Annotated in this window: 56 protein-coding genes and 2 pseudogenes (1 of these 58 running past the window's edge); 26 read left to right on the forward strand and 32 right to left on the reverse strand. The window is 44.0% G+C overall.

Going from position 1 to position 57,671, the window contains the following annotated elements; genetic code table 11:
• Both L9Q40_RS14710 and L9Q40_RS14715 read left to right on the forward strand, forming a co-directional pair.
• On the forward strand, positions 1-651 hold a 651-nt coding region (locus L9Q40_RS14710; RefSeq protein WP_498793725.1), incomplete at its 5' end, for a sensor histidine kinase.
• Positions 652-792: 141 nt separating this feature from the next.
• Positions 793-2,385, forward strand: a complete 1,593-nt coding sequence (locus tag L9Q40_RS14715) for an ABC-F family ATPase (RefSeq protein WP_065299658.1) — start codon at positions 793-795, stop codon at positions 2,383-2,385.
• A 317-nt stretch (positions 2,386-2,702) separates the two neighbouring features.
• Here the strand turns inward: L9Q40_RS14715 and L9Q40_RS14720 are convergent, their stop codons facing one another.
• Positions 2,703-3,533: a formate dehydrogenase accessory sulfurtransferase FdhD gene (locus L9Q40_RS14720; protein ID WP_014231808.1), complete on the reverse strand. Its 831-nt coding sequence runs from the start codon at positions 3,531-3,533 to the stop codon at positions 2,703-2,705.
• A 329-nt stretch (positions 3,534-3,862) separates the two neighbouring features.
• Here L9Q40_RS14720 and L9Q40_RS14725 point away from each other — a divergent pair, with 329 nt between their 5' ends.
• From L9Q40_RS14725 to L9Q40_RS14770, 10 genes are all read left to right on the forward strand, one after another.
• Complete coding sequence (locus L9Q40_RS14725) at positions 3,863-4,330, forward strand: DUF3305 domain-containing protein (protein WP_498793726.1); 468 nt, start codon at positions 3,863-3,865, stop codon at positions 4,328-4,330.
• A complete protein-coding gene (locus L9Q40_RS14730) occupies positions 4,320-4,928 on the forward strand; it encodes a DUF3306 domain-containing protein (RefSeq protein WP_498793727.1) in 609 nt (202 codons plus the stop codon). Before L9Q40_RS14725 ends, L9Q40_RS14730 begins: the two co-directional genes overlap by 11 nt.
• A gap of 310 nt (positions 4,929-5,238) precedes the next feature.
• On the forward strand, positions 5,239-6,900 hold the full coding sequence (locus tag L9Q40_RS14735; protein WP_498793728.1) for a 4Fe-4S dicluster domain-containing protein: 1,662 nt from the start codon (positions 5,239-5,241) through the stop codon (positions 6,898-6,900).
• 9 nt (positions 6,901-6,909) lie between these two features.
• On the forward strand, positions 6,910-7,536 hold the full coding sequence (locus L9Q40_RS14740) for a TorD/DmsD family molecular chaperone (RefSeq protein ID WP_014231812.1): 627 nt from the start codon (positions 6,910-6,912) through the stop codon (positions 7,534-7,536).
• 73 nt (positions 7,537-7,609) lie between these two features.
• Positions 7,610-7,810 (forward strand): transcriptional initiation protein Tat, encoded by a 201-nt coding sequence (locus L9Q40_RS14745; RefSeq protein ID WP_020333268.1) that lies wholly within the window; start codon positions 7,610-7,612, stop codon positions 7,808-7,810.
• A 10-nt stretch (positions 7,811-7,820) separates the two neighbouring features.
• Positions 7,821-10,676, forward strand: a complete 2,856-nt coding sequence (locus tag L9Q40_RS14750; protein ID WP_498793729.1) for a formate dehydrogenase subunit alpha — start codon at positions 7,821-7,823, stop codon at positions 10,674-10,676.
• 11 nt (positions 10,677-10,687) lie between these two features.
• The gene (fdh3B, locus tag L9Q40_RS14755) at positions 10,688-11,296 is read left to right on the forward strand and encodes a formate dehydrogenase FDH3 subunit beta (RefSeq protein ID WP_014231815.1); all 609 of its coding nucleotides are present in this window, start codon (positions 10,688-10,690) and stop codon (positions 11,294-11,296) included.
• A gap of 14 nt (positions 11,297-11,310) precedes the next feature.
• Positions 11,311-12,363, forward strand: a complete 1,053-nt coding sequence (locus tag L9Q40_RS14760; protein ID WP_014231816.1) for a formate dehydrogenase subunit gamma — start codon at positions 11,311-11,313, stop codon at positions 12,361-12,363.
• The gene (locus L9Q40_RS14765; protein WP_014231817.1) at positions 12,347-12,763 is read left to right on the forward strand and encodes a hypothetical protein; all 417 of its coding nucleotides are present in this window, start codon (positions 12,347-12,349) and stop codon (positions 12,761-12,763) included. The genes L9Q40_RS14760 and L9Q40_RS14765 overlap by 17 nt, the downstream gene beginning before the upstream one ends.
• A gap of 295 nt (positions 12,764-13,058) precedes the next feature.
• Positions 13,059-13,673, forward strand: a complete 615-nt coding sequence (locus L9Q40_RS14770) for a sugar O-acetyltransferase (RefSeq protein WP_498793730.1) — start codon at positions 13,059-13,061, stop codon at positions 13,671-13,673.
• Here the strand turns inward: L9Q40_RS14770 and L9Q40_RS14775 are convergent.
• A complete protein-coding gene (locus tag L9Q40_RS14775; protein WP_065296832.1) occupies positions 13,634-14,515 on the reverse strand; it encodes a helix-turn-helix transcriptional regulator in 882 nt (293 codons plus the stop codon). The genes L9Q40_RS14770 and L9Q40_RS14775 overlap by 40 nt on opposite strands.
• Positions 14,516-14,648: 133 nt before the next feature.
• On the opposite strand from L9Q40_RS14775, the gene L9Q40_RS14780 reads away from it, so the two are divergent.
• Positions 14,649-16,067 (forward strand): MATE family efflux transporter, encoded by a 1,419-nt coding sequence (locus L9Q40_RS14780; RefSeq protein WP_498793731.1) that lies wholly within the window; start codon positions 14,649-14,651, stop codon positions 16,065-16,067.
• Positions 16,068-16,381: 314 nt separating this feature from the next.
• Entirely contained in the window at positions 16,382-17,602 is a 1,221-nt protein-coding gene (locus L9Q40_RS14785) for an ammonium transporter (RefSeq protein ID WP_498793732.1), read from the forward strand.
• A gap of 79 nt (positions 17,603-17,681) precedes the next feature.
• Here L9Q40_RS14785 and L9Q40_RS14790 read toward each other — a convergent pair whose 3' ends face one another.
• Complete coding sequence (locus tag L9Q40_RS14790; RefSeq protein WP_014231823.1) at positions 17,682-17,858, reverse strand: hypothetical protein; 177 nt, start codon at positions 17,856-17,858, stop codon at positions 17,682-17,684.
• A gap of 120 nt (positions 17,859-17,978) precedes the next feature.
• On the opposite strand from L9Q40_RS14790, the gene cobB reads away from it, so the two are divergent.
• A complete protein-coding gene (gene cobB / locus L9Q40_RS14795) occupies positions 17,979-18,701 on the forward strand; it encodes a Sir2 family NAD+-dependent deacetylase (RefSeq protein WP_498793733.1) in 723 nt (240 codons plus the stop codon).
• Positions 18,702-18,767: 66 nt separating this feature from the next.
• Here the strand turns inward: cobB and L9Q40_RS14800 are convergent, their stop codons facing one another.
• The 5 genes from L9Q40_RS14800 to potA form a co-directional block, all read right to left on the reverse strand.
• Positions 18,768-19,805 (reverse strand): extracellular solute-binding protein, encoded by a 1,038-nt coding sequence (locus L9Q40_RS14800; RefSeq protein WP_014231825.1) that lies wholly within the window; start codon positions 19,803-19,805, stop codon positions 18,768-18,770.
• A gap of 236 nt (positions 19,806-20,041) precedes the next feature.
• On the reverse strand, positions 20,042-21,073 hold the full coding sequence (locus L9Q40_RS14805) for an extracellular solute-binding protein (RefSeq protein WP_014231826.1): 1,032 nt from the start codon (positions 21,071-21,073) through the stop codon (positions 20,042-20,044).
• 106 nt (positions 21,074-21,179) lie between these two features.
• The gene (gene potC, locus L9Q40_RS14810) at positions 21,180-21,950 is read right to left on the reverse strand and encodes a spermidine/putrescine ABC transporter permease PotC (protein WP_014231827.1); all 771 of its coding nucleotides are present in this window, start codon (positions 21,948-21,950) and stop codon (positions 21,180-21,182) included.
• On the reverse strand, positions 21,950-22,810 hold the full coding sequence (gene potB / locus L9Q40_RS14815) for a spermidine/putrescine ABC transporter permease PotB (protein WP_014231828.1): 861 nt from the start codon (positions 22,808-22,810) through the stop codon (positions 21,950-21,952). The genes potC and potB overlap by 1 nt, the downstream gene beginning before the upstream one ends.
• Positions 22,791-23,966, reverse strand: a complete 1,176-nt coding sequence (gene potA, locus L9Q40_RS14820) for a spermidine/putrescine ABC transporter ATP-binding protein PotA (protein ID WP_162470574.1) — start codon at positions 23,964-23,966, stop codon at positions 22,791-22,793. Before potA ends, potB begins: the two co-directional genes overlap by 20 nt.
• A gap of 340 nt (positions 23,967-24,306) precedes the next feature.
• On the opposite strand from potA, the gene L9Q40_RS14825 reads away from it, so the two are divergent.
• The 5 genes and pseudogenes from L9Q40_RS14825 to L9Q40_RS14845 form a co-directional block, all read left to right on the forward strand.
• On the forward strand, positions 24,307-25,107 hold the full coding sequence (locus tag L9Q40_RS14825) for a DUF2189 domain-containing protein (protein WP_498793734.1): 801 nt from the start codon (positions 24,307-24,309) through the stop codon (positions 25,105-25,107).
• Positions 25,108-25,364: 257 nt separating this feature from the next.
• Complete coding sequence (locus L9Q40_RS14830; protein WP_020333280.1) at positions 25,365-26,024, forward strand: DUF2987 domain-containing protein; 660 nt, start codon at positions 25,365-25,367, stop codon at positions 26,022-26,024.
• Between the two features lie 192 nt (positions 26,025-26,216).
• On the forward strand, positions 26,217-27,110 hold the full coding sequence (gene ttcA, locus L9Q40_RS14835; RefSeq protein ID WP_020333282.1) for a tRNA 2-thiocytidine(32) synthetase TtcA: 894 nt from the start codon (positions 26,217-26,219) through the stop codon (positions 27,108-27,110).
• Between the two features lie 126 nt (positions 27,111-27,236).
• Positions 27,237-27,695 carry a transposase gene (locus L9Q40_RS14840; RefSeq protein ID WP_498793735.1) on the forward strand — a complete coding sequence of 153 codons (459 nt, stop codon included), beginning with the start codon at positions 27,237-27,239 and terminating at the stop codon, positions 27,693-27,695.
• 76 nt (positions 27,696-27,771) lie between these two features.
• A pseudogene (locus L9Q40_RS14845) lies at positions 27,772-28,584 on the forward strand (IS3 family transposase); the annotation flags it as partial.
• Positions 28,585-28,651: 67 nt separating this feature from the next.
• On the opposite strand, the gene uspE reads toward L9Q40_RS14845, so the two are convergent.
• The 10 genes from uspE to ccoN form a co-directional block, all read right to left on the reverse strand.
• Positions 28,652-29,599 (reverse strand): universal stress protein UspE, encoded by a 948-nt coding sequence (uspE, locus tag L9Q40_RS14850; RefSeq protein WP_014231833.1) that lies wholly within the window; start codon positions 29,597-29,599, stop codon positions 28,652-28,654.
• A gap of 180 nt (positions 29,600-29,779) precedes the next feature.
• Positions 29,780-30,526 (reverse strand): fumarate/nitrate reduction transcriptional regulator Fnr, encoded by a 747-nt coding sequence (gene fnr, locus L9Q40_RS14855; protein WP_014231834.1) that lies wholly within the window; start codon positions 30,524-30,526, stop codon positions 29,780-29,782.
• 90 nt (positions 30,527-30,616) lie between these two features.
• A complete protein-coding gene (locus L9Q40_RS14860; protein ID WP_065296839.1) occupies positions 30,617-31,294 on the reverse strand; it encodes a sulfite exporter TauE/SafE family protein in 678 nt (225 codons plus the stop codon).
• 8 nt (positions 31,295-31,302) lie between these two features.
• On the reverse strand, positions 31,303-31,467 hold the full coding sequence (gene ccoS, locus L9Q40_RS14865) for a cbb3-type cytochrome oxidase assembly protein CcoS (protein WP_014231836.1): 165 nt from the start codon (positions 31,465-31,467) through the stop codon (positions 31,303-31,305).
• Positions 31,468-31,482: 15 nt separating this feature from the next.
• Positions 31,483-33,846, reverse strand: coding sequence for a heavy metal translocating P-type ATPase (locus L9Q40_RS14870; RefSeq protein ID WP_498793736.1), 2,364 nt, complete (start codon positions 33,844-33,846; stop codon positions 31,483-31,485).
• Between the two features lie 4 nt (positions 33,847-33,850).
• Positions 33,851-34,327 (reverse strand): FixH family protein, encoded by a 477-nt coding sequence (locus L9Q40_RS14875; RefSeq protein WP_498793738.1) that lies wholly within the window; start codon positions 34,325-34,327, stop codon positions 33,851-33,853.
• Between the two features lie 104 nt (positions 34,328-34,431).
• Complete coding sequence (gene ccoP / locus L9Q40_RS14880; RefSeq protein ID WP_014231839.1) at positions 34,432-35,406, reverse strand: cytochrome-c oxidase, cbb3-type subunit III; 975 nt, start codon at positions 35,404-35,406, stop codon at positions 34,432-34,434.
• Complete coding sequence (locus L9Q40_RS14885; protein WP_014231840.1) at positions 35,406-35,579, reverse strand: cbb3-type cytochrome oxidase subunit 3; 174 nt, start codon at positions 35,577-35,579, stop codon at positions 35,406-35,408. The genes ccoP and L9Q40_RS14885 overlap by 1 nt, the downstream gene beginning before the upstream one ends.
• Positions 35,580-35,588: 9 nt before the next feature.
• Positions 35,589-36,209, reverse strand: a complete 621-nt coding sequence (gene ccoO, locus L9Q40_RS14890) for a cytochrome-c oxidase, cbb3-type subunit II (RefSeq protein WP_014231841.1) — start codon at positions 36,207-36,209, stop codon at positions 35,589-35,591.
• 13 nt (positions 36,210-36,222) lie between these two features.
• Positions 36,223-37,650 (reverse strand): cytochrome-c oxidase, cbb3-type subunit I, encoded by a 1,428-nt coding sequence (gene ccoN / locus L9Q40_RS14895; protein ID WP_020333287.1) that lies wholly within the window; start codon positions 37,648-37,650, stop codon positions 36,223-36,225.
• Positions 37,651-37,908: 258 nt separating this feature from the next.
• Between ccoN and L9Q40_RS14900 the strand changes: the two genes are divergently transcribed.
• The 4 genes and pseudogenes from L9Q40_RS14900 to L9Q40_RS14915 all read left to right on the forward strand — a co-directional run.
• Positions 37,909-38,265: a hypothetical protein gene (locus tag L9Q40_RS14900; protein WP_498793740.1), complete on the forward strand. Its 357-nt coding sequence runs from the start codon at positions 37,909-37,911 to the stop codon at positions 38,263-38,265.
• Between the two features lie 113 nt (positions 38,266-38,378).
• Complete coding sequence (locus L9Q40_RS14905) at positions 38,379-39,560, forward strand: FIST signal transduction protein (protein WP_014231844.1); 1,182 nt, start codon at positions 38,379-38,381, stop codon at positions 39,558-39,560.
• Positions 39,550-41,280 (forward strand): ATP-binding protein, encoded by a 1,731-nt coding sequence (locus L9Q40_RS14910; protein WP_498793742.1) that lies wholly within the window; start codon positions 39,550-39,552, stop codon positions 41,278-41,280. The genes L9Q40_RS14905 and L9Q40_RS14910 overlap by 11 nt, the downstream gene beginning before the upstream one ends.
• Before the next feature lie 1,158 nt (positions 41,281-42,438).
• A pseudogene (locus tag L9Q40_RS14915) lies at positions 42,439-42,667 on the forward strand (hypothetical protein); the annotation flags it as partial.
• A 6-nt stretch (positions 42,668-42,673) separates the two neighbouring features.
• Here the strand turns inward: L9Q40_RS14915 and L9Q40_RS14920 are convergent.
• From L9Q40_RS14920 to matP, 7 genes are all read right to left on the reverse strand, one after another.
• Positions 42,674-43,999, reverse strand: a complete 1,326-nt coding sequence (locus L9Q40_RS14920) for a DUF4062 domain-containing protein (protein WP_498793744.1) — start codon at positions 43,997-43,999, stop codon at positions 42,674-42,676.
• 351 nt (positions 44,000-44,350) lie between these two features.
• Positions 44,351-44,728, reverse strand: coding sequence for a PH domain-containing protein (locus L9Q40_RS14925; RefSeq protein ID WP_498793745.1), 378 nt, complete (start codon positions 44,726-44,728; stop codon positions 44,351-44,353).
• Positions 44,729-44,737: 9 nt separating this feature from the next.
• Entirely contained in the window at positions 44,738-45,208 is a 471-nt protein-coding gene (locus tag L9Q40_RS14930; RefSeq protein WP_498793746.1) for a GNAT family N-acetyltransferase, read from the reverse strand.
• Between the two features lie 108 nt (positions 45,209-45,316).
• A complete protein-coding gene (locus L9Q40_RS14935; protein WP_498793747.1) occupies positions 45,317-45,793 on the reverse strand; it encodes a GNAT family N-acetyltransferase in 477 nt (158 codons plus the stop codon).
• Between the two features lie 390 nt (positions 45,794-46,183).
• Positions 46,184-46,504 carry a hypothetical protein gene (locus tag L9Q40_RS14940; RefSeq protein WP_498793749.1) on the reverse strand — a complete coding sequence of 107 codons (321 nt, stop codon included), beginning with the start codon at positions 46,502-46,504 and terminating at the stop codon, positions 46,184-46,186.
• A gap of 120 nt (positions 46,505-46,624) precedes the next feature.
• Positions 46,625-46,936, reverse strand: a complete 312-nt coding sequence (locus L9Q40_RS14945) for a DUF3634 family protein (RefSeq protein ID WP_065296848.1) — start codon at positions 46,934-46,936, stop codon at positions 46,625-46,627.
• 10 nt (positions 46,937-46,946) lie between these two features.
• Positions 46,947-47,396, reverse strand: a complete 450-nt coding sequence (gene matP / locus L9Q40_RS14950; protein WP_014231878.1) for a macrodomain Ter protein MatP — start codon at positions 47,394-47,396, stop codon at positions 46,947-46,949.
• 211 nt (positions 47,397-47,607) lie between these two features.
• On the opposite strand from matP, the gene L9Q40_RS14955 reads away from it, so the two are divergent.
• Positions 47,608-49,248, forward strand: a complete 1,641-nt coding sequence (locus L9Q40_RS14955; RefSeq protein WP_498793750.1) for an AAA family ATPase — start codon at positions 47,608-47,610, stop codon at positions 49,246-49,248.
• 70 nt (positions 49,249-49,318) lie between these two features.
• Positions 49,319-49,837: a bifunctional 3-hydroxydecanoyl-ACP dehydratase/trans-2-decenoyl-ACP isomerase gene (gene fabA, locus L9Q40_RS14960; protein WP_014231880.1), complete on the forward strand. Its 519-nt coding sequence runs from the start codon at positions 49,319-49,321 to the stop codon at positions 49,835-49,837.
• 166 nt (positions 49,838-50,003) lie between these two features.
• Here the strand turns inward: fabA and rmf are convergent, their stop codons facing one another.
• The 7 genes from rmf to pyrD all read right to left on the reverse strand — a co-directional run.
• Positions 50,004-50,177 carry a ribosome modulation factor gene (gene rmf / locus L9Q40_RS14965; protein ID WP_014231881.1) on the reverse strand — a complete coding sequence of 58 codons (174 nt, stop codon included), beginning with the start codon at positions 50,175-50,177 and terminating at the stop codon, positions 50,004-50,006.
• A gap of 171 nt (positions 50,178-50,348) precedes the next feature.
• Positions 50,349-52,070, reverse strand: coding sequence for a DUF3466 family protein (locus L9Q40_RS14970; RefSeq protein WP_498793751.1), 1,722 nt, complete (start codon positions 52,068-52,070; stop codon positions 50,349-50,351).
• Between the two features lie 7 nt (positions 52,071-52,077).
• Positions 52,078-53,997 carry an ABC transporter ATP-binding protein gene (locus L9Q40_RS14975; protein WP_498793753.1) on the reverse strand — a complete coding sequence of 640 codons (1,920 nt, stop codon included), beginning with the start codon at positions 53,995-53,997 and terminating at the stop codon, positions 52,078-52,080.
• Positions 53,975-54,217, reverse strand: a complete 243-nt coding sequence (locus L9Q40_RS14980) for a glutaredoxin family protein (protein ID WP_014231884.1) — start codon at positions 54,215-54,217, stop codon at positions 53,975-53,977. Before L9Q40_RS14980 ends, L9Q40_RS14975 begins: the two co-directional genes overlap by 23 nt.
• Positions 54,218-54,231: 14 nt before the next feature.
• Positions 54,232-56,355, reverse strand: a complete 2,124-nt coding sequence (gene rlmKL, locus L9Q40_RS14985; RefSeq protein WP_014231885.1) for a bifunctional 23S rRNA (guanine(2069)-N(7))-methyltransferase RlmK/23S rRNA (guanine(2445)-N(2))-methyltransferase RlmL — start codon at positions 56,353-56,355, stop codon at positions 54,232-54,234.
• A gap of 496 nt (positions 56,356-56,851) precedes the next feature.
• The gene (locus L9Q40_RS14990; protein WP_014231886.1) at positions 56,852-57,394 is read right to left on the reverse strand and encodes a cell division protein ZapC; all 543 of its coding nucleotides are present in this window, start codon (positions 57,392-57,394) and stop codon (positions 56,852-56,854) included.
• 166 nt (positions 57,395-57,560) lie between these two features.
• Positions 57,561-57,671: the 3' portion of a quinone-dependent dihydroorotate dehydrogenase gene (pyrD, locus tag L9Q40_RS14995; protein ID WP_014231887.1), read on the reverse strand. The gene runs 900 nt beyond the window's last position; 111 of the gene's 1,011 nt are visible here — the last part of the coding sequence; its start codon lies off the right edge, out of view — the gene reads right to left on this strand; it ends in the stop codon at positions 57,561-57,563.

A 57,671-nucleotide genomic window follows, 5' to 3' on the forward strand; every position in this document is an offset into this window, starting at 1 on the left:
ACGGCGGTGATCCTCGGTAATATCGAACTCATTCATTTTGAACTTGGCGACGACGCGAATCGAGTTCAAGAAGAAATTGACGCCATTCACGCTCAAATCGATCGCATCAGAAACATTACCCGCAGTTTGTTGCAATACAGTCGGCAGGGCGGAGTTCAGGATGAGATCACCTGGCAGCATGTTAATCCGATCATCGACGAAAGTATCACGCTGGTTAAAACAGGGAGCAAAAAGCGCGACATTGAATTTGTTGCTGATTTGCAAGCTCATACCCCTGTTGAAATTAATCGCCATCACCTGTTGCAGATATTGGTTAACTTACAGATGAACGCCATCCACGCCATGAACGGTCAAGGTAAATTGATCGTCACGAGTGAAGACTGGCTGGAAAATGGCTTAGTCAAAGGTACCGTTATCCACGTTGCCGACGAAGGCTGTGGAATCAAGCCAGAAAACGTGGGTCGTATTTTCTCTCCTTTCTACACCACCAAACGAGATGGCACCGGATTGGGGCTTTCTGTGTCGCAAAGTATTCTTAGCCAAACGGGCGGCGAGCTAAAAGTGGAGTCCGAGTGGGGCAAAGGCAGCGTGTTCAGTATTTATCTGCCGAAAAAAGCTGAGTTAATGCTGGAGGTCACCAATATCGCTTAATCTGGCTTGGATATTTAGTGTGATATCCATCAAATAAAGGTTTTCTGAATAATTAATAAAAACAAAACTTGCAGTGTGTAGCCTTAACAAGTACCGTTGGCCGGTTTTTATAAATACACTCAAATTGCTAAGGTAAAGGTTTTGATCTCCACAGCGAATATTACTCAACAATTCGGCGCTAAGCCGCTATTCGAAAACATCTCAGTTAAGTTCGGCGAAGGTAACCGCTACGGCTTAATTGGCGCTAACGGTTGTGGTAAATCAACCTTTATGAAAATCCTCAGCGGCGAGCTTGAGCAAACCAGTGGTAACGTAAGCTACGACCCGAACGAGCGTGTTGCAAAGCTAAACCAGGATCAATTTGCGTACGAAGAGTTCACGGTTATCGATACGGTAATCATGGGCCACAAAGAGTTATGGGAAGTTAAGAAAGAACGTGACCGCATTTACTCTCTTGCAGAGATGAGTGAAGAAGACGGCATGAAAGTAGCTGACCTCGAAGTTCAGTTCGCAGAAATGGACGGCTACATGGCAGAAGCGAAAGCGGGTGAGCTTCTTCTTGCTGTTGGTATTCCAATGGAGCAACACTTTGGTCTGATGAGCGAAGTAGCACCTGGCTGGAAACTGCGTGTGCTTCTTGCTCAGGTTCTGTTTGCAGACCCAGATATCATGCTACTTGACGAACCAACCAACAACTTGGATATGGACACTATCCGTTGGTTGGAAGACACGCTAAACGCGCGTAACTGCACAATGATCATCATCTCGCACGACCGTCACTTCCTAAATTCAGTTTGTACTCACATGGCTGACCTGGATTACGGTGAGCTTCGTGTTTACCCAGGTAACTACGACGAGTACATGACCGCGGCTTCGCAAGCTCGTGAACGTCTACTCAATGACAATGCGAAGAAGAAAGCGCAAATCGCTGAACTTCAAACCTTCGTTGCGCGTTTCTCTGCAAACGCATCGAAAGCAAAACAGGCAACATCACGCGCGAAGCAGATTGATAAGATCAAACTGGATGAAGTTAAAGCGTCTAGCCGTCAAAGCCCATTCATTCGTTTTGAACAGTCTAAAGAGCTATTCCGTAACGCTCTGATTGTTGAAAACCTAAGCCAAGGTTTTGAAGATGACCTGTTCGCAAACTTCGATGCAATCTTTGAAGTGGGTGAGCGCGTCGCCATTATTGGTGAGAACGGTGTCGGTAAAACTACGCTGTTGAATACTTTGGCTGGCGTTCTGGAACCACGTACGGGTACGTACAAATGGTCTGAGAACTCAAACATTGGTTACTACGCGCAAGACCACGCACATGATTTTGCAGAAGACTTAAACTTGACAGACTGGATGGGTCAATGGCGTCAGGAAGGCGATGACGAGCAAGTCGTACGCAGCTTCTTGGGTCGTATGCTATTTGGTCAGGACGACATCAAGAAGTCGGTAAAAGTGCTATCCGGTGGTGAGCAAGGCCGTATGTTGCTTGGTAAGCTAATGATGCACAAACCAAACATGCTGCTAATGGATGAACCAACCAACCACATGGATATGGAATCCATTGAATCACTTAACACGGCACTTGAGCAGTACAAAGGTACTTTGTTCTTCGTATCTCACGACCGTGTATTCGTTGACTCGTTGGCTACTCGTATTCTTGAAATTCGTGACGGCAAAATCACAGACTTCAAAGGCACTTACTCTGAGTTCCTTAAATCACGTGGTATCGACGGTTAATACAACGTCTAAAGCGAACCTTTAAAAACTAAAAAGACCTCACATTGAGGTCTTTTTCTCGTTTGGATGTCTAATCCTTAAATTGACCGGTTAGGTAAGCATAAATCCCAACAACACCGAATGTAATTATCATCGAAACCATGATGCCACTTGGCGTGAGCAAAAAGTTCCAAAGCTGGTCATTGTCCATAGTTCACATCCTTTGTGAATAAACGGTATTAGCGATACTAATCGCAGTAAATTATGGGGCGTTAAAATAGCCAACCCCATATTGGCTGCGATTAATTTAAGTTTACACCAAACTTTGCTTTTGCAAATTATTCCTTTTGGGTACCTTTTACATCAAAATCAATTTTTTCCGCGCCAGTAAATACCTGAAAACGCAACCCTTTAGCACGCGCGATCGTAGTAATACCGTATTGTCTGGCGAGATCTAACCCCATCTGGGTTACACCAGAACGAGAAAGAAGAACAGGGATGCCCATTTGAGCGACTTTAATCACCATCTCAGATGTAAGACGTCCGGTGGTATAAAATATTTTGTCATCGCCAGTTTCTTGATTTAACCACATCTCTCCGGCAAGCGTATCCACTGCATTGTGACGGCCTACATCTTCCACAAACGACAACACTTGGTTCCCTTTACAAATTGCGCATCCATGAACCGCACCTGCTTTTCGGTATGTATCGTTGTAATGAGTCAGCGCTTCAAGCGTGGCATAGATTTCTGACTGCTTAAGCGGTACTTGCGGAACCTGATAGTTCTCCAATTGCTTCATCACATTACCGTACATGGTGCCTTGACCACAACCCGAGGTAACGGTTTTCTTTTTCAACGCACCTTCTAAATGCTCGATGTTTTCTTTGGTGATCACTGCGGCAGAATGGGTTTCCCAATCGATAATGACAGACTCTATCGCTTCCGGATCAGATAAGAAGCTTTGATTCTTTAAATAGCCTAAAACTAGCGCATCCGGACGAGAGCCTATCGTCATCAGCGTTACAATTTCTTTCCAGTTCAGCATTACGGTAAGAGGTCGCTCGCAGGCAATCTGTTTCGTCAGCTTTTCACCGTATTCATCGTACACATCGACTTCGATAGTCTGCAGGGGATTTTCACTGGTTTTAATAATATTTGGTTTTACCACAGTCTTGTCCTGTTCAGTGAAGGAGCTACTTGCTCACAAGGATTGTTCTTTTTAACACGAGGTTGAATAGCAAATCTCATTCCAACATAGCGGTTGAGGAAAAAAATGCGAGCGATTCACGCTACTTAATATAAAAACTGAGAGTTCGCAGGAATGACACATACAACCCATTGAGTTTCGACTAATTTGGTATTTATATCTGTATCTTGTCTAGTATTACAGTGGTTGATTTGGCGCGTTTATTGCTACGTATACCTAACGTGGTTTGAGAGCGTGGGCCAGAATGTCCTTTTCGCCAATCAAACCAAATGAAGCAAGTTGGGTGAGTTATGTCGGACATTAACAAAGATTTAGAAAACATATATGAGAAAACCGAAGATTCATGGCCTATCGGCGTAGAACTGGTTGAACATGAAATTATTACAGGTGCTTGGGTCACAACCCAATGGCAACTAACACAGTTTGTACTGACGCCTGATAAAGGCGCCACTGATGTTTGTCTTCTCCAATTACACCGAGATGAGCGCACGGATTACCGATTTAACCTAAGCTCGCAAAACCCAAAACTCTTTCTCGTAATGGATAACCTCGACTCCAATGAGAAGCCAGCGATACAGCTTCTCACCGCCTCTCAAGCCGTCGCGGCTCGATATATGGATGGGGACAATTTAGTGTTATCAAACAACATGCCATTACCTGTGCAAGCCTGGATGGAGGCCTTTATTGGACGCCATGGAGAAATGCTAGAGTTGAAAGGTAAGAAGCGCAAAGGAGCGGGTAGAGCAAATGGCAACTAGTCATGATTTTTTAAGCCGTTGGTCAAAACGCAAGTTAGAAGAATCTCAAAACACGCATGAAGATGCCGAACAAAGTGACGTGACAAATACGGAGGCAGACGCAACGCCTTCCGCTGATGGCATTGCTGATAAGCCTCTACCTGAAGAGAACGCGGCGTCTGAAGTAAGTGAAACGGCTGCCAACGTTGACGAGCAAAAGCCGGAAGAGATGTCGATTGCAAACCTATTGGTTTCAGAAGCATCAGAAAGCGTGAAAAAAGCCGCGTTACGTAAGTTGTTTCTATCAGAAGAGTTCAATGTCCGTGATGGGTTAGACGATTACGATGACGACTACAGTAATTTGAAGTCACTTTCAGAAGGTGTAGCAGAAACACTGCGAGACTGGGTGAAAGATAAAACTGAAGACGACGCAACAATTGAAAATAATGAGCTGGCTGTGGTTCAAACAGAGGCTTCAGATGCTGATGAAAATGAGCAAGAAATCGTCGAACCTGCTCAAAATGAATCTGAACTGGATAAATATACAGTAGTAGATAAAAATGGCACTTTAGAGTCAGAATCGCTATCAGAACAAGTAGGACAAAATATACCACACTAAAAATAGGTACATTTTGACTAAACACTCAACTGGCCGGGTGGGACATATTGTCTCATCCGGCTTTTTTATTAGATAAAACCAGCTCGATACCAAGTAACTTATTGAAAATATTGAATATTAAAATTGGCATGACGCTTGCTAATTGAGTGGTATTACCAATCTTCTTGTAACGCTATCGGTTTTCTGAATTTTGCTATGGGCTCTGATGCTCCATACAAAACAGCTTAATTATAAGTTAATCAGCAGAATCTACCGCGCTAACTACAATGAAAGATGGAAGATTATCCATGTTGATAAATGGAAACGAGCAATGTTGAAACAACTATTAGAACAAACGACTTCCAGTAACGGTAAAGCAAGGCTATATGCTTTTGAAAATACCATCGAGTTGACAAACCTCATCCCACCGACGGTGAGCTACGAAAGTGGCGGTAACACTTTAATTGTCGGTCCGACGGCGATCATTGAAAGTGCCGCAGCTCAATTATCACAAATGAACAGCCTTACGTTGCTGTCTACTGACGGAGAAAAGGGAACTCACAGTGCGCTTTATTATGCGAACTCTGTTCAGGTGTCTGGCTTCCTGGGTACATTTGAAGTAATTATTGAAAACAATGGTTCGACAAACAATCTCGCTAACGTAGCAATTAATACGGATTGTTTCGACGTCGTTCTCGATCTTTGCCTTAACAGCTGTATGTCTGAGGAAGTACCAGCTCCGGGTTATTATCCAGTCGGTCGCGGCTATCCGAAACTCGCAGAAGCGCTGGAAGAAATCCCGACGTTAATGGGGACGTTTGATAAACCGAAGTTTTTCCGTTTAGATACCGACTTGTGTGCGCACAGTTCTCGAGGCGTAAAAGGTTGTGAGCGTTGTGTTGATGCCTGTCCGGCGGGTGCACTATCCAGTGAAGGTAGTCCTAAAACAGGACATCGTATCGAGATTAACCCATACCTGTGTCAGGGTGTCGGGACTTGTGCAACCGCATGTCCTACAGAAGCGATTCATTACGCACTCCCAAATCCAGAAGATACCCAAAAGTTCATTGAACGTACGTTAGCTAACTATGAAAAAGCAGGTGGTGTTGATCCTATCGTACTGATTTGTAGTTCACGCCATGAAACCTACAACGTCATGGCTTTAAAAGCGCTTCCAGATAACGTTATTCCGATTGTGGTTGAAGAGTTGCCATCTGTTGGTATCGATACTTGGTTTGCTGCGCTTGTGAACGGAGCGACTCAGGTTCTGTTTGCTGCTTCACGTTTTATGCCGCCAACCATTTTGCGCGTACTTAATAGTGAAGTCGGTATAGCACATGAATTGCTTGATCAACTTGGCATTGCAAAAGAAACCATCGATATCTTGTATTTGGAATCTCTGCGTGAAGGCGCACCGACATTGTGTACAGATTCCTTCGATTTAGCGGTAGGAGAACTACAAGGCAATAAACGTCAGCGCCTGTTTACCGCGCTAGATGCGTTATCTGCCTCGCGTATTCCAGTCGATAATACCGTTGAATTACCGGGTAATGCACCTTATGGCTCGGTTTCTTGTGAAAGTAAAGATTGTACCTTGTGCATGAGTTGCGTCGCTGTGTGTCCGACTCGCGCACTGCATACTGATGGTCAGTCTCCGTCTCTTAAATTTGTTGAACAAGATTGTGTTCAATGTGGCTTATGTGAAAAAGCGTGTCCAGAAAATGTACTTACGCTAACGCCTCGCATGAACTGGGTGAAAGAAGAACGTCAGAAAGCAGTCGTCATTCACCAAGAGAAAGCGGCTGAGTGTCTTCGTTGCCACAAACCTTTCGCCCCTCAATCCATGATCGACATGTTGCAAAACAAGCTACGTGGACATTCTCATTTTACTGATGAAGCCGCTATTAACCGTATCGCCATGTGTGAAGACTGCCGCGTGGTCGATATGTTTGAGTCGATGGCCTCTGATCCAATGAAACAACTCAAGTATTAGGAGCTCACAGTGGAAAAACAGCAAGAACAAACACTGAGAACAGAAATATACCTGATTTTATCTGCGCTTTTTCGCAGTGCGCCAACAGAAGAGATGCTTGAGTTTCTTAAGTCTCTGGAAGTGGAACCTTCGGCAAGTGCAATGCAGCAAGCATGGATTGCGCTTCAGCTAGCGGCTGAAAAAGCGGAACGAGAAACGCTTGAAGATGAATATCAAGATCTCTTTATCGGTATTGGTCGTGGTGAAGTCGTTCCATTTGGATCGTGGCACCGCACAGGCTCAATGATGGAAAAGCCGCTAGCGGATATTCGTCACGATTTAGATTTACTGGGCATAGAGCGCGCTGAAAACGTCAAAGAACCCGAAGATCACATTTCAGCACTTTGCGAAGTCATGGCCATGCTGACTGACGAAGAGGAGGGCTTGCAACAAGCCGTGTTTAACAAACATCTCGCCCCTTGGTTTAGCGCATTCACTCGCCAGTTAGAAAATGCAGAAAGTGCAAACTTTTATAAACCAGCCGCTCAGCTTTGCAACGCGTTTCTAACGCTTGAACAGGTTCGATTTAGCGAGAATACAAAGAGCAGTAAAGCCAAATTAAAAATTGATGTGAAAAACGTCACTGATTATGAGTAATCAAGCAGTACAAAGTCATATCGATAGAGAGGCATGATCCTCCAAAGATCTACCGGAAGGTAAGGAAGCAATGATGAAAGATAATAAAGAAATAAACTCAAGCCGCAGGGAGCTATTGAAAGGCTTCACAACCGCTGCCGTTGCTGGTGCCGTCGTCGCAGGAACCACGAAAGTGGCAAACGCGTCGGAAACCGTTGAGTCTTCTGAAAAAGACGTGAAGAAGAAAGGGTACCGTGAAACTCAACACATTCGTGATTACTACGACACACTTTAGGAGGTAAGAGATGAAACTTGTCAAACGCTCCGACAGTGTGAGCAAAGAAACGAACCAACTTGGCATTTCGCGCCGTGCATTTATGAAAAACACCTCATTTGCTGCTGGTGGCGCTGTTGTCGGTGCAAGTCTGTTTGCTCCGGGCATGATGAAAAAAGCGGAAGCGAAAACTGTCGACCCAGAAGCGAAAACAGAAGTGAAACGCACCATCTGTTCTCACTGTTCGGTAGGCTGTGGTATTTACGCTGAAGTTCAAAATGGAGTTTGGACCGGTCAGGAACCAGCTTTTGATCACCCATTTAACGCTGGTGGACACTGTGCGAAAGGGGCTGCGCTGCGTGAACATGGCCATGGTGAACGTCGCCTAAAATACCCAATGAAGCTTGAAAACGGTAAGTGGAAAAAGCTGTCTTGGGTAGAAGCAATTGAAGAAATCGGCACCAAGGTATTGGATATCCGTAAAGAATCCGGCCCTGACTCTGTTTATTTCTTAGGCAGTGCGAAACACAGCAACGAACAGGCGTATCTATTCCGCAAAATGGCATCGCTTTGGGGAACTAATAACGTTGACCACCAAGCGCGTATTTGTCACTCAACCACGGTAGCAGGGGTAGCAAACACCTGGGGCTACGGTGCAATGACAAACTCTTTCAATGACATGCATAACTGTAAGTCTATGCTGTTCATTGGCTCTAACCCTGCAGAAGCACACCCAGTTGCGATGCAACACATTCTGATCGCCAAAGAGAAAAACAACTGTAAGATCGTAGTGGCGGATCCTCGTCGTACTCGTACTGCTGCAAAATCCGATCACTATGTATCTCTTCGCCCAGGTTCAGACGTCGCTTTCATTTGGGGTGTATTGTGGCACGTGTTTGAAAACCAATGGGAAGATAAAGAATTTATCCGTCAGCGTGTATTTGGTATGGATGAAATCCGTGCTGAAGTCGCAAAATGGACACCAGCAGAAGTTGAACGCGTTTCAGGCGTAAGCGAGGAAGACGTTTACCAGACTGCAAAACTACTATCTGAAAACCGTCCGGGCTGTGTTGTCTGGTGTATGGGTGGTACTCAGCACACCACAGGTAACAACAACACTCGTGCTTACTGTGTACTTGAGCTTGCACTTGGTAACATTGGTAAATCAGGCGGCGGTGCCAACATTTTCCGTGGTCACGATAACGTACAGGGTGCAACAGACCTTGGTGTTCTAGCCGATACACTACCAGGCTATTATGGCCTTTCTGAAGGTTCTTGGCGTCACTGGTCAAAAGTTTGGGACATCGACTACGAGTGGATCAAAGCCCGTTTTGATGACAACGAGTATGGCGGTCAAAAACCAATGCACAGTGCTGGTATTCCGGTATCGCGTTGGATCGATGGTGTGTTAGAAGACAAAGACAACATTCGTCAGCGAGAAAACATTCGCGCCATGTTCTACTGGGGACACGCTGTAAACTCTCAAACACGTGGTGTTGAGATGAAGAAGGCGATGCAGAAACTGGATATGATGGTCATCGTTGACCCATACCCAACCGTAGCGGCGGTAATGAACGATCGCACTGATGGTGTTTACCTGCTTCCTGCGACTACCCAATTCGAAACTTACGGCAGTGTTACGGCTTCTAACCGCTCTTTGCAGTGGCGCGATCAAGTTGTTGAGCCTTTGTTTGAGTCAAAGCCTGACCACGAAATCATGTACCTGTTGTCGAAAAAGCTTGGCTTCGACGATCTGCTTTTCAAAAACATTCGTGTAGAAAACAACCAGCCTTTGATTGAAGACCTAACTCGTGAATTCAACAAAGGTATGTGGACCATCGGTTACACAGGTCAGAGTCCGGAGCGTCTTAAAGCGCACCAACAAAACTGGCACACATTCCATAAAACCACGCTGGAAGCAGAGGGCGGACCAATTAATGGTGAAACCTACGGTCTACCTTGGCCATGTTGGGGTACGCCAGAGATGGGGCACCCAGGCACGCACATCCTGTACGATACTTCTAAAACCGTTGCCGAAGGTGGTGGTAACTTCCGTACACGCTTTGGTGTGGAATTTGAAGGTAAAAACCTGCTAGCTGAAGACAGCTACTCGAAAGGCAGTGAGATCAAAGATGGTTATCCGGAATTTACCGACAAGTTGCTAAAACAACTAGGATGGTGGGATGACCTTACAGCTGAAGAGAAAGTCGCAGCAGAAGGTAAAAACTGGAAAACCGACCTGTCTGGCGGTATTCAGCGTGTTGCTATCGCGCACGGTTGTATCCCATTTGGTAACGCAAAAGCACGTGCGATTGTTTGGACATTCCCAGACCGCGTACCGTTGCACCGTGAACCGCTCTACACACCTAGACGTGACCTTGTAACGGATTACCCAACCTGGGAAGACAAAGACGCGATTTTCCGTGTTCCAACGTTATATAAATCGATTCAGGACCAAGACAAATCTGGCGAGTACCCGATTGTTCTGACTTCTGGTCGCTTGGTTGAATACGAAGGCGGCGGTGATGAAACTCGTTCAAACCCTTGGTTGGCGGAGCTTCAGCAAGAAATGTTCGTAGAAGTAAACCCTAAAGACGCTAACGATCTTGGCTTTAAAGATGGTGATGATGTTTGGGTTGAAGGTGCGGAGAAAGGCCGAATCAAGGTGAAAGCGATGGTGACTCGTCGTGTGAAACCGGGGCTGGCATTTATTCCGTTCCACTTTGGTGGTGAGTTTGAAGGTGAAGATCTTCGCCCTAAATACCCTGAAGGTACACAACCGTATGTAAGCGGTGAGTCTGCCAACACAGCAACCACCTACGGTTACGACCCGGTTACCCTGATGCAGGAAACCAAAGTAACCCTATGTAACATTCGTAAAGCGTAAGGAGTCCGACAATGGCACGAATGAAATTCCTATGTGACACCAAACGCTGTATCGAGTGTAACGGCTGTGTTACTGCATGTAAGAACGAAAATGACGATGCGCTCGAGTGGGGTATTCAGCGCCGCCGCGTCGTAACACTTAATGACGGTGAGGCCGGTGAAAACTCGATTTCTGTCGCTTGTATGCACTGTACCGACGCGCCTTGTATGGCGGTGTGTCCTGCAGACTGCTTTGAGCACACAGAAGATGGCATCGTACTTCACAACAAAGATCTGTGTATCGGTTGTGGTTACTGTCTGTTTGCGTGTCCATTTGGAGCGCCTCAGTTCCCTAAACAAGAAGCGTTTGGTGAGCGTGGCAAAATGGACAAATGTACCTTCTGTGCTGGCGGCCCTGAGACGGAACCTGGTTCGGTTGAAGAACGTCAGAAATATGGTGCGAACCGTATTGCAGAAGGCAAACTGCCGATGTGTGCGTCATTATGTTCAACGAAAGCATTGTTGGCCGGTGATGCAGAGAAAGTCTCTGATATTTTCCGTCAGCGTGTTGTAGAGCGCGGCGCTAAGAATGCAGGTTGGACAGACGGAAATGATCTTTCTTACGACGCAACAAAAAGCTAAGTAAGGAGAGGCACATGTTAAACACTCTAAAACGTGCGTCTCTGGTAATGCTGTCAGCCATGACAGCATTACTGCTGACTTTTGCTATGCCAGCGTCCGCAGAAGAGCAATCTTCCAAAGTCGTACAGCAGGAAATGACACAACTCGCAGGGGCGGATTATTGGCGTCAGATCAGGCAGGGTGAGTCAGGTTACACCACCTCTCAATCACCTGAGCATGGCGTGCTAATCAGTAAGCCGGGCGAAACCTGGTACATCCTGAAAGAAAAGTGGATGTCTCCAGCTGGTGCTATCGCTATTTTCGGTAGTATCGCAATGGTTGTATTGGCTTATGTCTTTGTCGGGCCTCTGATGCTAAGTAAGCCTCGCACAGGCAAAAAGATTAAGCGCTGGTCTCGACTTGATCGTGCACTGCACTGGAGCATGGCGTTTACCTTTTTAACCCTGGCGTTCAGTGGGTTGATGCTTGTTTACGGCAAACACTTCCTGAAGCCATACGTGCCTAGTGAGTTCTGGGGTTTCATCGTTATGCTGGCGAAGCAATACCACAACTACATGGGGCCGCTGTTCTTTATCTTGCTGATGTTAATTCTGCTGAAATGGTGGCGTAAATCGATCCCGAACATGACAGACGTACGTTGGTTCATGAAAATGGGCGGGATGGTTGGTAAACACAAAGGCACTCATCCATCGGCAGGTTTCTCAAACGGTGGTGAGAAAGCGGTTTACTGGTTGCTCATTTTTGTCGGTGCAATCGCTGCAGCAAGTGGTCTGGTTTTGGATTTCCCTATCTTTGATCAAACCCGCCGTGATATGGAGTTGTCTAACCTGATTCACGCAGTCTCGGCGCTCATTCTTATCTGTGGCTTTGTTTTCCACATCTATATCGGCCTGTTTGGTATGGAAGGCGCGCTGGAAGGCATGGTAACGGGTGAGGTTGACGAAACATGGGCGAAAGAGCACCACGATCTCTGGTACGAAGAAGTCAAATCTCAAGAGGCAATGGGAGAATCAGACGAGGTTAAAGCAACAGATAAAGGAGCGAAAGCGAATGAACAAACATCATAACGGGATTTGGGTTGCGTACATCCTGAGTTGTTTTACCCCGTTTACGTTTTTGATCTCAGGCGTTGTCGCTATTATTTATGCTGGTTATCGTTTGGACAAAGGCGAAGACAGTGATGTGGTTATCTCGCATTACTACGGGCTAATTCGTACTTTCTTCCTGTACCTCACGTTCTTTGTTGTCTTAATCGTGACCGTTGCCACCACAAATGGCGTGTTAAAAGGGGTCAGTGACTATTGGGTGCGTAGCACAATGTTAGATAACATCGCGTATGTTATTCCATACATTGGCAGTGTGTTCGCCGTTGTAGCGATAGGCGTTTGGCTATGGCGGATGCTTCAAGGCATGCATCAATTACGTAATAACAAGCCGCACAGACCTTCTACAGGTCCTAACTTGTAGGTCTCCTTAGCGTCATTCTTATTAAGAGTAGGAATGACGCTAATATTATAAATCAGTGAGAAGATTTTCATTTCATTCTAAACCTTATCCCACTCCCAGCAGTACGATGAAAATATCACGACGGTTAACTCAAACTGTTGCCAACCAACATTCACGTTAAACTTCTTTTTAACGCTAGAATGATAGTTTCCTGCAAAGTCATGCGAGTTTATCCAACAGTCAGTCCGTTTGATTCTACTTATAATAAAAACGTTGGCTAGTTGAGCCAGTTCTTGTCGTATCAAGGGAGGTTGTTATGCACACAACAGTGGATGATTTCAGTACGTTAGAGCCATATAACGCATCATTTCAGGCGAGAGTGGATAAAGCACAGGATCTACTGTGGCAGATTAATCACACTCATCCCAGGGAAAAAGAAAAACGCCATCAACTATTCGGTCAGTTGCTGGGCCGTTATCACAACAATGAAATTGTGCCACCATTCCACTGTGATTTAGGTGAAAAAATCTTTTTCGGTCAAGGTGGATTTGTTAACTATGGCTTAGTGGTAACCGATATTGCCGAGGTGCATATTGGTGACAATGTGCTGATAGGACCAAGAGTCCAGTTATGTGCCGCTGGCCATCCTATATTGGCTGAAAACCGGGTTGCTCCTATCTCTTGCGGCGAGCCGATTCATATTGGTAACCGAGTTTGGATTGGTGCTGGTGCCATTGTGTTGGCTGGGGTAACCATAGGTGATAACACGGTGATTGGTGCGGGTAGTGTGGTAAACAAAGATATTCCGGCTAACGTAGTAGCGGTAGGCTCTCCATGCAAGGTGATAAAGCAACTATCTGCCCCTGACTTCAAGAGCAACAACCTTAGCAATCAGGCCTCAGAACCTATTGCAGAGGCTGACTCGCTGTAATTTGCATTCCGCTGCACAGCACCTGGTGCCACGCCAAAATGTTTTTTAAACCGATTGGAAAAATAACTGACATCAAAATAACCAAGGCTATGTGCTACTTGCTTAATACTAAGGTGCTGACCCTGTAGCAGTTGACGAGCTCGGGTCATTCTTAGCGCAAGTAGATACTGCTTTGGACTCTGCTCAAAATATTTCAAACATATTCTGTGAAAGTGTGGTGGCGAATAGTGCACTCGCGCTGCCAGCTCCTCGATAGACCAAGGATAATGCAGCTGATTTTCAACCTCACTAAACAGTTGTCTAAGTTTTACTTCTATTGGATCTACGACGGCTCTTTGCTGCAAGGATCTACGGATCAAATCCACCAAAAGTTGGCCACAACTTCCTACACTACCATCATTTACGTGAATGGCTTTGAGTTCATGATGCAACAAATGCATCAAGTGATAAACAGACAAAGCTTGTTCACAGTGCATCACTTCGGGAGCACTCCCAGAAAGTGTTTGCCACTGCCTGGTATTATCGACACTTAGCCAAGCACATTCCCATTCATCACCCACCAGTTCATATCCACATATGCTATCAGCGGGTACCAGACTTAACGTATTAGCTTCTATGGAAAGTGTGTTATTGGGAGTAAACAAGCGCGCTTGCCCATGAATAGTATAAAGAAAAACATGAAAACCAGGCCGTGTACGGCAGACACGATAGTGCTGCTTAGCCTTCATAACTCCACATAAGTGCACGTCATTTTTGGCCAACGGCAATACATTTTCAGGGCTTATAAATCGCTCTTCGGTAGCGTCGTCTACTTCTAAACAGTCTCGCCATGTTGTTGTCATACCTTGATTTTTCCTTCCCCTGATAGTTTTTCCCATCCTGATGCGAGTTTATCCTATTTCTTGATAGTGGCGTACTTCTTATAGTGGGATTCTCTATTTTGATTAGCCCGTTCTCAGGGCCGCAGGCAATGATATGAGATCAAAATCACTTTACGATAGCACGTTTTTTCCCAGACTTTTTTCCATTGCTTTACCATTTGCGTTACAGCTGTTGCTGTACGCGGTATTAGGCCTGGTCGATATCATGATGGTCGGTCAACTCGGGGAGACTGAAGTGGCTGCGGTAGGTCTCAGCAACCGGATTTTCTATTTTAATCTGGTATTGATCCTTGGAATCACAGGTGGCGTGAATGTACTGGCAGCACAGTATTATGGTAGTGGAGACGAGGCAGGGATCCGTCGTTGTGTTGTAGAAGCCGTTATGGCTGCGACACTGATATCGTTGCCATTTATTGCGCTCTATAGCATCCATCCCAGACTGTTTTTGCGCTTGGCGAGTGAAGACGCCCCGTTGGTATTGCTGAGCGCGGAATACATGCAGATAACCGGGGTATCATTGTTCTTCACGTGTTTGGTCGTGCCGATTGAAGCAGCGCTTCGCGCAACAGGAGATAGTAAAACACCCACCATAATTAGCCTAATCTCAGTAGCTCTGAATATTGCACTAAATTGGTTGTTAATTTTTGGCAACCTAGGGTTCCCAGAGCTTGGTGTTGCAGGCAGTGCTTGGGGAACAACCATCGCGCGATTGCTGCAAACTGTATGTATTGTGGGGCTCATCTGGAGGAAAAAACAATGGCTGATACCAACACAGAACGATGTTGAAAATGCGCTTAGTCGCAAGAACATTAGGCTATTTTCAGCCATCGCTATTCCCGTGATGTTGCATGATGGAGGCTGGGCTTTAGGTACTTTAGTTTATGCTTTTATCTATGGCCAAATGGGCGTTGAAGCTTTGGCGATAATGAGCCTCTTGAGCCCACTCGAAAATTGCCTATACGCGTTTTTCCTTGGCTTTGCTTTAGCGTGTTCGACCATGCTCGGACATGAGTTGGGCGCAAACCGATATCATCAGGCATGGTCACAATCAAAAGTGTTTTTATGGCTGGGCACTGGCGCTGCTGTGTTGGTCGGTATTGTCCTTTATTTACTGAGAGAGGAAATTGTGCCGCTGTTTGGTAAGCTGAACGAACAAACCCTAACAAATGCAATTTATGTGTTAGCCGTTCTCGCATCAGCACTGTGTATTAAAGTGTTTAATACAGTGGCAGTCATTGGTGTATTACGCAGTGGTGGTGATATCAAGTTTGCAGCGTTATTTAACCTTTTCTGTATGTGGTGTATCGGTATTCCATTGGTGTACCTTAGTGCTTTGCAATGGCTATGGCCTCTGTATTTGGTTTATCTGATCTCTATGACGGAAGAAGTGGTAAAAGCCGGGCTAGCCATCTATCGAGTGTTACAACGTAAATGGTTAAATAATCTAATATCTGAGGAGAGAAAGGAGCTTTCTGAGCCGGAACCCAGTAAACAAACCGTAACCTCCAACTAAATTCCTTATTGATTAATTATTGTTTCATTTAATGGTGCGCACCAAATCGGTACATTTGTACTAATTTGGTGCGCTTTTTCCGTTTCTACATTGACCAAATCTTACACTTAAAACTCACTAAAATTTATAAATATCAATAATATTCATAGGCTTAATGTTTGACCGCATAACAATGCAAGCTAGTTTAAACAGTCTGGAACACATTTTGCCTAAGCAGTGTACAAACATAATAAATTCACCATTTTTGTGAATTGATAATTTTTAAGCACCTGCTTGGTGCGATTATTTATATTGCTGCATGGAGTGTAACGAGAATGACTCAAACTGTAAGTCAGGTATACGGAGCTGTACAAACCCTGACCCAAAGTTCCGACACCTTATTTTTATTGCTTGGCGCTATCATGGTATTTCTGATGCATTCAGGTTTTGCTTTTCTTGAGGTAGGGACCGTACGTCAAAAGAACCAAGTTAACGCGTTGGTTAAAATTTTGGCCGATTTTGGTGTTTCCGCCATAGCCTACTTCTTTATTGGCTATTGGATCGCGTATGGCGGTACTTTCTTTGCCGATGCGCAGACACTGTCTCAAGGTAATGGATATGAGCTTGTTAAATTCTTTTTCTTGCTAACGTTTGCTGCCGCTATACCAGCGATTGTCTCTGGGGGAATTGCCGAACGTGCGCGTTTTTATCCTATCCTCATTGCGACATTTTTCACGGTAGGTATCGTTTATCCGCTGTTTGAAGGCATCATTTGGAACGGTAATTTTGGTATCCAAGATTGGTTTGAAGCAAGTTTTGGCTATGGCTTCCATGACTTCGCAGGCTCCGTCGTTGTCCACGGAGTGGGTGGCTGGATTGCTCTCGTTGCCGTCATTTTCTTAGGTATGCGTAAAGGGCGCATTCGCGCAGGCAAACATACCAACTTTGCACCATCAAACATTCCATTCTTAGCGCTTGGTGCCTGGATTCTTTGTGTGGGCTGGTTCGGCTTTAACGTAATGTCGGCTCAAGCTATTTCTGGGATCAGTGGTCTGGTCGCAATGAACTCATTGATGGCCATGGTTGGTGGCATTATTGCATCACTTATCGCGGGCAAAAATGACCCGGGCTTTATTCACAACGGCCCTCTGGCTGGATTAGTTGCCGTGTGTGCGGGCTCTGACCTTATGCACCCAATCGGTGCGCTGGTGACAGGTGCGATTGCGGGCGTGCTCTTTGTCTACCTGTTTACACATCTACAAAACAAAACCAAGATTGACGATGTGTTGGGTGTTTGGCCTCTTCACGGCATTTGTGGCGCATGGGGTGGCATTGCTGCGGGCATCTTTGGACAAACAGCGTTAGGCGGGTTAGGCGGTGTTAGCCTTGTTGTTCAGTTTATGGGAACCGTATTAGGTATTTCTATTGCTGTATTAGGTGCGTTGGCTGTCTATGGCGCAATTAACGCAGTTACGGGCATTAGATTGTCTGAAGAAGATGAATTTAATGGTGCCGACTTAGCTATCCACAAAATCTCTTCAACTAACGAAGATTAACAAAATGCAAAAGAGCGGCATTACGCCGCTCTTTTTATAGAGGTATTGTTCTTCTCGGTGACAAGCGTTTCAATACGTTCTAGCAATTTCCTTTTTTTGCCTGACCCGGAGGGCAGAATTTACCATGACCATCGTGTCTGTCATGATCATTGGTACCAACGCTCACTCTCACATCATCAATTTCACCTTCAACATTGGTCAATTGACAGCCCGCTAGAGTCGTAAGTAAGACAAGAGCCAGAGATACGTGTCTCATTGCTTTTCCTCTCAAAATATCATTTTATTATTGTTCATTACTACCATTGTCTAATCCATATTACTACAGCTGATATTGTTTCAGTGTTAAGCTAATGAAAAAGAACAACAAGGATCAGTTATGAATTTCCCGTATAGAAACATTGTAGTACTTACTGGGGCAGGTATCTCAGCAGAGTCCGGCATTCAAACATTTCGAGCTCAAGATGGCCTTTGGGAGAACCACCGTATTGAAGACGTGGCAACCCCTGAAGGATTTGAGCGAGATCCCGACCTTGTTCAGGCATTTTATAATAAACGTCGTAAAAAGCTACAGGACGAGGCGATACAGCCAAACGCCGCGCATCTCGCTTTAGGGCGACTTGAGGCAGAGCTGGATGGCAAAGTGACCGTCATTACGCAGAATATCGATAATTTGCATGAAAGAGGCGGAAGCCACAATGTCATCCACATGCATGGCGAACTGCTCAAAGCCCGCTGTAGCGAATCGCATCAGGTGATAGAACACACTGAGGATATCGAAACCGGTGAGCTTTGCCACTGTTGTCAAATTCCGTCCCAAATGCGCCCTCACATTGTTTGGTTTGGCGAAATGCCTCTGCGCATGGGTGATATTTACGAAGCACTAGAACAAGCGGACTTGTTTATTTCTATTGGTACATCTGGTGTGGTGTATCCTGCGGCTGGGTTTGTCCACGATGCAAAAATGCACGGAGCACATACCATCGAGATTAATCTGGAGCCAAGTGCAATAGAAAGTGAGTTCGAAGAGAAACGATACGGCAAGGCAAGTATCGAAGTACCAAAGTTGGTGAATGAAATTTTATCTTTGGAAGACAAATAAAGCCTTCAAAAACAATAAAAGCGGCCAATTTAGTTGGCCGCTTTTTTCTTTATACTTTGACTGGTATTAGTTGTTTACTTTTAGCTTTTGGAAGTACTCATCGTACATCACACTCGCTTCACCAACTTCATCTTGCCAAGTACCGCTGTCCATCACTTCTTGCGGAGGGAAGATGCTTTGGTCGTTAACAAATTCTTTTGGAAGTAGATCAAACGCCGTCTTAACTGGAGTAGGGTAACCAATCTCCAGTGCAATCTTGGCCGCATTCTCTGGACGCAGCAGGAAGTCGATCATCTTATGTGCGGCTTCCACGTTTTTAGCACCCGCAGGAATCGCAAGACTGTCCATCCAGAAGATTGTGCCTTTTTCTGGCCAGATGATATCAATGTTCGCGCCTTCCTCACGAGCCATGTAAGCAGAGCCATTCCACAGCATGCCAAGAGAAACTTCACCCGCTAGGTATGGGTTCGCTGGGAAATCAGAGTTAAACACCAACACATTTGGCATCAACTTTTGCAGCTCTTCGTAAGCAGCTTTGATTTCATCAGGGTTTGTCGTATTTGGTGAGTAACCAAGTTTCGTCAATGCGATATGGAAAACTTCACGAGAATCGTCCATCAGCATTAATTGACCTTCCCACTTGCTATCCCAGAAGTCGTCCCATTTTGTGACTGATGACTTATCCAGCATATCCGCATTGATACCAATGCCTGTCGCACCCCAGATATAAGGGATAGAGTAGTTGTTATTTGGATCAAAAGGTTTGTTTAAGAAGTTAGGATCGATGTCGGCAAAATGGGATAACTTCTCTTTGTCGATCTCTTGAAGCATGCCTTCTTTGCGCATTTTAGATACGAAATAGGTAGACGGTACTACCAAGTCGTAACCAGAACCTTGTGTTTTTAACTTCGCGTACATGCTTTCGTTAGACTCGTAAGTCGAGTAAAGCACCTTGATTCCTGTTTCTTTTGTAAAGTCTTCAAGAACTTCGTTTGGAATGTATTCAGACCAGTTGTAGAAGTAGAGTTCTTGATCAGCCGCTATTGCTGGAGTAGCGAACAGAGTCGCTGCACATAGAGCGCTTGCGTAGAATTTACTTTTCATTTGTTTTCCGTTTTGTTTAGCGATTGGACAAATCAATACTAGCGGTAATGATTAAGTTGAACCAAATTGCATTAAGTACAATTCTGTCTATGAAATTCGATGCCTCTCACTCCATTGAGATGAAACGAGTCGAACCAAATAGACGTAGCAAGGTATAATTATATCAGTCAATTATAAAAATAGGCAGCCATTGCTGCCTATTTTCATTTTGGTCAATTTGCCTGCGGCAAATTCGATTACTGTCCAGCTTTTAGCTTGAGGAAGTAACCTTCGTATTTCACTGTCAGATCGCCCACAGAGTCTTGCCATTCAACACGGTCAAGATCTTCTTGTGAAGGGAACAGAGGAGCAACGTCTTTAAACTTCTCGTTCGACGCTTTCACTGCGGTCAGGTAACCTGTGTCACGAGAAATCTGCTCTGCGATTTCAGGACGCAATAGGAAGTCGATCATCTTGTGCGCCGCTTCTACGTTTTTCGCACCAGAAGAGATAGCGAAGTTGTCAACCCAACCAATACCGCCTTCTTTCGGGAATACCAGTTTAAGGTTTAGACCTTCGTTTTGAGCTGCTGCTGCGCTGCCGTTCCAAAGCATGCCAACACCAACTTCACCAGACATGTATGGTGCACCTGGGTTGTCAGAGTTAAATAGAAGCACGTTAGGCATCAGCTTTTGTAGCTCTGCATACGCTTCGTCGATCTGTTTTGGATCCGTTGAGTTACCTGAATAACCTAGTTTACGCAGTGCAATGTGGAATACTTCACGCGTGTCGTCCATTAGCATCACTTGACCTTCAAGCTCTGGCTTCCATAGGTCAGCCCAGCTTTGGAAGTCGTTTGGATCGTACATGTCGGTATTGACAGCTAGACCAGTAATTGCAACAACGTGAGGAATAGAGTAGTCATTCTTAGGATCGAATGGCTTGTCCAGGTAGTTCTGGTCAAGGTTGCCGAAGTTTTTCAACTTAGATTTATCGATCTTTTGTAGCATACCTTCATCGCGCATTTTCGCTACGAAGTAAGTAGAAGGTACCACTAAGTCATAACCTTCGTTATGAGTTTTTAGCTTTGCATACAAAGTTTCGTTCGACTCATAAGTTGAGTAGATCACTTTGATACCAGTTTCTTTGGTAAATTGTTCCAGGAGATTACTGTTAATGTAAGGACCCCAGTTCATAAATACCAATTCATTATCGTCCGCTGCCACTGAACCTGAGAACAGAGAAAGCGCACATGCACTACCAGCTAATAAAGTAGCCCATTTTTTCATTGACGTTAGCTCCAAACCAAACGTTGTCCAAACTATTTTGGACGATAGATAGAAAAACAGAATGGCATGTAACCATTCTGTTTCGTGATGTTAACGGGTATTGATTTTACTTTACTTTTTCTCTTGCAAGCAACTGAGAAATCACCACAAGTACCAAAGAAACAATCAACATAACCGTTGCCAGGGCATTCACTTCCGGTGAAATACCCACTTTCACCATTGAGTAAATTTTCAATGGTAAGATTTCGTAGGTTGGGCCTGTCACAAACGAACTGATGATCACATCGTCCAAAGACAGGGTAAAGCTTAATAACCAACCTGCTGCAACCGCTGGTTTCGCCAGAGGAAGGATGATCTTCTTCAAGATAATCCATTCACTTGCACCAAGGTCTTTTGCCGCTTCCAACATTTTCACATCAAAGCCGTTCAAGCGGCTATAAACCGTTACCACAACAAATGGTAAACAGAAGGTGATGTGCGCAATCAACAGTGTAAAGAAACCAAGCTGTGCACCCAGCACTAAAAACAGCGCCAACAATGAAATTGCCATCACGATGTCTGGTGACATCATTACAACAAACAGCATGCCGTTTACAGCGCCTTTCCCTTTAAAGGAATAGCGGAATAGGGCAACTGCCGTCAAACTACCAATAATAGTAGCAGCTGTGGCAGAAAATACGGCAACATTTAACGAGTGCCACGCCGCCTGCATCAGGCTGTCGTTGTTAATTAAGGTTTCGTACCACTTAGTGGTAAATCCACCCCATTTCATGCCAAATTTATTCGCATTAAATGAGTTCACAATCAGCACGATGATTGGCAAATACAAAAATGCGTACACCAGTGCCATAAAGCTAAATCTAACTGTGCGTCCCATTAGTCTAGCTCCACTTTCTTATTCAATAACTTACCTGCTCTGTAGTAGGCGTATAGCATAATCGCCATGGCAATGGTGAGCGCAATACTCGTTGCAGCACCAAATGGCCAATCACGTGCATTCAGCACCTGGCTCTTGATTACGTTACCAATCAGCAGGTTCTTCGCGCCGCCCAGAAGGTCAGAGATATAGAACATGCCAAGCGCAGGAAGAAGCACCAACAAACAGCCACCGATGATGCCAGGCATCGTCAAAGGCAGGATAACTTTGGTAATCGTCTGAAACTTGTTCGCGCCCAAATCTTTCGCAGCTTCGATGTAGGTGTTGTCCAGCTTCTCAATTGCCGAATAAAGCGGCAGGATCATAAATGGAAGCAAGATGTACACGAGACCAATCATTACCGCCGTTTCGGTATACATAAGTCGCAGCGGCTTATCGATTATTTCCATCGCCATCAGCGACTTATTTAAAATTCCTTGAGTTCCCAAAACAATCTTTAAGCCGTATGTACGGATCAACGAGTTTGTCCAGAAGGGTACTATCACCAAAAACAGCATAAACGGACGCCATTTCTCTGGCATTTTCGCGACGATATACGCAAATGGGTAACCAATCACTAAACACAACAACGTCGCAATGATCGCCATGTAGAAAGAGTGCATGAGCACTTTCGCATACAGCGGATCCAACAGACGAACGTAGTTATCCAACGTAAAGGTAAGTTCGATTAGGTTCGCTTCGTCACGCGTTAAGAAACTCGTACCGATAATCATCAAGTTTGGCACCAACACAAACAGTGTCAGCCAACCAACAATTAGGGTAATGATGGCGTTCTGAAGATTAATCTTCTTGGTTATCATTGAGGACAACCTCCCAGCTCTCAACCCAAGTAATAGCGACTTTCTGGCCGAGTGAGTGGTCCACATCAGGATCATCTTCGTTAAAGAATTCGCTTACCATTACACGCATGCCTGAATCGAGTTCGATAACAGAATCTAGCGTCATACCTTTATAGGTACGTTCCGTCACGTGACCAACAATGCCTTTTTCTTCCGACTCTTTGATTTCTTCAATACGTAAGTCTTCAGGGCGGAGTAGAACTTGGAGTTTATCGCCAGCTTGTGCTTCGTCGTCGTAATAAACCACTGACTCAACACCTTCAATGTCCGCACGAATGCGCTTTTCATCGATGCGCTCTAACATGGTTGCATTGAATACGTTGATCTCGCCGATAAAGCGCGCAACAAACAGGTTTTTAGGCTCTTCGTAAATTTCACGCGGAGAACCATCTTGCTCAATGACACCGTCACGCATTACGATGATGCGGTCTGACATTGATAGCGCTTCTTCCTGATCGTGCGTCACAAAGATAAAGGTGATGCCTAGTTGGCGCTGCAATTGTTTCAGTTCAATCTGCATTTGCTTACGCAATTTGTAATCCAGTGCAGAAAGCGATTCATCAAGCAGCAATACTTTGGGCTTATTTACTACCGCACGAGCGATAGCAATACGCTGTTGCTGGCCACCTGAAAGCTGATGCGGTTTACGCTGAGCCATTTTTTCAAGACGCACCATACGTAACGCTTCCATGACTCGCGGTTCAATCTCAGCTGCAGGCGTTTTCTGCATACGAAGACCAAACGCAACGTTTTCATAAACAGTCATATGTGGAAATAGTGCGTAACTTTGGAATACGGTGTTGACGTGTCGTTGTTCAGCAGGAACCTGAGTAACATCTTGGTTATCCAAAATAATTTGACCGTTATCTACCGCCTCAAAGCCCGCGACCATGCGCAAAACGGTTGTTTTACCACAACCTGATGGACCAAGAATAGTTAGAAACTCACCATGATTAACATCCAGATTTAAATTGCTGATGATTTCCTTACCATCAAAACTCTTACTAATGCCAGATAAACGAATAACTGGATTTCCTGCTTGCTGTTTAGCGTTCAACGTCTGTATTTCTCCCACGTTCAAATTTGGGTTTACGCCAATTGATGTGACTTTAGCCATTCACTTTTGAGGCGCGCATCATAATCACCAAAATTGTGAAATCAAAGCATTTTTTAGTCTCGAATCAGAAAAAATTTTACGGGCAAAAGTCATCATTCCTTACCATACTGTTTTTAAAAGATTCGTCCGAATTTCAACAGCGTTTATAAGGGTTACAACTCTGCAACAATTGTTTTCAATTTCATGGCCTTGTAGTGGCCAATTATCAACCAAATAATGGATATTGCAAGAATTGAGCGCGAGTTATGATTTTAGACGTGGCTAGAATTCTTTATAATGTCGGACACACTAATTGACTGGTATCCCAGTAAAAATTTCACAAGTGAATCTTGGATAATATATGAACAACGACTTTGAGAACGATTTCAACCTTGGAGGAAGTGTAGAGCGAGCTTTGTCTGGCAACTACGAGCTGAAAGCCGGAGCGGTTTTTAGCGAAGCATGGCGCGCCACCATTCAACACTTTTTGTCATTTTCTCCTGCGATTATCGTCTTGCTTTTGGTTCAGGTAGGCATTTTCTATATCGCATTGCAGCTACAACTGGGTGACCCAAGTGTCATTTTGGATGCAATACAAAACCCAGATTCTTTTTCAACCGACATTGTGTCTGCTGTTTATATCGCAAATTTTAGCTATGAAGTGATCAGCGCTCCGATATACGCAGGCATCAGTTTAATGGCGATGAGTCACGTAACAGGTCTAAAAACAAAACTTCGCCACGTGGGTAAAGGGTTACAATTCACGGTTCCGGTTATTCTGGCAACGTTAATGAGTCTGACTCTTCAAGGGCTCGTGGGAATGCTTCTGGCTCCGTTATCGCTATATCTTTCACTGGCGTTCAGTCACTCTATCTTACTTATTTGTGAGAAACGCGTGCCGCCTATGCAATCGTTATTACTCTCACTACGAGCAGTAAACAAAAAGATTTTCGTCGTCGCCATCCTGTACCTTGGCGTGATGTTCATGTTTATTATCGCAGCCATGTTCTATGGCATCGGGCTTATTTTGGTGCTGCCATTCTTCTTCCACATGAAGGGCATACTTTACCGTGAGATGTTTGGTATCAAACTGAAGATAGTCGCGAAAGAGAAAAACAATGATAATGATCACGACGGCAAATCTCAGGTCTTCGACGCGTAGAGTATCATTTCAATGACAATCAATGGCGGCTTACAAATAGTCGCCATTTTTATATCAACACCAAACCCATGTGAAATGGCCTATCAGAAGCACAAGCTACGATTCAACTTGAATAAGAATCTGCGTGGGGAACCTCTCGTTTTGTTACTAATCACGTAACTTAACGCAGTAAAGGTGTTATAAGGATGCTCAGCATTGCTCAAACCAATATTGAGCACGAACACAATGACACAAACTAAAACAAATCAACGGTTCAAATGAAAAAGTTAAGCCTAAGTCTACTGGGTACAGCGGCGCTAATGTTAGCGGCCCCTGCAACACAAGCTCAAGAATACATGTTTACCTATTCGAAGCTTTACACTCAGTTAAAGAATAACAACAAGGAAGGCCACGACGATGTAAAAGTCGGCGTATTTTTCGTTAACGCAGATACTAAGCAGCTGTGTAACATTGAAAAAGCCTGGATGGAAAAAGAAGAACACTACGAAGAATTTGTTATTCCAGCCTCCAAAGAACTTCCGCTTCCAATCGATAAAAACCTTAAATCGGCGAATCCTTTAGTCTTCGTTCAGACTCCTATAGACACTCGCTGCGATTACTCATTGGTTGTTATGACGAAAGAGCCATTACAGGGTAACGTATCCTATGAACAGTTAGCGCCATTAATGCCTCAGATGCAAAGCATGTTAGAAGACTTAGGCGGCATGTTTGCTGGCTGGTTTACTCCTGATGTGCAAGGCGTGACGATGGAATTCAGCAATGGCCTGGATAGCACGATTTCATTTTCTAATGGAACAGAAAAGCCAATTGTAAATGGCAAAGTACAAGTTGCTTTGAGCGAGATTGGTGAGGGTGGGACGATGACGCTGCCAGAGCCAACCATGCGAGTTCTGCCTTATCTACCGAAGGCAAAATAAGCCGCATCCATCTTATTGAAGAGCCGCTACAGCGGCTTTTTTTGTTTTAGGGTAAACAAAACAATGGATTTATCCGTTCTCAATTAAGACAAATATTTAATCCTAAGTAAAAAGACCGTATAATCCACGCCCCATAGAAAACCACCTTAGGAAGTCCTACCGTCGATTTTATCGGCGATGTGAGAGCTCGCAATGAACCAGAAAGATACAAGAAAAGAAACCCTTGAATTCAACAAGCTTCAGAAACGCCTGAGAAGAAATGTTGGAAATGCCATTACCGAATACAACATGATTGAAGAAGGTGATGTTGTCATGGCATGTATAAGTGGTGGTAAAGATTCATTTGCGATGCTGGATATCCTGCTGAATCTTCAAAAAGCTGCTCCAATTAAGTTTGAAGTAGTTGCAGTAAACCTCGATCAGAAACAGCCAGGCTTCCCAGAACATATTCTTCCAGAGTATTTCGAAACGCTTGATATCCCTTACTACATCGTAGACAAGGATACTTACTCGGTTGTAAAAGAAAAAGTGCCAGAAGGTAAGACGACGTGTGGCCTGTGTTCACGTCTGCGTCGCGGTACACTTTATTCGTTTGCTGAGAAGATTGGTGCGACTAAGCTTGCTTTAGGTCACCACATGGATGACATCGTTGAAACCATGTTCCTAAACATGTTTCATGGTTCGCGTCTAAAGGCGATGCCTCCAAAGCTGCGTTCGGATGATGGTCGAAATGTGGTTATCCGTCCACTGACGTACTGCCGTGAAAAAGATTTAATCAAATACGCAGAGCACAAAGATTTCCCAATCATTCCTTGTAACTTGTGTGGTTCTCAAGAGAACTTGCAACGCCAATCGATCAAAGCAATGTTGATTGAATGGGATAAGAAGACTCCTGGACGCGTCGAAGCGATTTTCAAATCAATTCAGAACGTAAGCCCAAGCCAATTGGCTGATAAAGAGTTGTTTGACTTTGTTAACCTTCCACTCGATCGCGAAGGTAACCGTGAAGAGTACGAGTTCAATGAAGCGGTCGTCTCTTCAACGAACATTGATGAATCTATGTTCATTGATGTGACAAACATCTGATTGAAATAAATTAAGAAAAGGAAGGCCGCAGTGCCTTCCTTTTTTAGTTTTGTAACCGATGAATAAAAATCCCCCTAAATTGAACTGACCCCCAATAGTTGGACACCAATTATTGGGGGTCTCTTTATGTCCAAATATAGCCGAGCATTTAAGTGTGCGGTCGCCAAACAATATTTACTGGGTGAGTGTTCATCTTACGAACTTTCTCAAACTTACTCCATTGCACCACGCATAATACGTTACTGGGGAAAAGTGTTTGAGATTCATGGTTCTGATTCATTTAAGCCTCATGATTTCGCTAAAAATGCTCAAACCAAGCTCCAAGCGTTAAAAAAAATGTGGACGAATGGCTGGTCTATCAACCACACTAGTGCGGTATTAAATTTCTCCTCCTCTGGAACACTCTCCGTTTGGCTTAAACAGTACAAACAATATGGCATTCAGGGGCTTGAACGTAGTAGAGGACGATCACCAATGAGTAAGCACCCTTTTATCCAGCAAAAAAGTGATGATGAAAAAACGCTGGAGGAGCTAAAAGAGGAGTTAGCCTACTTACGCGCCGAGAATGCCGTTCTAAAAAGTTAGAAGAGCTGGAGCAGGAAAAGCCTCGCCGAACAAAGAAAAAGCGAACGTAGCTCTAGCTCTTAAAAGCTGTTATCCACTAAAACACCTTTTGCATGCCTTAAAGTTAGCGAGAAGTATTTTCTATTATCATGCGAAGCCAAATAACGACGCCGAACAGTATCAAGATGAAAAGAGTCTAATAGAGCAAATTTACCATGAGCATAAAGGCAGATATGGGTATCGTCGTATTCACTTAGAGCTACGAAGACAGGGCGTTATGCTTAACCACAAAACGGTTCAACGGCTCATGGGTCAACTAGGCTTGAAGTCTACCGTCAGACCCAAACGGTACCGCTCTTACAAAGGAGAAGTGGGAACTGTGGCCCCCAATGTTCTTGAACGAGACTTTAAAGCGACGAAGCCAGATGAGAAGTGGGTAACTGATGTCACTGAGTTTAAAGTTAAACAGCAGAAAGTCTATCTATCACCAATCGTTGATCTGTTCACACAGGAAGTTGTGGCTTATAAGGTCGCAAAAAATGGGCGTCTACCTCTGGTCACTGAAATGTTGACAGACGCGGTTGCGACTTTAGGCGAAGGCGCTAAGCCAATCGTTCATAGCGATCAAGGGTGGCAATATAGGCATAAGAAATATCAGAAAAAGCTATCTGAAAGTTGCTTAACACAGAGCATGTCGCGGAAAGGAAACTGTCTAGACAATGCAGTTGCGGAGAACTTCTTTGCCTTACTGAAAACAGAAATGTACCATAACCAGCACTTTGAAGATGCTGATGACCTGATCGCTCATATTGACGAATACATCGAGTATTACAATACCAAACGAATTAAAGTGAAATTAAAAGGCCTGACTCCGATAGAGTATCGAAATCAGGCCTTGCAAGCCGCTTAACAGAAATGTCCAACTTTATGGGGTCACTTCACTTGCGGGGATTTTTGATAGCTATTGAATGGCTAGATTAAGTCGCCTCGTTTGGATCCAGTGGGCTGATGTAACCTTTTGGTTTCAATGCGAGAACATCACAGTTGATCTTATCAATCACATGCTCAGCCGTATTACCAATAAAGACGGCTGAAAGCCCTGTACGGCCAGTCGTACCCAAAATAACCATCGCCGCATTTAAACGCTCTGCAGCTGCAGGGATAACATCTTCAGGCAATCCTTGCTCCACGATGGTTTGCTCTTCATTCAGCCCATGTTTTTGGCGCAGGGCTTTCATCGCGGTTAGGTGATGGCCACGAACGGCATCTGTGTACGTTGTTGGATCAAATTCTGGTAGCTCGATGGTGATATTCGCAGGCGTAACCGGATACGCGTTAACAAGGAACGGTTCGGCATTCAAACGGCCGGACATCTCTTTCAAACGTTCAACCATCGAGTCATTTAAGTCAATGTGCGTTTCGTTTTCAGAGCCAATGTGAACAGAAGCCAGAATGTTAGCGTGCTCCGGCCAGTCCGCATTTTTGATAAGCAGTACCGGGATAGGGCACTTACGCAGCAAATGCCAGTCTGTAGGTGTGAAAATCACAGACTCTAAGACATCATGTTTTCGAGTGCCCTTGATCAACAGATCGTGACTGCCTGCAAACACTTCACCTATGATGGCTTCGTAAGGGCGATTGTGCCAAACCACACACACGTCAAAGTCAAAGCTGTCGTCTAAATATGGCTGAGCAATTTTACGCATCCACTGCTCACGCTGATGGATAACGCCACGGCGCATCGCATCTCGTTCATCCACCGATAACATTGAAGTCATGTCATACGAAAAATCATAGATGGATAAAAAGAAAGTAATTCGGCTTCTTGATACGCTTTTTTGAGCTAATTGAACTGCTCTTGCGAGTGCCGGCTGATCATCACTATTGATGTTAGCAACAACTAGAATCTTACTGTATATACTCATATCTAAGCCCACTTTTATTGCAAGACCAATTACTGAATATAAAGTAAATCAGTATATTGGAGTACTCACTGTATATTTTTAATGTAGCTCAGTTTGAAGAAGATTTTGAGGACTTTTGAAGGGATTTTGCGAGAAACATGATGTGGCTCAGCTAAAAGCCACATCAAGTAATAGGAGAGGTTACTCTGTTGTGACGCCTGCAAGTTCCATTAGCGCATCGTGATCTAAGATAGTGATATATTTACCTTTTACACTTAAGATCTCAGATTTTTGGAAACGACCAAGTAGACGGCTGATCGTTTCAACGGTCAGACCAAGGTAGTTACCAATATCACCACGAGTCATCGTTAGGCGGAACTCTCGGGGACTAAAGCCACGTTGAGAAAAGCGTGTTGATAGGTTGTACAGGAATGCAGCCAGACGCTCTTCAGCGTTCTTCTTAGAAAGCAGCAGGATCATCTCCTGATCGCCTTTGATTTCGTTACTCATCAAACGCATAATTTGCTGACGTAGTTTAGGCATCTTACCTGACAAGTCATCTAGAATTTCGTATGGAATTTCACAAACCATAGACGTTTCTAACGCTTGGGCAAAACTTGGGTGGCAGTCACCAGTAATCGCGTCAAAGCCCACGAGGTCACCAGCTAAGTGAAACGCCGTGATTTGCTCGTCGCCTTGTTCAGTGATTGTATAGCTCTTGATTGTGCCAGAACGGATAGCGTACAAAGACTTAAGCTCATCGCCCGCTTTGAATAGCTCTTGGCCTTTTTGAATCGGCTTTTTACGCTCAATGATTTGGTCAAGCTGATCAAGTTCAGATTCATTCAGAGTGAATGGGATACACAACTGACTGATGCTACAATCTTGGCAGTGAATTGCACAACCACCTGATTGGACACGCTTTGTTGCAGGTTTTTCAGAAATCATAACAACCTTTCACTATTTGATATACATCAATATTTTAGCACTGCTTAATCCTAAAGGATAGCAAAAATATTGTGGGTATAGACTTTCAAGTTATATGAAACCAAGCATTTGCATGGCACCCGCCGCAGTATACGTTCCATAACTAATAAGAATTAATGCAGAGATGTTTCTAAATATTAATGATTTTTGTAGTTTCTGAAAGTAGCTTGCCCCGTAACTCACAGCAAGCATCGAAGGAAGGGTCCCCACGCCAAAGGCAAGCATGATCAAACCACCGTTTACTGCACTTCCGGAAACAGCAGACCACGTCAATGCCGAATAAACCAAGCCACATGGTAGCCATCCCCAAACAAAACCGAATGGCAGTGCATGAATTGCGCTTTTTAACGGAAGCAGACTCTTTCCTGCAGGCGATATAAACTTCCAAAGGCTCTGACCGAGTTTTTCTACAACTAGTAGACCTTGCCACCATTTAGCCACATAAAGAGCGACTAAAATCATAAATATTGCTGCGACCAAACGAAGCCACGCGAGAGAATGCGCTAACCCGCTTAATTCACTCAATCCAGAAATAGCGCCACCAATAAGTGCGCCAAACAAGGCGTAGCTAGATAGTCGCCCCATGTTGTAGAACAGTGGAATGAGAGGGGAACTTTTGTCTTGTGACGAGCCCAGTGAGAGGAGAGATGCAATGCCACCACACATGCCCATACAGTGACCGGACCCAACGAGTCCGATCATTAATGCTCCAATAAAATCAGGATTCATAGAGAAAGTTACGATTTCTTATTGTCTGATTTGTCTTCTTCATCAAGAAGAATGTTGTGACCTTGACGCTCAAGATCTTCAAACTGATCACTGCGGACGGCCCAAAGAAAAATAGCGACAGCAACGCATACCAGAACAATGGCAATGGGAATTAAGATATATATGCTTTCCATGTTAGCTTTCTCTATTTATTTCTCTTTTAGAAGTCGCAACGAGTTGGATACCACGATAATTGAACTTGCGGACATCCCGACAACAGCAATGTACGGTGCAACTAATCCCGCAACCGCCAGCGGCAAAATTAACAGGTTGTAGCCCAAAGACCAAGCCAAGTTTTCTCGGATGATTTTTCTTGTACGAAGCGCAAGCAAACGAGCTTCTAATAATTTCTCCAGATTATCACCCAGTAGTGTCATATCAGCGGATGCTTTTGCTACGTCTGTACCACCGCCCATCGCTACCGACAGGTGAGCGCCAGCCAGTGTCGGCGCATCGTTGATACCATCACCAACCATCATAGTAATGTCATCACTATCCAGGCTCTTAAGATACGCGAGTTTGTCTTCTGGTTTTGCAGATGCGATCACATGGTCGATACCGATTTCATCCGCAACAGGCTGAGCATTTTGTATTGAATCGCCAGTAAGTAATGTGGTCTTGATACCTGCTTCGGCAAAACGCTGGATAAATGCCTGACTTTCTTCACGAATTGGATCACGATAATAAAACGTCGCGGCATGTTCTCCATTGACCGACAAATACACTGCGTTACTTTCATCACAGCCTTCATTGACAACAAACGCGGCGCTGCCGATTTTTACGTCTTTACCGTTCCATAAGCCTTCGATACCAGAGCCAATAACGTTTTTCACCTCTGACACAACCACATCTTCGTTCGCGTACTGCGCAAATGAACGGGCAATAGGGTGGTTAGCATGAGCTTCCAGTGCGGCAGCTAGTGCGAGACTTTCAGACTCGGAAATCTCACCAAAAACACTCGTACGGCTGATTTCGATATCACCTTTTGTCAGGGTTCCAGTTTTATCGACGACAAGGTGATTCACTTTGCACAATGTTTCAAAAACGTGTCCCTTACGCAGTAAAATACCGAAGTTACCCATTCTTGACGTCGCACAAGTCAACGCTGTTGGTGTTGCCAAAGACAGTGCACAAGGGCAGGTCGCTACCAACACTGACAGCATGATCCAGAACGCATCATCAGGTTTAGTTTGGTGCCAATACAACCAAGTCCCTGCCGAAATAATCAGTATCGCGCCAACAAAGTAACGCGCTACCACATCTGCGATTTCTGCGATTTTTGGTTTTGAATGCTGAGCTTCATCTTGCAGGCGTACAATGTTTGAAATGACGGAGTCCGCTTTAGAGCTCGTCACTTCAAGTTCAAACGATTCATCGCCGTTAAGTGTTCCCGCAAAAACAGCATCACCTTCTTTCTTAACCACATGAACTGACTCACCGGTTAGCATGGATTCATCGATATGAATGCGGCCAGAAATAACTTTACCATCCGCAGGAATGTGCTCACCTGGCAGAACGCGAATGCGATCACCAATTTTCAGTGTCTTTACTGGGATTTGCTCGCCATCTAAGGTCGTCGCAATCGCCGGAATCAACTTAAGTAGGTTACCACTTGCCGCTGCTGCTTTACGACGAGCACGCATCTCCAGAAAACGCCCGACAAGAAGGAAGAAAGTAAACATCGAAATCGATTCGAAAAAGACTTCTCCTTGCTCGGTAAACGTGGCGACCAGGCTGGCGACATAGGCAAAAATGAGGGCGATCGAGACGGGCACATCCATACCCAAGGTGCGCCCTTTGATGCTTCGCCAGGCATTTAGATAGAAAGGAAGTGCAGAGTAGAGAAGCACAGGCGTGGCGAATATCAGGCTGACCCAGCGAAAGTAGTTTTTAAACTCTGGTTCCAGGTCACCAAAAACTTCCAGATACAATGCCACTGCAAGCATCATAACCTGCATGGTAGCGAGGCCTGCAATGCCTAAGCGGTATAGGTATTGCTTCATCATTTGATGATAAGACGCTTCTTGGACGTCCGCTTCAAATGGTGCGGCCTTGTAGCCCAACTTATGAATCGCGGCAAGCAACTCGCTCAAACGAACCTGGGTTTTATCCCAAGCAAGTAAAGCGCGGTTTGTCGTCGTATTAACGCGAATAGAAACCAAACCTTTGGTGTTGGAGACTTGTTTTTCGATCAACCATGCACAAGCTGCGCAAGAGACGCCATCTAGGGAGAGTGTCACTTCAGAAACATTGTCGTGATGACGTACAAACTCTGACTGGACATCTTCATTATCGTAGTGAATCAGCGCTTGAAGTTGCTCTGGTACGAGATCTGCTTTTTCAGCTGGCGCTGTACGGTACTGGTAATAGGAGACGAGACCACTATCAATGATCGTTTGTGCCACTGTCTGACAACCAGGGCAGCACATATCACGGGCTTCACCAAGTATTTCTACCTTAAAATCCGTGTTGGCTGGTACATCTTCACCACAGTGATAACAGGATTTACACATAGGATTACTTCATCAAAACAGTGTCAGCGGCAGGAAACTCAACTTTACCTTGAATCATCCATCGCTTGTCGTGTGGTTGTAGCTCAATGAACCAAGGGCCAAGGATATCTTCGTCTGGCGTTAATCGGTAATTACCAGAAGCGTCCGCAGTAATTAACTTCGAAAAGTCGCGATCAGGAAGTGTGCGATGAGTAAACGTGGCGGTTAAAGCTGGGTAGTGCGCCAACTCGCCTTTATCAAAGTGAATAACAACCGTGTTGCTATTAGACGAAATATGCGCGTTAAGATTCAGGTCACGAGCGACATTCATTTTACTGATGTCGATGTTAATCCCTTTACCTTTTTTATAGTAATCCTCGGCAACTAAAGAAACAGAGTTATTTGAGAAGATAACCACTGTCACGATTGTCCAGCCAATAACAATAAGAGGAAGGATAATCAGGAACCACGGCCAAAATTGTTTATACCAAGGCTTTACCATAAAAAAGTTCTCAACAGCTAAATGAAAAATAGGAGGCTTTAAATTTAAAGGAAAGACAGCCCCTATGAAAGGGGCTGTTATTGCAATGTTACTGAATATCTTGGTTATTTACTCTCGGAGTTGCTTAAGCTCCAGACATATGATGCAACCAACTGGATCTTGTCTTCACCTAGAATATCTTTCCAGGCAGGCATAACACCAGAACGGCCATTCATAACAGTTTCAGTAACTGCTGCACGTGAATCACCAAACAACCAGTCTTGGTCAGTCAGGTCAGGCGCACCCACTGCTGGGTTACCTTTACCATCTGTACCGTGACACGCCGCACATACAACAAAGCGTGCTTTACCTGCTGCTGCTTCACGAGCGTTCACTTTACGACCAGAAAGGCTAAGCGCGTAGCTAACCACTTCTTGAACGCCTTCTTCACCAAGCGCATCTTTCCATGCTGGCATTTGGCCAACACGACCATGCATGATGGTTGTTACGATTGCTTGCGGTTCACCGCCATACAGCCATGCGTTATCAGTCAGGTTAGGGAAACCTTGCTGACCACGTGCATCTGAGCCGTGACATTGTGAACAGTTTTGCAAGAACAAACGTTGACCAACTTTAAGTGCTTCAGGATCGTTAGCAATTTCCGGAACAGGGCGTAAGCCGTTTTCGTTGTGTGCTAGCTTACGGAAAGCTTCACCAAAGTAAGCATCCGCATCATCAAGCTCTTTAGCGTATTGGTTAAGTTGTTTGTTCTCTTGTGCCGCAGCGATGGCTTGTTTTGATTCCTCAAGTGAACGTACTTCTTGAGCCGAGCTCTCCCAGTTCAAAAAGCCTTTAAAGCTTCCTAAACCTGGGAACAGAGCAAGATACACCGCAGAAAACACGAAAGTACTCACAAAAAGGTAAGTCCACCACTTAGGCAGCGGGTTGTTTAGCTCGCGAATACCATCGTACTCGTGGCCCATGTCAGCCCCTTCCTCGACGCCCATTTTATCTTTGGCGCACCAAGTCAGGAGGATTGCACAGCCTACTAGCGTACCGATAGTAATCACGATAATCCAGAGACTCCAGAATGTAGTCATTACTTCTTCACTCCTTGGTTATGTGGGGTCGCTTGTTCTTCGTCAGCAAAGACCAGGTAAGCATCTTCTTCGAAACGCGATTTACGTTTCTTGCTAAATGCCCACCATACAATGCCGATAAAACTGGCGAAGAGCACAACGGTATAAACACTATGAATCGTACCGAAATCCATACGTCCCCCTTACTTCATTGCATGACCAAGAGACTGAAGGTAAGCGATGATTGCATCCATCTCTGTTTTACCTTCTACTTCTTTAGTCGCATTCGCGATCTGTTCATCTGTATATGGAACACCGAACTGATCACGGAACAACTCAAGTTTCTTCTGTGTCAAACTGCCGTCTAAGACGTTTTCAGCTAACCATGGGAAACCAGGCATGTTTGATTCTGGAACAAGTTCACGTGGATCAATTAGGTGAACACGGTGCCACTCGTCAGAATAACGACCACCTACACGAGCTAGATCTGGACCAGTACGCTTAGAACCCCAAAGGAAAGGGTGTTCCCAAACGCTTTCACCAGCGACAGAGTAGTGACCGTAACGCTCAGTTTCTGAACGGAAAGGACGAACCATCTGACTGTGACAAACGCTACAGCCTTCACGGATGTATAGATCACGACCTTCCAATTCAAGAGGTGTGTAAGCGCGTAGGTTTTCTACAGGCTCAGTAGTTTGTTTTTGGAAAATCAGAGGCGTGATTTCAACAAGCGCGCCCCAACTGATAGCAAAAACAATAAAAATAGCCAACAAACCGACATTACGTTCTAGGAATTCATGGCGATTATTAGAATTATTACTCATTCTTTAAATCTCCTTATGCCGGATGTGGGATAGCCTTAAGGCTCTCTTTAGGTGCAGTCACTGTTTTGTACGTGTTGTATGCCATTAGAATCATACCTGATAGGAAGATTAAACCACCTAGGAAACGTACAAAATAGAATGGGTATGACGCTTGTACCGACTCAACAAAGCTGTAAGTCAGAGTACCGTCAGAGTTAACTGCGCGCCACATTAGGCCTTGCATAACACCAGAGATCCACATCGCTACGATGTATAGAACCGTACCGATTGTTGCTAACCAGAAATGCACGTTAACCAAACCAACTGAGTACATACGCTCTTGGCCGAACAGGCGAGGTACCAAGTGGTAAACCGAACCGATAGACACCATAGCAACCCAACCCAAAGCACCAGAGTGAACGTGACCAATGGTCCAGTCGGTGTAGTGAGAAAGTGCGTTTACTGTCTTGATTGCCATCATTGGGCCTTCGAAGGTAGACATACCGTAGAAAGACAACGACACAATTAGGAAACGTAGGATAGGGTCATAACGAAGTTTATGCCAAGCACCAGACAGCGTCATGATACCGTTGATCATACCACCCCAAGATGGAGCAAATAGAACCAATGACATCACCATACCCAAAGACTGAGTCCAGTCAGGTAGAGCAGTATAGTGAAGGTGGTGAGGACCAGCCCAAATGTATAGAGAGATCAATGCCCAGAAGTGAACGATAGATAAACGGTAAGAATAAACAGGACGTTCAGCTTGTTTAGGGACGAAGTAGTACATCATACCTAGGAAACCAGCGGTCAGTAGGAAACCTACCGCATTGTGTCCATACCACCATTGAACCATCGCATCCACTGCTCCAGAATAAATCGAGTACGATTTAGTCAAGGAAACAGGAACTGCCATGCTGTTCACGATGTGAAGTACTGCTACGGTGATGATAAACGCGCCGAAGAACCAGTTCGCCACATAAATGTGGGAGGTCTTACGTTTTACCAATGTTCCGAAGAACACCACTGCGTACGAAACCCATACAATCGCGATTGCGATATCAATAGGCCATTCTAGCTCAGCGTACTCTTTAGAGGTGGTCATCCCCTGTGGTAGAGTAATTGCTGCGGCTAAGATGATTAATTGCCAACCCCAAAAGGTGAAGGCAACGAGTGGGCCACCAAAAAGACGTGTTTGACAAGTACGCTGAACAACATAATAAGATGTTGCGAACAGAGCACTGGTACCAAACGCAAAAATTACCGCATTAGTATGCAGCGGACGTAAACGACTGTACGTCAACCACGGCGTATCAAAGTTTAGCTGTGGCCAAACTAATTGAGCGGCAATCAAAACACCAACAGCCATACCAACTATGCCCCATAAAATGGTCACAAGGGTAAATTGGCGAACGACTGTATAGTTGTAGTTTTGTTCAAGCTGCTTTACTTGGCTCATTATGCATGCTTCCAATTTCTAATTAACTACACTTTTACTTCCAACACGACTTGCGTCGTAACACCACCCAAGTAAACTCTAGAATTCAAGTGTTATCATCACTTTATTTCCATTGCTGACTTTAATAAAAAGTGGCATTTTCAGCTCGACACTATACTTGAATTAACAATTCAATGACAGGGTAGTAACCTTAATGAAGCTCGGGAACACATTTTTTATTTAAAAAGTTTGAAGTTTGTAACAAGGATATTGGTATTTATGCCGGCACAAAAGTTAACAAAGGCGAGACTCGCACAAATCTTAATCATGCTCAGTGTTTTAATTGGCGCATTTTTATGGCGAACCTTTACGCACGAGACACCCAAAAGCATCGACTGCTCACAAAAAGAGCGATGTGAATTAACAATATCGGGGGAAAGAATCACAATTAATCGTGACTCAAAGGGAATTTCAATCGAAACGCTAGAAAGTAGCACTCTGAAAATTGATCTAGATCAATCAGGTGAATTTATTAATGTAAAGGACATTAATCAAAATATTGAATGGAAGTCTATTTCACCAAGCAAAGTTATTAAGCTCAGCGTAAATCAAAATATTGTCTTAGTGCATTTATAAATTGGAGATCAGCCGCGATAATTGGAATTTGTTTAAGAAAATTAAACCTTCTTACTTAGTGAAAATCGGTAGGAGTGGTATAACAACAGAGTCATGAACAATATTAAAAGCGTATGCAGTGCCAATCAGTTTTTACTCATATCACAGATGAACATTCAGCCGTTAAAAAGCTGCGTTCTGAGTTAACTCAAAAGAACCCAGCATACGTCATCTGTTATTACACAGAAGAGTATGACTCTGAGCTAATACGTACAGCTCTACTCAAGAATTTTCCTGATACGCCTTTTCATGGAGCCAGTTCTTGCCAAGCCGTAATGACAGACCAAGGTTTTCATTCCGGGCCAGTTATCGCGGCATTGGCTATTTACGATCACGGCCCACATGCATACGGGACTGGCATTTCTCACTGCACTCAAAACGAAGGCGTCATGCACGCTTTGGATATGGCACTTGAAGATGCCGATCGAGTAGGGGAAATACCTGACTTAATCCTTCTCCACGCGACGCCTGGCAGAGAAGAATCAATCATCGAATCTATCGATCAAAGGTTTGGCACATTAGTACCGATTATTGGTGGTTCGGCAGCCGACAATAATATTAAAGGAAACTGGTCCATTATTACCGCGCAAGGCCAACAACAATCAGGCGTGAGCCTCACTCTATTCTATTCCTCACAACATGTTGATATCGCTTTTAGTGCTGGACACACCTCAACCAATATCAAAGGTATTGCCACTAAAACCGAAGGACGTTGTCTGCTAGAAATTGACGGTGAGCCTGCACTAGAGCGCTATAGACAATGGACCAATCACCAGCAAAATCAAACAGGTAAGGACAACCTGCTATTCACCAACTCCAGCGCATACCCAATCGGAAGAGTCGCAGGTCATTTGTACGACCGGCCTTACTACAAACTATCTCACCCAATAAGGGAAACCGCCGATGGAGGCATCGAACTCTTTACCGATATTGACGAAGGAGAAGAGATCACTTTAATGAAAGGGAGTCGGGAGCACCTGCTTGCCAGAGCGGCAAAAGTTGTGAATATCGCCTTCAACCAAAAATTAGAAGAGTCTCGTAAAATCGGCGTCATCAACATCTTTTGCGCAGGGCCCATGTTGCACTTGAAGCAAGACATGAACAGCGTTTGTGAACAAATCAACCAAGAACTGGAACACCTGCCATTTATATGCCCATTTACCTTTGGCGAACAAGGAAGATTCATTGGTGGCGAAAATGGACATGGGAACCTAATGATCTCATCAGCGATATTCCATAAGCCTTATGAAAGATAAATATTTAGAGACCTACCAGCAAGAAGCTTTGCAGGAAGCCTTAGTTGAGTTACAACAAGCCAAGCATAGAGAAAAATTGCTTGCTGATGAGAACAAAGCCATTCTTTCGGCCATATCAGCCATGAGCGAAGCCAAAACCCGCAATGAAATCTTTTCTGGCTTAAATACGGTCTTAAAAAAATACATAAACTTTGAAGACTTTATCGTTATTACTCGTGACGATAACAGGCAATCTTACAAAACGTTAATATCAACGAACAGCGTATTCGACACGGTTAATTGGTTACACGGTAACACCATGGAACGAGCGCTAAATGGTGAATGTGTATTACTGTTCGAACCATTAAGGTTGGGCGAGTTCTCTAACTTAAACATATTCGTCAAGAACCACGTGAACTCTGTCATTCTGACTGGCATTCGCTCTGAAGTGACTCAAAATATAATCCTATTAATTGGAGCACAAAAAGGGCACTTCAGTATTGAAAACAAAGAAACGCTTCGACGCTTTCGCCCTCTAATAGAGCGAGCGGTAATAGACATCGAGACCAAAGAGAAGTTACAACGTATCGTTGATGTACGTACAACACAGCTAGCTAAAGCACGCGAAGAAGCTGAACTCGCAAACCAATCTAAGTCCGAGTTTCTGGCCATGATGAGCCATGAAATCCGAACGCCGCTTAATTCCGTTCTGGGTATGCTCGATATACTAAGGCAATCAACATTATCCAACGAGCAGTTTGAAGCGCTGTGTCAAATGGAGAGCTCTGCGGAACTGCTTCTCGCAATCATAAGTGACATCCTGGATCTCTCGAAAATCGAGTCGGGTAGCTTTCAGTTGCATGAACAGTGGACTAATTTACGTGACGCTGTGACGTTTGTTATTTCCCAGCAAAAACAAATAGCTATCAGTAAAAACCTCAACTTCAACCTTGATTGCCGCATACCGCCAGACAAACAGTATTGGATTGATTCGACCAGGTTATCTCAGGTCTTATTTAATCTTATCGGTAACGCGATTAAATTCACAGACAGCGGTACAGTGAGCGTTTCGGTTTTGGAACAGAAAGACGAGCTAATAATTTCTGTCTCTGACACGGGCATTGGTATATCAAAAGCCAAACAAGCTCGTTTATTCACGGCTTTTCATCAAGGTGACAGATCGATAACCAGACGTTTCGGAGGAACAGGTTTAGGCCTGGCCATCACCAAACATTTAGTAGAGATGATGCGCGGAACCATCATAGTTGATAGTAAAGAACACGTGGGCTCGTCATTCACAATAAAGATTCCGGTATTGACTAGGCTTCATCAGAATCGTCCTGTAAAAATCGAAGCAAACAGCCCAGTCAAAGCATTAAATTTACTTGTGGTTGAAGATACACATTCAAACCAGCTCGTGATTAAATTAATTCTCAACAAGTTAGGACATAACGTTCACATCTCAAGCCATGGCGAAGAAGCACTGGCATTTCTGGAAGATAACAGCGACTCAATCGACATTATACTTATGGATGTATCGATGCCAGTCATGGACGGTATTACCGCAACGCGCTTGATCCGAGAAAAAGGCATCACGATTCCAATCATCGCATTAACAGCACACGCTTTAGAAAGTGACCGTGACAAATGCTTAGAAGCCGGTATGGACAGCTTCATTTCCAAACCAGTCCGTAGACAAGACATCTATGAAGCCATTCAAGTGTTTGTAGAAAATGATTAGCCTTAATATAGATCTTAACAATCGATAGATTATTAAGATCTATATTAAGTATTTTATGGTAAATAGCCATTATGTTTAATGAAAGCCTCAAACCCCTGGATGAAATTGAAATAAGAGAGGGATAGGAGGCTAAACGAGTAAAGATTTAGCGTAGCGTTATGCTTTATTTAACATAATATACATAATACGCACTAAAGGGTTAAAAGATTAACAGTGCTGATGTCAGCTTAATTACACCGTATTTTGCTTTTTCTTCTTTAACAGGTTTTATCCGCTTTCTTGTCTGGGCCATGAATTCAACTTCACCACAACGTCCAATTTTTTAAAAACCAGTCATCAGCTTTAAATCTAAGACGCCGATTAAGTTCTTACACTAACTCTTTCGTTACGTTTGACACCATGCACGTTGGCTCGGCATCTTGCTTATTCATCTTGTTCATTCAAGTAACCGAACAGATGGATTGATTTTCTATTGCTTGCCTGCAACATTCTGAGCTAACAAGATTCTGAACCAAAGTTCGCTCGGTTTATCAGTTCAAGTTGGCGTTCTTGAAGTTCTGCTACTAATTCGCCTGAGCTTTCCAATTGAGCCGTCTTTGAGATTTACTTTCTTACGCTCTGGTTTTCTAGAGTTCTCATTGAGTTCCCGTTCCTAACTAGTGTGACATGTGGCATTCGTTACAACACCAATAACAACCATTTGACTGGTCGTATTTTTTCTTTGCTTCAATGACTGCTTCAGCGCAATTATCAAATAGGCCTAAATAAGTCTTGGATTGGATTCTATCAAAATGAGGACAACCCGAGTTATGGACTTCATGGTCACCACTATTATGGACCTCGTGGTCGCTATTATCTTGAGCTATATCGCTTACGTAATATGCTAGTTTCATTGTCTAGCCCATCTTGTTAAATGTGATATTCAAGATAAATATAGCTGAAAAAACCAGACTGAGAATTCTCGCGATATGCAGATCCTACATCTATCTGGAGTTTGCGAGAATCTCGATAACATTAAGTTACGTGGTCACTAACACTTGAGTTTGCTAGGATGTTTATTGGCGATTTGTGGAGTTAATTGTATGACTTCCCTACTCTTTTTTCCTGAAGAGCCAAGTGGCGTTGGGTTGTTTACCCGATGGCCGTCGTTAGTCTTGATTTAAAACCGGAGAGAAACGCGCCATAATCACCACACCGTCATGATTGTGGCCAGAAAGAGTTGGGAAGCTTTGTGTATTGGCGCAACGAACATCGTCAGTTCGTGGAAATGTACGGACACATAGGACAACCCAAGGTCTATCCCGCAAAAGAAAACGTCTTACCGTTTCGTGGCGGCCGTCGAATGAAAGCCGCCGCTTGGATACCATCTAAATTAAAGAAGAAATAGCTTATGTCACCGAACTTCAAGAGCTAAGGTGCTAACTATTTCTTGGTCATATTCTTCACATATGACGTGAACCTTTACCTCGTGTTTGCCATGTTTTAAAGGCACTATTGAATACTCGTCATTGAAGGTAATTGTTCTAGTGTGTAGTAAGCTGTTAATTTTAATTGTTAATCTATTACCTTCTAAATTAGTCCACCATGAATCATTTCTTATTTTTACGCTGTTTGCGAAACCACTTAGATTTAATTCAGGCATATTACGAACTCCAATTGGCTGACTAAGTGCGCGCCTCCACATTGGAGGTATTTTGGACATTCTTTGGGCTTCTTGATAGCTATTTTGGGCTTCAATTAGTGGGCTGACTGGTATTGGCTCCTTAGGTGCTTCTGGAGATTTATCGTGTTCATAGACGAAAATATCTTGGGGAAAAGTTATATCGACATAGATGTTGTTTGCTTTGCAGGTACCTAGATTGGTTACATCAATAACCAGTGGTGACGAAAAGTTAGCGACTTTAAAGTACTTTTCCTTCTCTTCGTTATATTTTTGTAGCTGCTCCTCCGTAGGTAGTGAGCAGTTAAACGTTTCTATTGCGGTATCGTCTATAAACGTTTCTAGGTGCTTAGGTACGTTATCCAAGCTAAGTCTCTCAGGCATGATTAACGGCTTAAACCTACATGTATCTAATTCAAAACCAACTGGAGATAGCTCAACATCTATATTAGGTGTTTTAGTCGAAATTTTTGATTGTAGCTCTGCTACTTGCTCCCTAAGAGCTCTATTTTCCTTGCTTAAGCTGGTTAGCTCTTTAGATAGTTCCTCTTCTGTACCAAGTTTATCTCCTCGAACCCATCCAACAGCTGGCTTCTGCATAATCTGCTTCATTAGAGATATTGATACATTTCTTACAAGCTGGTCTTTAGATTCCCAAAATTGAGCCATTTTTGAATTTCGAAGAACCATATCTCTGAAAGTATTGATTGCAGTTAAGTCATCATCCCTCTTATCCCTAGGTAAAGGGGCGTTATCATCCATGACAAAAGCTAAGATTGGAATTTTCTTTTCTAACGCGTACTCATATTCTTTCTGCGTAAAGCTAATTCCTTCAGAGGTCGTTGAACCATACCTCAAGCCAAGAACCAGAATGTAATAATCACTAACCTCTATAGTGCGACGTATGATTTCCCATTGTTCTTCATCTTCTGCACTGAACATCTCCATACCGATAGGTATGTGATACATTTCAAGGATTGCCTTTATTATACTCTCTCGTTCATCTTCTAGGTCTTTGTATGTTGAACTAATAAAGACTTGATATTTAGTAGAGTTCACAACAGCTCCTGTGTTAACTATAAGTATCGAGTTGGCTATATTGATACCTTTTGCATAAACAAACAATAGAATATCAATTGATTCCGCAGTAATTGATACACCAAAGAACGCAAAAAGCCGAACCCCATCGCTAAGGTTCGGCTTTGTTTTGCCTTCGTATTTGAATGTTGAAGCCAGTCGAGGTTAATCAACTTTACCAAAGTAGCGGCTCCCTACTCGCTTATTCATTAGCGAAGCTTCAAGTACCCTACTTTTCCTAGCTTCAAGGCATCTTGATCGCCACCAGCTACCATAAAATTGAGTGTAACGCTTTCAAAATGCCGTGCGTAGTGAATCTATAAAGCTAGCTTGTTAGCCCATCACACATTGGCTGATGTGTTTATTGAACGTCACCAGATCAAAAGATCCTTTAATCTCAAACAGCACCTTACCAACCTCGCTCAGGTAAAGCTCGATCTCACAATCCAGATCCAATGTGCCGGACGTTTCAACAGAGAACGCGTTTACCTTGCTATACGGTAACGATGTATAGTCCACTTTTGAGCCAGTAATCCCCTGAACGTTCGCAGCAATAATTCGTTTGTTGGTGAAAACCACTTGATCGCGGATACTTTTGAAAGCGGCAATGATTTCTTCGCCATCAATCAGAAACTTGTAGAAATCTTCTCTCACCTTCGATTCTTCAATCGGTTTTAGCTTAAACACCGATGAGTTTTCAAAATCGATCATGACTATCTCCTATTCAGGTATGCGTTTTTGAGCCAGTTGCCCTCGTGTATCCATCTCACCAACGTCTTTCCAGCCATGTTTACGATAGAACGCAACACCTTGGCTATTGGCTGGTAAATACCTTAACTGGACATACTGGCATTTGGCAGATTTTAATTGTGAAAATATGAAGTCTTGCAACTCGCTACCCAAACCTTGTCCACGAAACTCCGGTTTTAAGTAAAAAAGGTTTATGTAGCCATATTTTAAGCCGTCATCGTCAATCAAGTCTTTCCTAAACTCGATTTGACCAATGGTTTCATCGTTTTTGATAGCATGATAAAAACCAGCATCCGGCAAAGACGCCAATCTCTCAAACCATGCAGCCGTCTCTTCAGTATTAAAGCCATCAAGGCTGCCATAACTGACTGCATAAGCATCTCTACGAAAGGCTATACATAAATCTAATTGCTGTTCGATGTTTACGGGAACAAATTCCATTTCTCGCTCCGTGATTGGTCAGGTTCTTAAGGTAGATAGTGAATGGCTAATGGTAATACTCTATGGACAAGCCCAAGCTTGAGATGAGCGCATGGCAGCCGAAAGACACTAAAATTGCTTTTCCATGCGTAACAGCTTCCACGACTTGCCGTTAAAGTATCTGGTACCGGATTCAACCGTTAACGTCTTAAAACCCAGAGATTCATAACATTTCCTGGCCGCCGTATTATGTTCAAAGACCGCTAAACTCAGTATTTCGGCAGACAAGTCATTTCGCGCTTTATCAATCACTAGCGTCATCATCTTCTTTGCGAGCCCTTGCCCACGAAACTCTTCGCTTATAAAAACTCGACAGATCCGATAATGATCTTCTGCTACTTTGTACAGTTCGATAAACCCTACATTGTCGCTATTCATAGTGACAAGATAAGGATGCACTTCAGCCTGAGCGCAGTGTCGTTTGATTTGTGTTTGAGTCAATGGAAAAGTGTATGCTGGTCCGCCCCATAAGTAATTCAACTCATCGGTCTTAATCCATTCCACCAGCTGCTTAAAATGAGATTGTTTAAACTCGGTTAACTGCATACTTCCCCAGAAGATCCAAAGCGTTATCGTTAATCAACAGGAAGAATAATACAGCTTGCTAGTATTCGTCACAAACTTCTCGTTTATAAACCGTTTTAGACTCGACAAGACAGGCACGCATTTCATTTGGTGCTTTTTGATATTCAGACCCAAAACTAAAAGCCGAACCCCATCGCTAAGGTTCGGCTTTAGTGTTGGCTTCATATTAGAGTAATCAATACGACTCTAATGTGTAAGCCAGTCGAGGCCAATCGACTTCGCTATGTTATGAGCAGAGAGCTCATTGTGTAAACCGTCATTTGTAGGGTTACGAAGCACGTCGCAAGGTTTTACATTCGCTTGCATTGTTGCCGCGAAGCTCTGGAGCCAAGGTAAAATGATCCGGTGTTCTTAATTCGTTGTAATATGGAGTCGGATATACTTCTCAGGAACCTTGTATCTAAAACGCTGACCGATTTTTAAGTTGGATTTCACGTATCGACACACAACCTGGTCACCAGTCCCTGATACTCGCTTAATGGATGCTTTACTTCCCTTGTGCACCATTTCTATCATGACATCGCAATAGCCCTGATACTCATCGAACTGCTTAGTGACTTTCCGCTGAAGCTTATTTTTAATCTTTTTCGCTACCGGATTGGTTTGTGAATCATCCGCAAACGTCGGAGAGCTAAAAAGTACAAAGGCTAATAACGTGACAACGTAGCGCATACAGAACCCCATATAAACAATTGATAGATATGTGGTTATGTTAGTTTTCTAGGTTTTAAATACAAAAATGGGACGCTATTTTGCGTCCCATTTAACGTGAAGAAGTAATTGATATGTAGACTAAGCGCGCTTTTTGCCTTTGGCTGTTTTAAAGCCTTGATGAGGGAAAACATTTCGAATTCGTTGTTGGGTTTTCTTCGGTACCGCTTTAGAAAAGACCAATCGCATACCGGTACGCTGATTATAAACTTTCATCTCTCCAGTGAACGGGCTATGTTCGCTAATGTCTTCTAAGTTGTGTTTAAAAGACGGCGGCATGTGGCCTTTTACTTTCGTGATATGGCCATCGTCAAACGACACCTTAAGCACTGGTCGGTCAACAGCAATCAGCCAAAAGATAACAACAGCAGCAATCAATATTACGTATAACATTTAATACTCCTTAACTGGATAGCAGCTTACTTAAGTCTTCTTTAATTGACGTTACCTTCTGGCTTGCTTTTTCACTTCTTGATGCTTCGGAAAGCAGATACTCAATCGCATCAGATAGTGTACAGCCTAGTTCGTTCGCTCGGCTGGACAGCTTTTCCCAAACCCGGTAATCCAAATCGATGGACTTCTTCTTAGTATGAACTTGTTCAGCATTGAAATGGCGTTTGCGTTTTGCACGAATTGCTTGCTTTAGCTTATTCTCAAGCTCTTCTGACATGTGGTTATCTATCCATGCCAGTACTTGTGTAGGTTCGTGCTCAAGACGTCGTAGCTCAGCGACTGCGGCATCTGCTTCACTGGAGTCAATATGACGCGTTATCGCCTCTCCATCCTTCCACTTCTTGATCAGATAGTTCCACTTCCACCCACATTCCAAATTTTCAAGTTGCTGATATTTCATCCTTTCCGACCCATATTTCTCACCTAGTGACAGCGTAACCCAGTTATTTAAGATCAGCAAACAAATCTCTATGAAGTATCGATGCTGATCACTCATTTGTCTAAGTCTTGAGCAAGCTAACCCGTACCGAATTGTTATTGTAGAAATTGGGACTAGGGAGTTATTGGCGGTTTCGCTATAATGGCGCCAAATTAAATGATGATGAATTTTAATGAACCAACTTAACTGGCAAGACGTTACGCCTTCGTTCGATGAATACGAAGCATTATTGAACTCCGCTTCGACATTACCAAAGAAGACATTTGTTGATCTACAACCTCGAATGTCCGCCACAATTTCTCGCTTCACAAACATTGGTGGCCTTACCCGTATCCTACTGATTAATTGCGTTGATAATTCAATATACCGTGGATTTATCAGTAAGGCGGTCGAACAAAGTGCTTCTTCGCCAGTGGTGACAACCGAATCGCTCGACGCGAAACATTTGTTTGATCGTTACAGTATCGCTGAGAATGGCGAAGTGACGTTAGAACAGGGACTCATTGCTCAAGCGCATGGCGGTTACCTCATGGTTCCTGCCAATTTGATTCTGGCAAACCCTGGCTACTGGCCAAGTATTAAAGCGGCCATTCAAAAGCAACCATTTGCTGCAATGAACATGAGCCCTACGCGCGTTGCTGTGCCTGCCGTTACATCAAACACATATGACGTAAAGCTCATTGTAACGGGTGACAGAAGCCAGTTAGCAGAACTTGAATATGTCGATGAGGATTTCTCATCAGGCCTTTGTATGTATACCGAGGTTGAAGAAGACATCCACTTATCTCAGGACAATTTATCTTCCTACCTGGGTTATGTGAATTGGGTGTGTGCGGAGTACAACCTGCCAAGTTTGGATAAAGACGCATATCGAAGACTTATGCTCGCTGGTATGCGTGAAATGGAAGACCAGCATTATCTTCCCCTTGGCGTAATGTGGCATTGTCAGCTTTTAACCCTTGCCAGCCAACACTGTGATTCAGAAGTGATTGACTTCAAGGCGATAGACAATGCGATTGACGACAAATACTACCGTGAATCTTACCTACCGCAACGTGCCGTGTACGACATACTTGATGGTCAGGTGATCATTGAAACAACCGGTGAACAAGTTGGTCAGATTAATGGCTTAACGGTTATTGATATGGCAGGCCACCCTGTGTCTTATGGCGAGCCTGCACGTATTTCCTGTGTGATTCACTTTGGTGACGGTGATGTCTCGGACGTTGAGCGTAAAGCTGAACTCGGCGGCAACTTGCACGCCAAAGGTATGATGATCATGCAGGCGTTTTTGAGTTCTGCGCTAAATTTTGATGAACCATTACCCTACGCCGCTTCTATTGTGTTTGAACAGTCTTATAGTGAAGTTGATGGCGATAGCGCCTCGCTTGCTGAACTATGCTGTTTAGTAAGTGCATTGTCTGAATGTGCGGTGGACCAACAGATCGCCGTCACGGGTGCCGTGGACCAATTTGGTCGCGTGCAAGCCGTTGGTGGTCTGAATGAAAAAATCGAAGGCTTCTATCAGGTTTGTAAGCATCAAGGCTTTACCGGGCGTCAGGGTGTGATTCTACCTGAGACGAATCTTAAGCACTTAGCCTTACATAAAAGCGTCATAGAAAGCATTCAGAATGGAGAGTTCAACATTTGGTCAGTATCGACTGTCGATGAAGCCATTCCTATCTTGATGGGTAAACCATTCCGTGGTGAAGACGACAGCATTATTGGAAAAATTGCTGAACGTATTGAAAACTTTGAAAGACATGAACACACGGAAGGATTTGTGCAGCGTATCAAAAACTGGTTTGTTTAGTACTGATCGGAGTTGTTTAGCGTACACGTGTTCACTAAGATGCATCTGTCAAAAATTGGAGTGATTGATAATGCAAAACAAACGTGATTCTTATAATCGTGATGATCTTCTAGCTTCGAGCCAAGGTGAGCTATTCGGCCCAGGTCGCCCACAACTACCTGCGCCAAACATGCTTATGATGGATCGTATTACCAAAATGTCAGAAACGGAAGGTGACTTTGGTAAAGGCTTAATTCTAGCGGAATTGGATATTACTCCAGATCTTTGGTTTTTTGATTGCCACTTCCCTGGTGACCCGGTAATGCCAGGTTGTCTTGGCCTAGATGCTATGTGGCAGCTTGTTGGCTTCTACCTAGGCTGGATTGGCGGTGAAGGTAAAGGCCGTGCTCTGGGTGTAGGTGAAGTGAAATTCACAGGTCAGATCCTGCCAACAGCGAAAAAAGTAACCTACGAAATCCACATGAAGCGCGTCGTAAACCGTAAGCTTGTTATGGGTCTGGCGGATGGCCGTGTATTAGTAGACGGTAAAGAAATCTACGTAGCGAAAGATCTTAAAGTTGGTTTGTTCCAGGACACTTCTAGCTTCTAAGCTAAGATTTTCTGCTATTTCTTAAAGGGCTCCGGTTGGAGCCTTTTTTGTATCTCAAACTTTTTGTATTCCGCGATACCCATGCCTGTCAATTTTCTCATGCGTAGAATGCAGAAAAGGCTCTTTTAAGAGCCCTTTCAAATCCTTCTATTGTATGTGGGAGTTATTATTTATAGAGACCAGAGTTTTTTTCATCTCTGGCATCACGCCAACCACCTAACCAATACGACCGAGCATCAACTTGTTGATATGGGCAAGCCTCTTGGGACCTTCCATTCAACCCAGCTTTATAGCCTTGAGATTGAGCTCGTTCTAGGCGATCACGCTTTTGTCTCTTCATAGGTAATTCCTCATACAGATCCATTTGAAAAATTGCTTCTGTTTTTGTGAAACTTTAATGGAGTTTTTATGACTCCAACTACAAGAATCGATCAACTTTGGAATTTTCTCAAGGCATAAAAAAAGCACAGACTCAAATCTGTGAGTCTGTGCTTGTATTAAAATTTTTTAACTATTTTCTACGGAACCCAAACAAGCCAAGCATGGTCAAAGCTAACCAACCAAGTCCGGCACCTTCGCGTGTCGCACTTTCTTCTTCCACGTTTCGAGAAACGATGTCGTCCTGTGTTTGATCAGGAATAGGCATTAGTTTAACCGCAACGACCTCTTCGTTAACATCACAAGAGGCATTATGCGCTGCAGAGTTATAGCCGCCAGAACACTTCAATGCAGTGGCTGATATAACACCTGCATCGTTAATGTCTGTTGCATCGATGATACGGAACTGGTTGTTCGCGTCAGAGTAGTCACCACCGTTAGTCAGTGAATCTAGAAGCCATGCCTTACCACCGAATAGTGATTCAGCACGTTCGCTTGCTGCACCGTCTGCGCTATATGGGTAAATGAATCCGCGCTTACGACGTGGCTTACCGTCATCTTCACGCGTAGAGTCAGCGTCTATCTGACCGACAATTTCGTTGTAAGCGTTAATGCCACCCATTTTACCGCCCGCACCATTAAAGAAGATGCCAGAAGTTGGGTACACTGCGCTTAGAGAGTCAGAACGAACATCAGGTACGATAAACAAACGATTAGGATATGCACCCGCTGTCGGGATACTGCGTTTTGCCTCACCGATACCAACAAAGTTTGAGTTAACGGCTGTCAGACGTGAGTTCGAGTGAATGGTATCACCGTCTTCTCTCTGACGTGCGCCAGTTACCACTTTGTTCGACCAAGTAACGTTTTCGATCGATGTTTCAGACGCAAGCGTGCCCACAAACACGGTCGCGTTCATGTAGTTGTTGTCAGAATACGTGTTGTAACCAACGCCATAGACTGTCTTATCATCAACGATGAAATCACGCATGCTACCTTGTGCCAGACGATTGTTGTCGCTTGACGTATTACTTGGCCACGATAGCTCTGAAACATTACCGTTCTGGTCCCAGATAGCAGCTTTAGAGGTATGGTGAGTACCATTATTGTTGCTTGCTGTACGCGAAACACTACCCGATGTGAAAGTACCATCTGTTTTCCACGCATGGCTTTCAACAACAGCCGCTTGATCTTCTTCGGTAACGATATTCGGAGTAACCGGAGCAACCACTGTGTTACGCGTTTCTAGCGTAGATGAATCTTCTGCACTGATTACGCTTTGGTTACCAACTGCTTCACCGGTTGATGTTAAGCTATTGATAACGTTGTTGTACTCATTTGTGTACGCCGCGCTATCACCTTCGACAAATGCCAAAGCATTTGAGGTAAAGTCTTTGTAGCGTTCGTTCTCCCAAGGCACAATGTTTACCGCAGACCATGTCTCGCAGGTGTTGTAGCCAAGGTTGTAATAACAGTAACTTTCAAAATCATCACGATCGTCTACGTAAGAAAATCGAGAGTCCATTCCAAATGGTACTTCTTCACGGTAGCTAATACCGTCGACTGCCTGACCTGCCGATAATGGCGTTGTACGGCTCTCTACGGCCAGCTTAAATTGATCATCTGTACAGTTTGCTGTTGAATCAAAACACCCTAGAGCAAATGGAGAGCCTGTAGAGGCATCCTCAACATCACCCTGCTGAATCGCGACACCATAAGCCGATTCAAAATCGACAACGTCACCGTTTACCTCAGGTGAAACTTCGATAACTTGATACAATGCAGCGTTTGCACTCATTGATGAACCTACCATCATCGCGATGGCGGTTAGTTTGAATTTGTGACTACAATTCATTGAATTCTTAACTATCCTGTTGCATTGCTTCGAGTTCTTCCCATCTCTCGAATGCGATTTCCAACTCCTGCTCAAGAGCAGCAAGCTGTTCCAATACCGGTTGAGTTTGTTCTACAGATTTAGCGAAAAATTCCGGATCATTCACTTGTTCTTGCAGCGTCTCAATATCCGACTCTAATTGTTCTAGTTTAGCTGGAAGAGCTTCTAGTTCTCTTTGCAGCTTATATGATAATTTCTTCGAGTTGTTCTTAGGCTGAGGTGTTTTGGGAGTTTCCTCAACCACTTTTTCTTTACTCGCTGCTTTTTCAACCGACTGACGAGCGGCCAGTACCTGCTCACGTTGCTGTCTTGCATCGTGATAACCACCAACAAATTCTTCGATGACTCCATTTCCTTCGAAGATCCAACTTGTTGTCACCGTATTATCAACAAACTCACGGTCGTGGCTTACTAACAGTAACGTACCCTGATAGTTGGCAAGCATTTCTTCTAAAAGTTCCAACGTTTCGATATCCAAATCGTTGGTTGGTTCGTCAAGAATAAGTAAGTTGTTTGGTTTCAGCAAGATACGCGCTAATAATAGACGGTTTTTTTCACCGCCGGAAAGCGCTTTAACTGGTGTTCTTGCTCGTTTTGGTGCAAATAAGAAATCTTGCAGGTAACTCAGAGCATGGCGCTGACGACCGCCAACCATGACTTCTTGCTTACCATCAGCCAGGTTATCAATCACAGATTTCTCTGGGTCTAATACCTCACGGTACTGGTCAAAGTATGCAACTTCAAGCTTAGTGCCACAATGCAGACGTCCTGACTGTGCTTCTAACTGGCCTAAAAGTAACTTAAGTACCGTACTCTTACCGCAGCCGTTTGGACCAATTAGTGCGATTCGATCGCCACGCATAATATTGAAGCTGAAGTTATCAACGATTTTTTTGCCTTCATAAGCAAAGGATACGTTTTCAGCTTCAAAGACGATTTTACCGGAGCGAGAGGCATCATCGATATTCAGGTTAACTTTACCCTGCACATCGCGGCGGTCACGGCGCTCTTCACGAAGTTTCTTCAGTGCGCGCACACGGCCTTCATTACGAGTACGACGTGCTTTAATGCCCTGACGAATCCATACCTCTTCTTGAGCAAGTTTCTTGTCGAATTCTGCATTCTGCATATCTTCAACACGAAGCATCTCTTCTTTTTCTGTCAGGTAGCCTTCGTAATCACCCGGAAATGAAGCAAGCTGACCACGGTCGAGATCCACGATGCGTGTTGCCATCGACTTAATGAAAGCACGGTCGTGAGAAATAAAGATGATCGAACCTTTAAAGTCTTTCAGGAAGTTCTCTAACCATTCGATAGTTGTTACATCAAGGTGGTTAGTTGGTTCGTCCAGAAGCAGTACATCAGGATCACACACAAGTGCACGCGCCAGTGCTGCTTTACGTTGCCAACCACCAGATAAATCCGTCAGCTTTGTTTCCGGGCTCAGTTTCAGCGCACTTAAAACATTGTTAACGCGATCATCAAAGCGCCATGCATTGGAATGATCAAGTTGCTCCTGAACCTTAGATAAGCGATTAATGTGCTTTTCACTTGGGTCCTGAGCAACAAGATCTAGAAGATCGTGATAGATCTTTAGCTGTTCACCGACTTCGGCCAAGCCACCTGATACGTATTCGTAAACGGTGCCTTCCTGGTTGCGTGGTGGATCTTGCTCTAAACGAGAGACGACGACGTCTTGAGTGATCTGGATTTTTCCGTCATCCAGTACAATGTCGCCAGCAAGCACTTTCATCAACGTAGACTTACCGGCACCATTTCGCCCAACTAAACACACTCGTTCGTTTTCTTGTAAGGCAAATTCTGCATGGTCGAGTAACGGATGATCGCCAAATGCCAACTGCGCATTATGAATGGTAAGTAATGCCATTATTTTCCAACCAATTTGTAAGTTGCTCTGAGTCAAACGGCCAGTTCAGCTCAGAATCTTGATATTTGAGTACGGGTATCGTGACGCCGTAACGAGAAAATAGTTCATCATCGAACGCTATGTCGACGATATCAGTCTGTTCCGCCAGACCGACCTCAGTTATTAGAGAGAATGCCATCTCACAAAGATGGCAGCCCTCTGTGCTATACAAAGTCAGCACTTCAAAATCCTTTTTTACTCTGCGTGTGTAACCAACCAGCAGTTATGAATGTGTTTGTTACGAGCAAAATCCAGCGGTAGCGTTTGAGAAGAAATGTTTTGAGCCTTCAGACCCAATTCAGCCAACGCTTCTTCATCCATCTTGAAATGACGCTTGTTGTTTGAGAACACGATAGTGCCTTCACTTCTGAGCAGACGCTTCAAGTTTTTCATCAATTTAATGTGGTCACGCTGAACATCGAACGACGTTTCCATACGCTTAGAGTTCGAGAACGTCGGTGGATCAATAAAGATAAGATCGTACTCGCCTTTTGCATTTTCTAACCACTGCAGACAATCCGCTTGCTCATAGCGATGCTGGCGCCCTACACAACCGTTAAGCTGCATATTGTCTTTCGCCCAGTTCAGGTAGGTGTTAGACATATCAACTGTCGTGGTTGAACGAGCACCACCGACGGCTGCGTGAACCGTAGCGCTACCTGTATAAGCAAACAGGTTTAAGAAATCTTTCCCTTTTGCCATTTCACCAATGCGACGACGAGTGATTTTATGATCAAGGAAAAGACCCGTATCAAGGTAGTCGTGAAGATTTACGATCAGCTTCACACCATACTCATGAACTTCCAGCGTTTCAGAGACTTGTCCCAGTTTCTGGTATTGATTACGGCCTTTTTGTTTCTCACGAACTTTAAGTACGACTTTGTTCGCTTCCACACCCGTTACCTGAATAGTTGCACGGATGATGTCGGTTAAACGACGTTTGGCTTTTTCTTCTGGGATGTTCTTAGGTGCAGCGTACTCTTGAATAACGATTTGATCGCCATATACATCAATTGCAACGTTGTATTCAGGAAGATCGGCATCGTAGATTCGGTAGCAGTCTAACTCTTCTTTACGAGCCCACTTACCAATCTTACCCATGTTCTTCTTCAGGCGGTTAGAGAAGTCAGGTGCGATTTGTACATTGGTATCCGCGCCTTTCACTTCATCAACACTGCGTTCTGCAATGCTGTAATTCTTCTGGTGACACTGTAACGCACCATTGTTTAACTTGAACTGTTTATCCGCACGCATGCGAAGGCAGCTAAGCAATTCATCAGAGCTAGAGAAAATCGACGCTTTGCAGCCACCGAACTCAGATTTAAGCTGCCCACCAAATGCGGTGTATAGCGCAATCAAGCCAGGCTCTGTACCTAAACGCTCACCATACGGAGGGTTAGAAACAATAACGCCATGCTCAAATCCTGCTGGACGAGTGATGGTTGCCGCGTCACCTTGTGCAAATTCGATCAGCTCTTCAACACCTGCTCTGCGAGCGTTATCTTGAGCGACTTTCAATACTTTAGGGTCGTTATCAAAGCCGAAAAACTTTGCGTCAACTTTTTTGACACCACGACGAGCCTGAACATTGGCCTCAGATTTAATCTCTGCCCACAGCTCAGGTTCGAAGTCTTCTAGCGATTCAAAGCCCCATTGCTTACGCTTAACACCAGGCGCCATATTGGCTGCCATCATCGCGGCTTCGATAAGTAGCGTGCCTGAACCACACATTGGGTCGAGTAAAGGCTGATGGCCATCCCAACCACAACGCATGATGATCGCAGAAGCTAATGTTTCACGAAGAGGTGCACGGCCTGATTCCGGACGGTAGCCACGCTGATGAAGTCCACTACCCACCATATCCACACCAAGCAGTGCTTTGTCTTTGTGCAAACGAACGTGAACACGGATATCCGGGCGCTCTTTGCTGATGTTTGGACGTGGTAATCCTTTCTTTTCAAAGCAATCGACGATGCCATCTTTTACTTTCATCGCACCGTATTGGCTATTGCGGATTTCACGGTTTGTACCGTTAAAGTCGACAACGAAACGCTTTGAACTATGGAATTGGTTCACCCAGTTAATGGCCATTGTAGAAAGGTACAAGTCCATATCATCGTTACAGGTGAATTCAGATAAAACACGTACAAATCGAGACGCCAAACGGCTCCACAAACAACAGCGATAAACTTGTTCGTTTGTCGCTTTAAATTTTACGCCTGCCTGTACTGGTTTCGCATTTTCGATGCCTAGTTTAGTCAGTTCTTCAACAAGCAAATTTTCCATGCCATTTGAAGTTACCGCGAGATATTGATTCATAGTGTTCTTTCGCTGATAAAAAATGGCTTCAATTATACCTGACTTTACGATCAATGCCTCGTTTTTAAAGGTATTTTCCCTTCCGTTAGCACAAACACTCACCAGTTAAGTGATCTGAAAGTTCCTACATTTTGCATTTTAATCAAAATTCATCTCGTCCTCCTTTTAACCAAGATGCTATCCGCACAGCGATAGTGAATACTTATTTACACTCATTTTGGTCTATACCAAGAATTAAATATAGTTGTTATTTAATTACATTTTTCTGATATAGGGGAATAAATAGGTGAATGTTAAGCGCCGAGTTGCCTAACATTAAGAGAAACTAATTTAAAGAAAGTGGAATAAAAGTGACCTACCTCATGATTAAGTGCACGAAAAATGTACAGTTGCAGAGGTGTTTATGTGAAAAGAGTGAAGTGTTCGGATAAAAAAAATCGACCTGAAGCGGTCGATTAAGGCAAACAAAGGAACGAAATAAAGAAATTAAATCAGGTTATCCAACCATGGCCATGGGTGCCATCACAAACAGGTGGCTTGCACACGCCATACGGTCGTGCATCACTTTAATCGGTTGGCCAAATGGCAGAGACTTGCTTCCATCAAGCACAAACTCTTCTTGTCCCACGTAAAGGCACAAGCTAGAGGTTTCTCCAGGCTCAAGTACAATGAAGACACCTTCAGAGTATTGGTTCGTCAGGAAGACCATATCCCCTTCTTCTGGCTCATATCCAGAAGACTGAGCATCGAAAAACCAACTTTTAGGTTGTACTGGCTTATGGAAGCGTTTAGCAGCTACGCAGTATAGGGTTAGCTCTGCTTGACGGTATTCACTGATATCGAGACAGCGAATACGTTCATTAAAGGTCTGAAACGCACTAGCATCATCGACAGTAAATTCGTTGTTTGAGAAGGCGCAGTTGACTAACAGCTTTCGGGATAGATTGGTTTGGAAAATCATTTCCTCCCCCAAATCCAGCATTAAACAAGCTTTATGCTCGTCATAATACCAATTCCATTTGTCGCTGGGTTTAAGCATTGTTCCGTTCTCTCTTGACTAGTTAAATCAGTGGTAAAGAGGTAAGACGCTTAATTACCTACTCATGATTTTTAAATTCTACAAATGAACGGACAAAAAAAAAGAGGAAACAAGATCCTCTTTTTTTGTAATAACTAATGTAAACTCAGCGAGTTGTTAAATTATTTTAAAGATTTTTAACAATATCGCGTACTAAACCTGGACCGTGGTAAATAAAACCTGTATAGACTTGGACCAACTGTGCTCCGGCCATCATCTTCTCTTTTGCCGCAACATA

It is taken from the genome of Allocatenococcus thiocycli, assembly GCF_921292965.1.
Classification (GTDB): domain Bacteria; phylum Pseudomonadota; class Gammaproteobacteria; order Enterobacterales; family Vibrionaceae; genus Vibrio; species Vibrio natriegens.

What these genes read in the sequence shown, in the direction of transcription:
- L9Q40_RS14725 (WP_498793726.1), top strand. Translation starts at nt 3,863, where the DNA reads ATGTCGGACATTAACAAAGATTTAGAAAACATATATGAGAAAACCGAA.
- L9Q40_RS14730 (WP_498793727.1), top strand. Translation starts at nt 4,320, where the DNA reads ATGGCAACTAGTCATGATTTTTTAAGCCGTTGGTCAAAACGCAAGTTA.
- L9Q40_RS14735 (WP_498793728.1), top strand. Translation starts at nt 5,239, where the DNA reads ATGTTGAAACAACTATTAGAACAAACGACTTCCAGTAACGGTAAAGCA.
- L9Q40_RS14745 (WP_020333268.1), top strand. Translation starts at nt 7,610, where the DNA reads ATGAAAGATAATAAAGAAATAAACTCAAGCCGCAGGGAGCTATTGAAA.
- L9Q40_RS14750 (WP_498793729.1), top strand. Translation starts at nt 7,821, where the DNA reads ATGAAACTTGTCAAACGCTCCGACAGTGTGAGCAAAGAAACGAACCAA.
- fdh3B (WP_014231815.1), top strand. Translation starts at nt 10,688, where the DNA reads ATGGCACGAATGAAATTCCTATGTGACACCAAACGCTGTATCGAGTGT.
- L9Q40_RS14760 (WP_014231816.1), top strand. Translation starts at nt 11,311, where the DNA reads ATGTTAAACACTCTAAAACGTGCGTCTCTGGTAATGCTGTCAGCCATG.
- L9Q40_RS14765 (WP_014231817.1), top strand. Translation starts at nt 12,347, where the DNA reads ATGAACAAACATCATAACGGGATTTGGGTTGCGTACATCCTGAGTTGT.
- L9Q40_RS14770 (WP_498793730.1), top strand. Translation starts at nt 13,059, where the DNA reads ATGCACACAACAGTGGATGATTTCAGTACGTTAGAGCCATATAACGCA.
- L9Q40_RS14775 (WP_065296832.1), bottom strand. Translation starts at nt 14,515, where the DNA reads ATGACAACAACATGGCGAGACTGTTTAGAAGTAGACGACGCTACCGAA.
- L9Q40_RS14780 (WP_498793731.1), top strand. Translation starts at nt 14,649, where the DNA reads ATGAGATCAAAATCACTTTACGATAGCACGTTTTTTCCCAGACTTTTT.
- L9Q40_RS14785 (WP_498793732.1), top strand. Translation starts at nt 16,382, where the DNA reads ATGACTCAAACTGTAAGTCAGGTATACGGAGCTGTACAAACCCTGACC.
- L9Q40_RS14790 (WP_014231823.1), bottom strand. Translation starts at nt 17,858, where the DNA reads ATGAGACACGTATCTCTGGCTCTTGTCTTACTTACGACTCTAGCGGGC.
- cobB (WP_498793733.1), top strand. Translation starts at nt 17,979, where the DNA reads ATGAATTTCCCGTATAGAAACATTGTAGTACTTACTGGGGCAGGTATC.
- L9Q40_RS14800 (WP_014231825.1), bottom strand. Translation starts at nt 19,805, where the DNA reads ATGAAAAGTAAATTCTACGCAAGCGCTCTATGTGCAGCGACTCTGTTC.
- L9Q40_RS14805 (WP_014231826.1), bottom strand. Translation starts at nt 21,073, where the DNA reads ATGAAAAAATGGGCTACTTTATTAGCTGGTAGTGCATGTGCGCTTTCT.
- potC (WP_014231827.1), bottom strand. Translation starts at nt 21,950, where the DNA reads ATGGGACGCACAGTTAGATTTAGCTTTATGGCACTGGTGTACGCATTT.
- potB (WP_014231828.1), bottom strand. Translation starts at nt 22,810, where the DNA reads ATGATAACCAAGAAGATTAATCTTCAGAACGCCATCATTACCCTAATT.
- potA (WP_162470574.1), bottom strand. Translation starts at nt 23,966, where the DNA reads ATGGCTAAAGTCACATCAATTGGCGTAAACCCAAATTTGAACGTGGGA.
- L9Q40_RS14825 (WP_498793734.1), top strand. Translation starts at nt 24,307, where the DNA reads ATGAACAACGACTTTGAGAACGATTTCAACCTTGGAGGAAGTGTAGAG.
- L9Q40_RS14830 (WP_020333280.1), top strand. Translation starts at nt 25,365, where the DNA reads ATGAAAAAGTTAAGCCTAAGTCTACTGGGTACAGCGGCGCTAATGTTA.
- ttcA (WP_020333282.1), top strand. Translation starts at nt 26,217, where the DNA reads ATGAACCAGAAAGATACAAGAAAAGAAACCCTTGAATTCAACAAGCTT.
- L9Q40_RS14840 (WP_498793735.1), top strand. Translation starts at nt 27,237, where the DNA reads ATGTCCAAATATAGCCGAGCATTTAAGTGTGCGGTCGCCAAACAATAT.
- uspE (WP_014231833.1), bottom strand. Translation starts at nt 29,599, where the DNA reads ATGAGTATATACAGTAAGATTCTAGTTGTTGCTAACATCAATAGTGAT.
- fnr (WP_014231834.1), bottom strand. Translation starts at nt 30,526, where the DNA reads ATGATTTCTGAAAAACCTGCAACAAAGCGTGTCCAATCAGGTGGTTGT.
- L9Q40_RS14860 (WP_065296839.1), bottom strand. Translation starts at nt 31,294, where the DNA reads ATGAATCCTGATTTTATTGGAGCATTAATGATCGGACTCGTTGGGTCC.
- ccoS (WP_014231836.1), bottom strand. Translation starts at nt 31,467, where the DNA reads ATGGAAAGCATATATATCTTAATTCCCATTGCCATTGTTCTGGTATGC.
- L9Q40_RS14870 (WP_498793736.1), bottom strand. Translation starts at nt 33,846, where the DNA reads ATGTGTAAATCCTGTTATCACTGTGGTGAAGATGTACCAGCCAACACG.
- L9Q40_RS14875 (WP_498793738.1), bottom strand. Translation starts at nt 34,327, where the DNA reads ATGGTAAAGCCTTGGTATAAACAATTTTGGCCGTGGTTCCTGATTATC.
- ccoP (WP_014231839.1), bottom strand. Translation starts at nt 35,406, where the DNA reads ATGACTACATTCTGGAGTCTCTGGATTATCGTGATTACTATCGGTACG.
- L9Q40_RS14885 (WP_014231840.1), bottom strand. Translation starts at nt 35,579, where the DNA reads ATGGATTTCGGTACGATTCATAGTGTTTATACCGTTGTGCTCTTCGCC.
- ccoO (WP_014231841.1), bottom strand. Translation starts at nt 36,209, where the DNA reads ATGAGTAATAATTCTAATAATCGCCATGAATTCCTAGAACGTAATGTC.
- ccoN (WP_020333287.1), bottom strand. Translation starts at nt 37,650, where the DNA reads ATGAGCCAAGTAAAGCAGCTTGAACAAAACTACAACTATACAGTCGTT.
- L9Q40_RS14900 (WP_498793740.1), top strand. Translation starts at nt 37,909, where the DNA reads ATGCCGGCACAAAAGTTAACAAAGGCGAGACTCGCACAAATCTTAATC.
- L9Q40_RS14905 (WP_014231844.1), top strand. Translation starts at nt 38,379, where the DNA reads ATGCAGTGCCAATCAGTTTTTACTCATATCACAGATGAACATTCAGCC.
- L9Q40_RS14910 (WP_498793742.1), top strand. Translation starts at nt 39,550, where the DNA reads ATGAAAGATAAATATTTAGAGACCTACCAGCAAGAAGCTTTGCAGGAA.
- L9Q40_RS14925 (WP_498793745.1), bottom strand. Translation starts at nt 44,728, where the DNA reads ATGATCGATTTTGAAAACTCATCGGTGTTTAAGCTAAAACCGATTGAA.
- L9Q40_RS14930 (WP_498793746.1), bottom strand. Translation starts at nt 45,208, where the DNA reads ATGGAATTTGTTCCCGTAAACATCGAACAGCAATTAGATTTATGTATA.
- L9Q40_RS14935 (WP_498793747.1), bottom strand. Translation starts at nt 45,793, where the DNA reads ATGCAGTTAACCGAGTTTAAACAATCTCATTTTAAGCAGCTGGTGGAA.
- L9Q40_RS14940 (WP_498793749.1), bottom strand. Translation starts at nt 46,504, where the DNA reads ATGCGCTACGTTGTCACGTTATTAGCCTTTGTACTTTTTAGCTCTCCG.
- L9Q40_RS14945 (WP_065296848.1), bottom strand. Translation starts at nt 46,936, where the DNA reads ATGTTATACGTAATATTGATTGCTGCTGTTGTTATCTTTTGGCTGATT.
- matP (WP_014231878.1), bottom strand. Translation starts at nt 47,396, where the DNA reads ATGAAATATCAGCAACTTGAAAATTTGGAATGTGGGTGGAAGTGGAAC.
- L9Q40_RS14955 (WP_498793750.1), top strand. Translation starts at nt 47,608, where the DNA reads ATGAACCAACTTAACTGGCAAGACGTTACGCCTTCGTTCGATGAATAC.
- fabA (WP_014231880.1), top strand. Translation starts at nt 49,319, where the DNA reads ATGCAAAACAAACGTGATTCTTATAATCGTGATGATCTTCTAGCTTCG.
- rmf (WP_014231881.1), bottom strand. Translation starts at nt 50,177, where the DNA reads ATGAAGAGACAAAAGCGTGATCGCCTAGAACGAGCTCAATCTCAAGGC.
- L9Q40_RS14970 (WP_498793751.1), bottom strand. Translation starts at nt 52,070, where the DNA reads ATGAATTGTAGTCACAAATTCAAACTAACCGCCATCGCGATGATGGTA.
- L9Q40_RS14975 (WP_498793753.1), bottom strand. Translation starts at nt 53,997, where the DNA reads ATGGCATTACTTACCATTCATAATGCGCAGTTGGCATTTGGCGATCAT.
- rlmKL (WP_014231885.1), bottom strand. Translation starts at nt 56,355, where the DNA reads ATGAATCAATATCTCGCGGTAACTTCAAATGGCATGGAAAATTTGCTT.
- L9Q40_RS14990 (WP_014231886.1), bottom strand. Translation starts at nt 57,394, where the DNA reads ATGCTTAAACCCAGCGACAAATGGAATTGGTATTATGACGAGCATAAA.